Source organism: Prevotella sp. LMAG:51, assembly GCF_008680225.1.
In the GTDB taxonomy this organism is placed as follows: Bacteria; Bacteroidota; Bacteroidia; order Bacteroidales; family Bacteroidaceae; genus Prevotella; species Prevotella pectinovora.
On the sequence record NZ_NALQ01000028.1, the window covers coordinates 1 to 57,671 of the forward strand.

48 protein-coding genes and 2 pseudogenes are annotated in these 57,671 nt (G+C 48.5%); 31 read left to right on the forward strand and 19 right to left on the reverse strand.

Annotation, left to right across the window (positions count from 1 at the left end; translation table 11 throughout):
• The 5 genes from CCC32_RS11160 to CCC32_RS11180 form a co-directional block, all read right to left on the reverse strand.
• Positions 1 to 987, reverse strand: a 987-nt coding sequence (locus CCC32_RS11160; protein ID WP_502705623.1) for a glycoside hydrolase family 140 protein, incomplete at its 3' end; no start/stop codon positions are given.
• Positions 988 to 1,024: 37 nt separating this feature from the next.
• Positions 1,025 to 3,496, reverse strand: a complete 2,472-nt coding sequence (locus tag CCC32_RS11165; RefSeq protein WP_287074559.1) for a glycoside hydrolase family 95 protein — start codon at positions 3,494 to 3,496, stop codon at positions 1,025 to 1,027.
• A gap of 685 nt (positions 3,497 to 4,181) precedes the next feature.
• Entirely contained in the window at positions 4,182 to 5,084 is a 903-nt protein-coding gene (locus CCC32_RS11170) for a radical SAM mobile pair protein B (protein ID WP_287074561.1), read from the reverse strand.
• A gap of 17 nt (positions 5,085 to 5,101) precedes the next feature.
• Positions 5,102 to 5,866 (reverse strand): MBL fold metallo-hydrolase, encoded by a 765-nt coding sequence (locus CCC32_RS11175; protein ID WP_287074563.1) that lies wholly within the window; start codon positions 5,864 to 5,866, stop codon positions 5,102 to 5,104.
• Between the two features lie 12 nt (positions 5,867 to 5,878).
• A complete protein-coding gene (locus CCC32_RS11180; protein ID WP_004384417.1) occupies positions 5,879 to 6,331 on the reverse strand; it encodes a cupin domain-containing protein in 453 nt (150 codons plus the stop codon).
• A gap of 119 nt (positions 6,332 to 6,450) precedes the next feature.
• Between CCC32_RS11180 and CCC32_RS11185 the strand changes: the two genes are divergently transcribed.
• A complete protein-coding gene (locus CCC32_RS11185) occupies positions 6,451 to 7,356 on the forward strand; it encodes a helix-turn-helix domain-containing protein (RefSeq protein ID WP_287074572.1) in 906 nt (301 codons plus the stop codon).
• 795 nt (positions 7,357 to 8,151) lie between these two features.
• Here the strand turns inward: CCC32_RS11185 and CCC32_RS11190 are convergent.
• The 3 genes from CCC32_RS11190 to CCC32_RS11200 form a co-directional block, all read right to left on the reverse strand.
• Entirely contained in the window at positions 8,152 to 8,646 is a 495-nt protein-coding gene (locus tag CCC32_RS11190) for a hypothetical protein (protein ID WP_044064686.1), read from the reverse strand.
• Positions 8,636 to 9,793: a PDDEXK nuclease domain-containing protein gene (locus CCC32_RS11195; protein ID WP_044064687.1), complete on the reverse strand. Its 1,158-nt coding sequence runs from the start codon at positions 9,791 to 9,793 to the stop codon at positions 8,636 to 8,638. The genes CCC32_RS11190 and CCC32_RS11195 overlap by 11 nt, the downstream gene beginning before the upstream one ends.
• Before the next feature lie 196 nt (positions 9,794 to 9,989).
• The gene (locus CCC32_RS11200; RefSeq protein WP_044064688.1) at positions 9,990 to 11,822 is read right to left on the reverse strand and encodes a DNA polymerase III subunit gamma/tau; all 1,833 of its coding nucleotides are present in this window, start codon (positions 11,820 to 11,822) and stop codon (positions 9,990 to 9,992) included.
• Positions 11,823 to 11,936: 114 nt separating this feature from the next.
• Between CCC32_RS11200 and CCC32_RS11205 the strand changes: the two genes are divergently transcribed.
• The 5 genes from CCC32_RS11205 to CCC32_RS11225 all read left to right on the forward strand — a co-directional run bounded on the left by CCC32_RS11205 (position 11,937) and on the right by CCC32_RS11225 (position 16,306).
• Positions 11,937 to 12,272 carry an FtsB family cell division protein gene (locus CCC32_RS11205; protein WP_287074577.1) on the forward strand — a complete coding sequence of 112 codons (336 nt, stop codon included), beginning with the start codon at positions 11,937 to 11,939 and terminating at the stop codon, positions 12,270 to 12,272.
• Entirely contained in the window at positions 12,256 to 12,684 is a 429-nt protein-coding gene (locus tag CCC32_RS11210; RefSeq protein WP_022316125.1) for a hypothetical protein, read from the forward strand. The genes CCC32_RS11205 and CCC32_RS11210 overlap by 17 nt, the downstream gene beginning before the upstream one ends.
• Positions 12,685 to 12,848: 164 nt before the next feature.
• Positions 12,849 to 13,661, forward strand: coding sequence for a DUF4369 domain-containing protein (locus CCC32_RS11215; protein ID WP_042520061.1), 813 nt, complete (start codon positions 12,849 to 12,851; stop codon positions 13,659 to 13,661).
• 77 nt (positions 13,662 to 13,738) lie between these two features.
• On the forward strand, positions 13,739 to 15,115 hold the full coding sequence (locus CCC32_RS11220) for a dihydroorotase (RefSeq protein WP_287074580.1): 1,377 nt from the start codon (positions 13,739 to 13,741) through the stop codon (positions 15,113 to 15,115).
• 15 nt (positions 15,116 to 15,130) lie between these two features.
• On the forward strand, positions 15,131 to 16,306 hold the full coding sequence (locus CCC32_RS11225; RefSeq protein WP_287074582.1) for a metallophosphoesterase: 1,176 nt from the start codon (positions 15,131 to 15,133) through the stop codon (positions 16,304 to 16,306).
• A 304-nt stretch (positions 16,307 to 16,610) separates the two neighbouring features.
• On the opposite strand, the gene CCC32_RS11230 is transcribed toward CCC32_RS11225, so the two are convergent.
• Entirely contained in the window at positions 16,611 to 17,117 is a 507-nt protein-coding gene (locus tag CCC32_RS11230) for a histidine phosphatase family protein (RefSeq protein ID WP_287074584.1), read from the reverse strand.
• Between the two features lie 47 nt (positions 17,118 to 17,164).
• On the opposite strand from CCC32_RS11230, the gene CCC32_RS11235 reads away from it, so the two are divergent.
• The 4 genes and pseudogenes from CCC32_RS11235 to CCC32_RS11245 form a co-directional block, all read left to right on the forward strand.
• Positions 17,165 to 17,542: a hypothetical protein gene (locus CCC32_RS11235; RefSeq protein WP_287074585.1), complete on the forward strand. Its 378-nt coding sequence runs from the start codon at positions 17,165 to 17,167 to the stop codon at positions 17,540 to 17,542.
• 224 nt (positions 17,543 to 17,766) lie between these two features.
• Positions 17,767 to 18,672 (forward strand): annotated as a pseudogene (locus tag CCC32_RS12730) (glycoside hydrolase family 43 protein); the annotation flags it as partial.
• Entirely contained in the window at positions 18,655 to 21,903 is a 3,249-nt protein-coding gene (locus tag CCC32_RS11240; protein WP_353756581.1) for an MGH1-like glycoside hydrolase domain-containing protein, read from the forward strand. The pseudogene CCC32_RS12730 and the gene CCC32_RS11240, both read left to right, overlap by 18 nt.
• Before the next feature lie 100 nt (positions 21,904 to 22,003).
• Positions 22,004 to 23,293, forward strand: a pseudogene (locus CCC32_RS11245) (alpha/beta hydrolase family protein); the annotation flags it as partial.
• A 139-nt stretch (positions 23,294 to 23,432) separates the two neighbouring features.
• Here the strand turns inward: CCC32_RS11245 and CCC32_RS11250 are convergent.
• Positions 23,433 to 24,134, reverse strand: coding sequence for a ComF family protein (locus CCC32_RS11250; protein ID WP_022316139.1), 702 nt, complete (start codon positions 24,132 to 24,134; stop codon positions 23,433 to 23,435).
• A gap of 36 nt (positions 24,135 to 24,170) precedes the next feature.
• Positions 24,171 to 24,659 carry a 3'-5' exonuclease gene (locus tag CCC32_RS11255; RefSeq protein ID WP_044064697.1) on the reverse strand — a complete coding sequence of 163 codons (489 nt, stop codon included), beginning with the start codon at positions 24,657 to 24,659 and terminating at the stop codon, positions 24,171 to 24,173.
• A 261-nt stretch (positions 24,660 to 24,920) separates the two neighbouring features.
• Between CCC32_RS11255 and CCC32_RS11260 the strand changes: the two genes are divergently transcribed.
• From CCC32_RS11260 to queF, 13 genes are all read left to right on the forward strand, one after another.
• Positions 24,921 to 25,106 (forward strand): virulence RhuM family protein, encoded by a 186-nt coding sequence (locus CCC32_RS11260; RefSeq protein WP_353756570.1) that lies wholly within the window; start codon positions 24,921 to 24,923, stop codon positions 25,104 to 25,106.
• Between the two features lie 312 nt (positions 25,107 to 25,418).
• Positions 25,419 to 25,943, forward strand: a complete 525-nt coding sequence (locus CCC32_RS11265; RefSeq protein WP_287074589.1) for a nitroreductase family protein — start codon at positions 25,419 to 25,421, stop codon at positions 25,941 to 25,943.
• 61 nt (positions 25,944 to 26,004) lie between these two features.
• Entirely contained in the window at positions 26,005 to 26,793 is a 789-nt protein-coding gene (locus CCC32_RS11270; RefSeq protein WP_416340623.1) for a Rossmann-like and DUF2520 domain-containing protein, read from the forward strand.
• Between the two features lie 85 nt (positions 26,794 to 26,878).
• Entirely contained in the window at positions 26,879 to 27,397 is a 519-nt protein-coding gene (locus CCC32_RS11275) for a KdsC family phosphatase (protein ID WP_042520051.1), read from the forward strand.
• A 241-nt stretch (positions 27,398 to 27,638) separates the two neighbouring features.
• Positions 27,639 to 28,610, forward strand: a complete 972-nt coding sequence (lplA, locus tag CCC32_RS11280) for a lipoate--protein ligase (protein ID WP_287074595.1) — start codon at positions 27,639 to 27,641, stop codon at positions 28,608 to 28,610.
• A gap of 55 nt (positions 28,611 to 28,665) precedes the next feature.
• The gene (gene gcvT, locus CCC32_RS11285) at positions 28,666 to 29,745 is read left to right on the forward strand and encodes a glycine cleavage system aminomethyltransferase GcvT (RefSeq protein ID WP_287074597.1); all 1,080 of its coding nucleotides are present in this window, start codon (positions 28,666 to 28,668) and stop codon (positions 29,743 to 29,745) included.
• A gap of 73 nt (positions 29,746 to 29,818) precedes the next feature.
• The gene (gene gcvH, locus CCC32_RS11290; protein ID WP_022316147.1) at positions 29,819 to 30,208 is read left to right on the forward strand and encodes a glycine cleavage system protein GcvH; all 390 of its coding nucleotides are present in this window, start codon (positions 29,819 to 29,821) and stop codon (positions 30,206 to 30,208) included.
• 40 nt (positions 30,209 to 30,248) lie between these two features.
• The gene (gcvPA, locus tag CCC32_RS11295) at positions 30,249 to 31,562 is read left to right on the forward strand and encodes an aminomethyl-transferring glycine dehydrogenase subunit GcvPA (protein ID WP_044075385.1); all 1,314 of its coding nucleotides are present in this window, start codon (positions 30,249 to 30,251) and stop codon (positions 31,560 to 31,562) included.
• A gap of 16 nt (positions 31,563 to 31,578) precedes the next feature.
• The gene (gene gcvPB / locus CCC32_RS11300) at positions 31,579 to 32,997 is read left to right on the forward strand and encodes an aminomethyl-transferring glycine dehydrogenase subunit GcvPB (protein WP_044064704.1); all 1,419 of its coding nucleotides are present in this window, start codon (positions 31,579 to 31,581) and stop codon (positions 32,995 to 32,997) included.
• Positions 32,998 to 33,003: 6 nt separating this feature from the next.
• A complete protein-coding gene (gene lpdA, locus CCC32_RS11305; RefSeq protein ID WP_287074600.1) occupies positions 33,004 to 34,323 on the forward strand; it encodes a dihydrolipoyl dehydrogenase in 1,320 nt (439 codons plus the stop codon).
• 136 nt (positions 34,324 to 34,459) lie between these two features.
• A complete protein-coding gene (locus CCC32_RS11310) occupies positions 34,460 to 35,335 on the forward strand; it encodes a tetratricopeptide repeat protein (protein WP_042520045.1) in 876 nt (291 codons plus the stop codon).
• Between the two features lie 200 nt (positions 35,336 to 35,535).
• Entirely contained in the window at positions 35,536 to 36,225 is a 690-nt protein-coding gene (locus CCC32_RS11315; RefSeq protein ID WP_287074603.1) for a queuosine precursor transporter, read from the forward strand.
• 10 nt (positions 36,226 to 36,235) lie between these two features.
• The gene (gene queF / locus CCC32_RS11320) at positions 36,236 to 36,706 is read left to right on the forward strand and encodes a preQ(1) synthase (RefSeq protein WP_022316152.1); all 471 of its coding nucleotides are present in this window, start codon (positions 36,236 to 36,238) and stop codon (positions 36,704 to 36,706) included.
• 51 nt (positions 36,707 to 36,757) lie between these two features.
• Here queF and CCC32_RS11325 read toward each other — a convergent pair whose 3' ends face one another.
• Entirely contained in the window at positions 36,758 to 36,910 is a 153-nt protein-coding gene (locus tag CCC32_RS11325; RefSeq protein WP_022316153.1) for a hypothetical protein, read from the reverse strand.
• Positions 36,911 to 37,078: 168 nt separating this feature from the next.
• Here CCC32_RS11325 and CCC32_RS11330 point away from each other — a divergent pair, with 168 nt between their 5' ends.
• Positions 37,079 to 38,551: a DUF1846 domain-containing protein gene (locus tag CCC32_RS11330; protein WP_022316154.1), complete on the forward strand. Its 1,473-nt coding sequence runs from the start codon at positions 37,079 to 37,081 to the stop codon at positions 38,549 to 38,551.
• A 250-nt stretch (positions 38,552 to 38,801) separates the two neighbouring features.
• Here the strand turns inward: CCC32_RS11330 and CCC32_RS11335 are convergent, their stop codons facing one another.
• Both CCC32_RS11335 and CCC32_RS11340 read right to left on the reverse strand, forming a co-directional pair.
• Complete coding sequence (locus CCC32_RS11335; RefSeq protein ID WP_287074606.1) at positions 38,802 to 39,560, reverse strand: lysophospholipid acyltransferase family protein; 759 nt, start codon at positions 39,558 to 39,560, stop codon at positions 38,802 to 38,804.
• Between the two features lie 18 nt (positions 39,561 to 39,578).
• On the reverse strand, positions 39,579 to 40,328 hold the full coding sequence (locus CCC32_RS11340; RefSeq protein WP_287074607.1) for a polyprenol monophosphomannose synthase: 750 nt from the start codon (positions 40,326 to 40,328) through the stop codon (positions 39,579 to 39,581).
• Positions 40,329 to 40,599: 271 nt separating this feature from the next.
• Here CCC32_RS11340 and mfd point away from each other — a divergent pair, with 271 nt between their 5' ends.
• From mfd to rd, 3 genes are all read left to right on the forward strand, one after another.
• Complete coding sequence (gene mfd, locus CCC32_RS11345) at positions 40,600 to 44,043, forward strand: transcription-repair coupling factor (RefSeq protein WP_044073371.1); 3,444 nt, start codon at positions 40,600 to 40,602, stop codon at positions 44,041 to 44,043.
• Between the two features lie 5 nt (positions 44,044 to 44,048).
• Entirely contained in the window at positions 44,049 to 45,479 is a 1,431-nt protein-coding gene (locus tag CCC32_RS11350; protein WP_022316158.1) for a sodium:solute symporter, read from the forward strand.
• Between the two features lie 238 nt (positions 45,480 to 45,717).
• Positions 45,718 to 45,879, forward strand: coding sequence for a rubredoxin (rd, locus tag CCC32_RS11355; RefSeq protein ID WP_022316159.1), 162 nt, complete (start codon positions 45,718 to 45,720; stop codon positions 45,877 to 45,879).
• 154 nt (positions 45,880 to 46,033) lie between these two features.
• Here the strand turns inward: rd and CCC32_RS11360 are convergent, their stop codons facing one another.
• From CCC32_RS11360 to CCC32_RS11370, 3 genes are all read right to left on the reverse strand, one after another.
• Positions 46,034 to 47,029, reverse strand: a complete 996-nt coding sequence (locus CCC32_RS11360; protein WP_044073369.1) for a hypothetical protein — start codon at positions 47,027 to 47,029, stop codon at positions 46,034 to 46,036.
• A gap of 247 nt (positions 47,030 to 47,276) precedes the next feature.
• On the reverse strand, positions 47,277 to 48,212 hold the full coding sequence (locus CCC32_RS11365) for an FtsZ/tubulin family protein (RefSeq protein ID WP_287074614.1): 936 nt from the start codon (positions 48,210 to 48,212) through the stop codon (positions 47,277 to 47,279).
• A 23-nt stretch (positions 48,213 to 48,235) separates the two neighbouring features.
• Complete coding sequence (locus tag CCC32_RS11370) at positions 48,236 to 48,496, reverse strand: energy transducer TonB (RefSeq protein ID WP_287074631.1); 261 nt, start codon at positions 48,494 to 48,496, stop codon at positions 48,236 to 48,238.
• A gap of 963 nt (positions 48,497 to 49,459) precedes the next feature.
• On the opposite strand from CCC32_RS11370, the gene CCC32_RS11375 reads away from it, so the two are divergent.
• Positions 49,460 to 50,065, forward strand: a complete 606-nt coding sequence (locus CCC32_RS11375) for an HdeD family acid-resistance protein (protein ID WP_287074616.1) — start codon at positions 49,460 to 49,462, stop codon at positions 50,063 to 50,065.
• 459 nt (positions 50,066 to 50,524) lie between these two features.
• Positions 50,525 to 51,550 carry an IS110 family RNA-guided transposase gene (locus tag CCC32_RS11380; RefSeq protein WP_042517114.1) on the forward strand — a complete coding sequence of 342 codons (1,026 nt, stop codon included), beginning with the start codon at positions 50,525 to 50,527 and terminating at the stop codon, positions 51,548 to 51,550.
• Between the two features lie 68 nt (positions 51,551 to 51,618).
• Here CCC32_RS11380 and CCC32_RS11385 read toward each other — a convergent pair whose 3' ends face one another.
• A complete protein-coding gene (locus tag CCC32_RS11385) occupies positions 51,619 to 52,761 on the reverse strand; it encodes an MraY family glycosyltransferase (RefSeq protein WP_287074619.1) in 1,143 nt (380 codons plus the stop codon).
• 372 nt (positions 52,762 to 53,133) lie between these two features.
• On the opposite strand from CCC32_RS11385, the gene CCC32_RS11390 reads away from it, so the two are divergent.
• Together CCC32_RS11390 and CCC32_RS11395 are read left to right on the forward strand one after the other, a co-directional pair.
• Complete coding sequence (locus CCC32_RS11390; RefSeq protein WP_156132508.1) at positions 53,134 to 54,609, forward strand: glycoside hydrolase family 28 protein; 1,476 nt, start codon at positions 53,134 to 53,136, stop codon at positions 54,607 to 54,609.
• Between the two features lie 50 nt (positions 54,610 to 54,659).
• Positions 54,660 to 56,012, forward strand: a complete 1,353-nt coding sequence (locus CCC32_RS11395) for a glycoside hydrolase family 28 protein (protein WP_287074633.1) — start codon at positions 54,660 to 54,662, stop codon at positions 56,010 to 56,012.
• 16 nt (positions 56,013 to 56,028) lie between these two features.
• Here CCC32_RS11395 and CCC32_RS11400 read toward each other — a convergent pair whose 3' ends face one another.
• On the reverse strand, positions 56,029 to 57,141 hold the full coding sequence (locus tag CCC32_RS11400) for a porin (RefSeq protein ID WP_042519048.1): 1,113 nt from the start codon (positions 57,139 to 57,141) through the stop codon (positions 56,029 to 56,031).
• Positions 57,142 to 57,671: the final 530 nt, after the last annotated feature.

Below are 57,671 nucleotides of genomic sequence, written 5' to 3' on the forward strand. Positions count from 1 at the left end.
CATGAACTGCATCACGGAGTTATGGCCGTAGGTATGTCCGAAACATCCGGCGAATACCGCCCAATAGGCATAGCGGCGCACGTCGTAGTCCTGCCAGCGAGGAGCTGAGAAATCGTGCAGTCCCTGCGGAATGTCCTCATACGAAGGTTCACCGTCGATTACAGGTTTCAGTGGCTTCTTCTCAAAGCTCATGTCCACATAGCGCCAGTTGTCCTCCTCGGTATTGTCCTTTATGGTGTAGTCGCCGTCACCATTGCGCTGTCCGTAGCGGCGGTGACCGCTCTGAAACATGTTGAAGTCCATCCACTCGCGGTCGTTAAACCATCTTGCCGACGTGGTTCTGCCTCTTGGGTGGAAAGTCATGATATGGCGGTTGTCGTATTTCTTTATGGCACGGGCCAGAGCGTCCCACACTTCAGGCGACTTGTCGCCGAGAATGTCTCCGCCTATCATCCAGATGATGTTCGGCTTGTCCTTGTATCTCTCACCCAGGAACTTGCCGTAGGCAACAGCCTTCTTCACGTCCATCTGGCCGATCATAGACCCCCAGATGCAGTCCATGGCGATATATATTCCGTTGTCGGCAGCGCGGTCTATGATGTAGTCCAGGTGTTCCCAGTATCCGTAGACACCCGGCTTTGACACCTTGCTGAAGTCGAACTCCTTGTTGTTGGCCTGCTGACCATAAACGTTGAAGGTTGGAATGGCGTTGAGCACCTGTATCTGCTCCACGTTGTAGCCCAGTTCGCGCTCTTTGGCGAGGAAATATTCAGCCTCGTCGCGGTTCAGCCTTTCCGGCAGCAGCCATGCGGTGTTGCCGAGCCAGAAAAACGGTGTGCCGTTCTCGTGTATGAGATAGCGCTGGTTTGCCGATACTTTCAGTTTGCCGTTAGACCATGGTTTGTATATGGTCTTCTTGGCAGCGTTTGCCATTGTCGTGGCGAGCAGCATGAAGGCTGCGATAAATAGGGATTTCTTTATTGTCATATTGTATTCGTTATTTTTCTTATATAATAAGAGTTTGTCAGTTTTTCGACTTCAGTTCTATCGTCTGTCCCTTCTTGGTCGGTATGTCATAGACGTAAGACTTTCTGAGTTCTGGCATCTTCTCGATCTTTTCGGGATGGTTGATCTGCTGCTTCACGTTTGTCGGTGTGACGAAGAGTGGGTTGGGATTCTTGCCTTTGGCAGTCCGGAGTCCCTTGCCTGTGAGCGGTACGGCAGACCGTATGCGTAGGTTGCCGCCGTTTTCCGACTTTATCACAGCTTTCACGATGTTGTTCTCCTTCCATGTCATGCTCACCTCAAAACCGCCGCGTGCTTTCAGTCCGCTTACCGTTCCCTCCTTCCATGCGTCGGGCAGGGCAGGGAGCAGATATATGAAACCGTCGTGGCTCTGCATCAGCATCTCGGCGATGCCGGCGGCGCATCCGAAGTTTCCGTCTATCTGGAATGGCGGATGGGCGTCGAAAAGATTGGCATAGGTACCGCCTTTCTTCTTCTCGTTGCGCACCAGGGTTAGTTGGTCGCCGATGAGCTTCAGGGCATGGTTGCCGTCGAGGAGTCTCGACCACAGACACACCTTCCATCCCATGCTCCATCCCGTAGAGGGGTCGCCGCGATGAATCAGCGATGTGCGAGCTGCCGAAGCCAGTTCCGGTGTGCGGAACGGCGAAATCAGATTGCTTGGATACAGACCGTAGAGATGCGACACGTGTCGGTGTATGTCGTCGGGATTGTCCCAGTCGTCTTTCCATTCCTGCAACTGTCCCCAGCGTCCGGTCTGCAGAGGCAGCAGTCCGTCGAGCTTCTCCTGCAGACTGTCTGTGAATGCCTTGTCACCCTTGGCTCCGAGAATCCTCGATGCCTCTATCACATGGCTGAAGAGGTCGGTCAGCAGTTCGTTGTCCATCGTCACTCCGGCCGCCGTGGTGGCCTTGTGGAGATGCGGGTTCTCTGGCGACAGCGACGGACATATCATCCAGTTCCTGCCCGATGGATTTTTCACCATTATCTGGTTGAGGAATCGTGCCGCACCGCACATTATCGGATACACGCTGCTCAGGAAGCCCTTGTCGCCGGTATATAGATAGTGTTCCCACAGATGCTGGCTCATCCATGCCCCTCCCGTTGGCCATAGTCCAGAGGGAGCCTTGTCGATGGCTCCTGTCACTCGCCATAGGTCCGTGTTGTGGTGGAGCACCCATCCGTCAGCGCCATACATTATGCGGGCAGCGTCGCGTCCCGTCTCGCTCACGTCCTTGATGAGCGAGAAGAGCGGCTGGTTCAGTTCCGTGAGATTCGCCACTTCAGCCGGCCAGTAGTTCATTTCCAGATTTATGTTGCAGGTATATTTGCTGTCCCACGACGGCATCATCTTGTCGTTCCACAGTCCTTGAAGTGTTGGCGGCTGTGTGCCGGGTTGCGATGTGGAGATGAGCAGGTAGCGTCCGAACTGGAAGTATGTCTCTACAAGGTGTTCGTCGTTGTGACTCTTGAAATTCTGTATTCTCCAGTCCGTTGTCTTGTCGGCAAACTTGTCGTTGCCCAGGTTGAGGCTCACACGGTCAAACTGCTCCTTGTATAGTGCCACGTGCTCCTTTTTCAGTCTGTCGAAACCACTGTCGAGAGCTCTTCTCAGAGTGCTCTCCGAGAGTAGCGTGTCGTTTCCGCTGATATCGTTGTATTTCTTGAAGTTTGTGGCGATGGTGAGGAATATGGTGGCTTCGTCAGCATCCTTTATCTGCAGCACACCGTCTTTGCTTCTGATTGTTCCACCCTTTAGCTGCGCCGTGGCGCGTCCGGTGAACTGCACCTTTCCCTTCAGTCCCTCGTGCCATCCGCTGATGCCGCTGAGCACAATCTCGTCGCCTTCCGACCTCACGCTGACGTCCTGCTGTGGCGATGTCATCTGGGCGTTGCATGTTATCATTCCCTTCTTGCTGGCAGAGAGCTTCACCATGATCACATTGCCGCTCAGCGACGATATGTATTCGCGTCGGTAGGTCACGCCATTGGCCTTGAACTGAGTCACTGCCCTTGCCGAGTCGAGACTCAGTTCGCGGCGGTAGTCAGAATACTCTTCCAGTCCGGGAAAACTTACATACAGGTCGCCGAAGGGCTGGTATGGCATTCCGGAGTTCGTCTTTGCCATGACATGAGCCGTAGCCATGTCTTGCGCCTCCTTGTATTTGCCCTGCCACACCAGTTCTCTCACCCGGGGCAGGTATTCCCGAGCCTCCGGGTTGGCGTTGTTGTTGGGGCGTCCTGCCCAGATAGTCTCTTCGTTGAGTTGCAGACGGTCGGTGGCAGGAGTGCCGTAGACCATCGCTCCCAACCGGCTGTTGCCCAAAGGCAATGCTTCCGTCCACATTGCTGCAGGCTTGTCATACCACAGTATGTGGCAGTTTCCGGTCTTTGTATCGTTGCCTTTTGCGAGTGTCGTCGTGGCGGCAAGAGTCAAGACCGCGGCTGATAGTATTATTGCTTTTTTCATCTCTTCTGGTTGGTGTGATTTCTTTTTTGTCTATGTTGCTTGTTTCCGGTTATGAAGACATTATGATAATGTCAGGATAATCCATGTCTTTAATTTGACGTTGCTTCACCGCTTTTGTACCTATCGGTCTGCATCCGAGGGTAGGGATAACCATGACAAACATCCCCCCAAATGGAAATTCTGAAAATTCTTCATAAACCGTCAGATCGTCAGGTTTTTGCTGTAACGCATTTATATATTGGCTGTTGGCGACCAGATGGTTGTTTTCGATTGTCTGGATGGTTCGTTGTCATAAGCTGACATAGAGCGCTCCACATCTTCGGCAACGCCACATTCCTGACAGCCACAATGTTGTAAAAGGTAAATAGTCCATCTCCCATTTCTCACGTCTTGCCCCTGATTTGAAACAAAATTAGAGGTAAGTTGCCCCTGATTTGAAACAAAAAATATTCTTTTTGCCCCTGATTTGAAACAAAAAAGTTGTATCTTTGCCCATGATTTGAGGCAAAAGATATGTTTAAGCGCAAGATATTAAGCAAATTAGAAGCATGGAAGCGAGATGAAAGGCATACTTTTCTTTTTTCACACACAAAGATACTAAAAAATGGTTCTTCCGTTAAATGCGTGGATATGCCCTTCTGGGCGCATATCCACGCATTTAACGGAATTAACGGAAGAACCTGTTTTATTGTATAACATTCCTTTTACCCGTATTTCCTGACCCTCTGATTTCTTCGTGATAAAGATAATTCACTATCGAGGGATGTCCTTTGGGATTTCGTTCGTAAGGCAATTCATTATCCACATACTTACATTGAGCCTCCTGCGCCATTTTCGCGGCCTCTTGTTCCAATTGCTTCCAATATGTTCGGTCATTATGCAAATAGATTTCTTCATAAAGTGGGAACAAATGGGGATAGTATGATTTGATATAACTCATAATGTTGGCCTTAAAGCCACCCCGCAGATTGAGGTTCTCAAGCCAAAAGAGGTCGCAAATATCTTTCACTTTATGAAAAATAGCTTTGAAATTGGTGATGCCAGGGAAGATGGGCGATACAAAACAAATGGTTCGGATGCCCGTCTCGTAGACCTTTCGCATGGCAGCGATGCGCCGCTCTATGCTCACGGCCTTGTCCATGTCGGCACGAAATGTCTCATCAAGCGTGTTGATAGACCACGATACGGTGACTTTCTTCATTTGCCGGAGCAGGTCAAGGTCGCGCAACACGAGGTCGCTCTTTGTGCAAATGAGTATTTCCGCATCGCTGTCTTTGAGCTCTTCAAGCAGTTTACGTGTCCTGCGGAACGTTGCTTCTTCGGGATTATACCCATCGGTCACTGATCCAATGACCACCCGTTGTCCGGCATATTTCTTCGGATTGTTGATTGCAGGCCAATGCTTCACGTCTAAGAAAGTGCCCCATTCTTCTTTATGTCCAGTGAAGCGCTTCATGAATGAGGCGTAACAATACTTGCAGGCATGGGTGCAACCCACGTATGGATTCGCCGAATAGCCACCAACAGGGAGGTTGGACTTGGTCATGATGCCACGCACCTCTTTCGTTCCAATGAGTGTTTTTGCCATATTTCTTCCTTTATTCTTTATAAATTCTCTACCGTTTCACCGTCTTCAGGAATAAAGACGCGGTCTAAAATTCCTGCCACTTCCGCACGCTTTCTCACCATTTCACGCGTCACGCTATAATGGTTCACGCCTTCAAGATGCGTCACAAATATCTTTGCATCTGGTGCGGCTGCAGCAACTTTTACCACATCTTCATCGTTCATAATAACGCGTCCACCCAAGTGAAAGCCATTGCCACCTGCATTAAGGGTGATAACCGCGGGGCGAAAGCGCTTCAAATTGCGCTTCACACCAGCATACCAGATGGTATCTCCGGCGTGATAGAGCGTCTTTTCTTGTGGATGAGTGAATACATAACCCGCTGTATGCCCAGCAGGATACTTCATGATGAAATTACCATGCTGGCTTTCGGCCTTTTGTATGCTCACTTCCCCAACCCTTGTATTGTCGCCGACAACTTCCACATGATTGAATCCATGCGACATCACCACCTGCCGATTGTTTTCGTCTTGCACAAAAAATAGCATATCTTTAGGAATCCTTTCATAGGCCGCCTCGTCGATATGGTCATCGTGTAGATGGGTAAGCAACACCGCGTCTACACCTTTTAGCATCTCTTCTACAGGAAAAGGTAATTCATGAAGTGGGTTGCGCAGGTGTTGATTCCTACTAAAGTGGAAAGGAGGCATGCAGCCTTTCTTTCCCAACATGGTGTCGATCAGAAATATCTTTCCTCCATATTCAACGATTATCGTTGCGTTTCTTACTTGCTGGATATTCATTGTTTATTAAAACTAAAGTTTAACATTGGCTTCCAGCATAATACCATCCTTCAGGGGTTCATCATCATCAGAGAACGAATTTGCCTTATATTGTACGCAAAGCACGAGCATTTCGCTGCTGCCTGTGTTCTTGAAAGCACGTTTGCCATTGGGCGCAATTCTCACGATGCTTCCTTCTGAAACGGGAAATCGTTTGCCGTCTACATCGAAAATGCCTTCACCCTTAAGAATGAAATAAAGCTCTTCGTGGGTTTTATGGGTATGGCGTGTGCCATAATCCTGCCCAGCTGCAAGACTTTGGAATGACAATTCTGCGCCTGTTGCTTGTAGTGCATGTCCGGCAAACATCTTTCCCGGGATAGAGAAATTGCCCATGGCCAACTCATATTCCTTAATTTCATTCAACTTACCTACGTTCACCGTGGTGAAGTTCTCACCTTTTTCTACAATTTTAATTTCTTTCATAATGCTATTTGTTTTGATTACGAGCGCAAAGGTAGTGCATAAAACAAAGACACATTCTACCATAAATAATATATGCTCTGCCATTTTGATAAACCATTAATTATTCGTACATTTGTTGCATGAAATTAGAGAGTCATCCCCAAGAACTCACACAAGTTCCTTTCAGCAAAACAGAATGTGGTGTAGATTTCAACATCAATACCGATACGCACGAGCGTTTGCGGGGCGTATTGATGGAGTATCCGTCTTTCAAAACCAACTTCTTCGAGTTGTTTTTCTTCAGGAAAGTATCCGGGTGGCTGCGTTATGGCTTTCAACATATCGCGTTGAAAGACAATACGGTGCTGATACTTTCGCCGCACATCCATCAGGAGTGGCACATTGATGAAAGCCAAACGGATTATCGTTTCCTTATTTTCCGTGATGATTTTCTTTCAACCTATCTTGCCGATCCTTTCTTTACTTATCGTTTGCTTTATTGCTACCAAACAGATTTTGCACCCTATCTGTCGGCTACTGCTATGGAACAACAAGAATACGAGCGTTTGCTTGTGCGGATAAAAGAAGAACTCAACCATCCTCTTGCCGACAGCTATCACATCATCGTATCCTTGCTTCATTATCTGCTCATGACCCTTAATCGTAGGTATTCTGCTCAATACCATCTGCCTTTTGATGCCCCCAAGAACCACCATGCCTTTGAGTTCAAACAACTCTTAGAGAAACATATTCGCCAATACCAGCAAGTGGCCGACTATGCAGCCATGCTGAACATCAGCCGCATCACATTGAACGCTTCTGTACGGGCACAATATGGGCAAACGGCCGTACATCTGCTGAAACAACGTCTGCTTGCAGAAATCAAGAATGAAATACTCTTCACTGACAAAACTACCAGTGAATTGGCATACGAATTCAATTTCTCGGAGCCAGGACATTTAATGCGTTTCTTCAAAAAACAAACAGGACAGACGGTTACGGACTTTAAAGAAGAATATAAAGGACAACAGTTTACCGCAGAATAGAAAGATGATTAAACGCAAGAACTTACCAATAAACGAACGGCACTTGAAACAGATGCCCTGATAAAGCTCGATACTGTCCTATCAATCAGCAAAATGATGGTTGTTACCATGGAGGAAGAGAGCTTCGTTGAAAAAGATGGATACCAGATAGAACTCGTTCCTTTATGGAAATGGCTGCTTAGGTTCTAATAAATTGGGTTGTATACTATACGCACACAAGCCAAACATAAGTACAGCCGATTCCTAGCATATACGGGCAGAAAGTACAACTATACCAAGCAGAGCCTGATGACCAACTTACAACACCAACCGCATTGAATTGGGGATGATGTACAGAATGAAGGTTTTGGGCACAGTTTGGACACTGGTCGTGCCCACTTGGGGCAACGTGCTTGCCCCACATGGGCAACGTGCTTGCCCTATATGGGCACGGTGCTTGCCCCATTTGTGCACAATCCGTGTCCATTTCTTGATGTTTTGTTCTCCTTGCCTATATTTGGTGTTATGGTGTTCCGATGATGATTTACCAGTGATACTTTGATGATACTTCTATGATACTTTTCTGTAAAACATTCGGAAAAGTCTCATACGTCTAACCTGTTGGTTTAGTGGTCTTAAGGTGTCTGACAGAAGTCGGAAATGATACTTTGATACTTTTCTATCTAAAAATCTGATTAAGCGTGGGAAATGGGAATGTATTCACATGCGGTACAAGTTTTCCCTGTATCGCCCATTGTAATATGCTGTTCTTTAATGTTTGTCGTTCATTGTTAATAATGAAATGTCAATGTGTCTTTAAAAGTTGTTGTCCTTGTTTCGTTCTTTGAGATAGAACAGATACAATTTCTTTCCTATTTTGTCTTTACTGAAAGTACGTTCATGCTCAATCGGAATTGTGGATAAGCGCACCTTGGCAATGCCGTCCTTTATCTTCTCAAACTGTTCTGGCGTGATTTTGAATTGAGCCGTAGAACTGATTTCCGTTACGGGATAAACGATGTTGCCTATTAGTACACCTGCTGATTCTGAGCCATTGCTAATTAGTGAGCCTTGTAGCTTTATCACTTCGCCGTCAAAATTCTTGATGAGCATTGTTGACTCTTTCAAGAAAGTCAATCTGTCCGATTTCACTGTGGCAATGATATAGTAAACGGAATCCTGCCTTATGACACTATATTTCATGCTGCAACCCTCTGCTGCCAATGGCTTGTAGGAGTAGCCAACAGTTTGTGCTCGGCTAACAAAGCAACAGAGCAAAACTACAAGCATACATGTCAATCTAATCTTCATCTTCTGCCTCTTTTCCCTTTTGTAATTCAAAAAACTCTTTCTGCTCACGGATTTCTCGGCTCAACTCTTCTTCTGTAGGAAGATAAGTAAGATACTTAGCGGCAAAGAGCTGCTTGCTGTCTTTCAATATGGAATAACGTGCAAGGTCTTTGCTAGTGTCAGAACACAGAAGCAAACCGATAGTAGGATTATTGCCTTCCTCTTTCTTCAACTCGTCATACATTCTGACGTACATATCCATCTGTCCCACATCCTGATGAGTTATCTGCGTAGTCTTTAAATCAATAATGAGATAGGACTTTAGGATGATGTTGTAGAACACAAGGTCGATATAGAAATCGCCCATGTCCGTCTTGATATGCTGTTGGCGAGCTACAAACGCATAGCCTTTGCCCAACTCCATGATGAAAGTCTGCAGATGGTCGATAATGGCAGTTTCCAGTTTCGATTCACTATAGGCAGGGTTCTGTGGTAATCCTAAGAACTCTGCTATCACAGGATTCTTGAGATAAGAGAGTTTGTCTTTTTCGAAATCTGAAGTCAGCGAACGCATCTCGTCACTTACCTCTTTGCGCAGATGCTCAGGGGTTTGCAACAAACGATAATAGTATTGTGAGGAGATATTACGCTGCAAGGTACGGTAATCCCATTGCTCACGAGCCGCCTCCTTCAAATACCACAATCTTGCATCCGCCTCTTTTACACGCAGTAAGCGTTCATAGTGAAGCCATGATAGGTTAGGATAGAATGGTATCGTAGATTCGTCAAGCGGTGCTTGACGAATTGGTTCGTCTGTGAGTTTGAATTGGTCAAGCATTGCTTGACCAATTTGTAATTTGCTGAACATCAGGTAAAAAGAGCGCATGTTCTTTATGCTTGTCAGTCCGAATCCCCTGCCGTATTCTTCTGTAAGGGTTTGGGAGGCCAATTTTATGACATGTTTGCCATATTGCGCACGTTCCTTTCCATTTTGTTCCTGTGTCACGATACGCCAGCCGATAAGCCAGTTGCGAACCACCAATAGATAGTCTGCACTGCGATAGGCTTGCCGACGTGCTTCACCGGCTAAATGCTTCAAGTCAGAGACAAAGTTTTTCTCTGGTTGAGTCAGCTTTTCTGTTATGTTTGTTAATGCAGATTTTTCCATATTATCCAATCCTTTTCTGAATTAGTGAGACAGCGTCTCACTTTTTCATAATTTGTGGAACACCGTCCCACATTTTACAATTCGTCCACATTTCCATGAGAAACAGAATGATTGGCATCCTTTGCTTCTACAATAGCAAAGGGTGTTGCCTTAATAGCAGCAGAAAATTAATTCAAACCTTATGCGCCGGATATGCTCAGGCGAACTCCAGATTGAGCAGTTCGCCGAGTTTCCCGACGGCATCATTCTCTTTGCAGAGCTTCAGGTAAAACTCCTTGGGGGAGAGAATACGCTTTATCTCCTCAGGACGGGCCAGACGCAGCGACAGTTCTATATCATCGTTGCGGAGCTTCTGCACGAGAGTGTTACGAACGCGGTTCTTTATTTTCTGCACGTCCTCCAGCAGCATCTTGTTGTCTATCACCACTTCAACCTTGGGGAACTCCGTGATGACAGGCGTGAGGTTCTTCATTCGCTTCGACGTGCCCAGCATGTTGGGAGGCATACGGTTGCACATCAGCAGCCATTGCTGCAGGAGCATGTCGTCGTCGAAAGTCTCGTGCAGTCCGGTGGTAGCCTTCTGCTCCGGTTCCATTTCGTAAGTCGGTTTTTCCGGTCCTTTCATCAGATTGCCGAAAGACTTTCCTATCGACCCTAATTTCAGTGCCGGTCTGTGTTGAGGCTGTGTTACCGGCTGTGTGGCAGATACCGTAGAAGCGTTGCCCGGCGTAGCCGTGACTTGTGAAGATGCTGACGGAGCATTGTCTGGTGAGGACACAGCCACTCCCTGCACAGCTTTGTTCTCACCAGGCTGTGCTTGCGACGCAGCGGCAGCCACCTGCTGGACTGCCGTGTGGCGCTGCGCCGAGGCTATGAGTTTCTTGAACAGGCTTTTCAGTCGCTTGGGGCTGCGCCCCGCGACGCCGTCTTCGTCGGGCTGTGTTATCTGTGCCACGCGGATGAGCGTTATCTCCACGAGCAGTCGCTTGTTGCTGCTCTGGCGATAGTTGATGTCGCATTCGTTGAGGATCTTCAGTGCCGAATACAAGAACTTGGTAGGACATTTCTGTGCCTGCTCCTTGTATTTCTGAGCCTGAGCCTCGCTTGTCTGCAGCAGCGGCAATGTCTGCGTGTCCTTCGCCATCAGCACGTTGCGCACGTGGCTTGCCAGTCCGCCGATGATGTTGCCACCGTCGAAGCCTCTGGCGATGACGTTGTTGAGCAACACCATCACTTCAGCAGCCTTGTTCTCCATACATAAGTCTATGATGCGGAAATAATTGTCAGAGTCGAGCACGTTGAGGTCTTCAATCACCTTGGCGTAAGTGATGTCGCCCTGACAGAAGCTCGCTGCCTGGTCGAACACCGAGAGGGCGTCTCTCATTCCGCCGTCAGCCTTTTCGGCTATCACGTTGAGAGCCTCTTCCTCATATTTTATCCCCTCCTTCTCAGCCACCATCTTCAGATGGTTCACGATGCCCGGCACCGTCATGCGCTCGAAGTCGTAAATCTGGCAGCGCGACAGGATGGTGGGCAGAATCTTGTGCTTCTCCGTTGTCGCGAGGATGAAGATGACGTGTGCCGGCGGTTCTTCGAGAGTCTTCAGAAAGGCATTGAAAGCTTGTGTGGAGAGCATGTGCACCTCGTCGATGATGAACACCTTGTAGCGTCCCACCTGGGGTGGGATGCGGGTCTGGTCCATCAGCGCCTTGATGTTTTCCACCGAGTTGTTGCTTGCCGCATCGAGCTCAAAGATGTTGTATGAACGCTGTTCATTGAACGCCTTGCAGCTCTCGCATTCGTTGCAGGCCTCACCGTCGGCAGTGGGGTGCTGGCAGTTTATCGCCTTGGCGAAGATGCGGGCGCATGTGGTCTTACCCACGCCCCTCGGTCCGCAGAACAGGTAGGCATGGGCGAGCTTTCCGCTTCTCACCGCATTTTTCAGAGTGGTGGTGAGAGCCGACTGTCCCACGACGGAGTCGAACGACATGGGGCGGTATTTTCGTGCCGAAACAATGTATTCTTCCATAAATAAATATAAGATTTCGCTTATTTTCTTGCAAAGATAATGTAATTTCGTTCAATTGAGCTATCTTTGCACGAAAATAATGATACACTAATTCTATAAAATAAAACAAAGACAATGAGTCGCATCAACCCTCTGTTGAGATTTATGTCGCACAACATTTATTGGATAACAACGATAATTGGTGTGCTCATCGTTGCCGTGCTCGACGAGAACAGTTTCCTGACCCGCATGAAATATGACATGCAGATAAGCGACCTGGAGGAACAGATCGATGAATACAACAGTCAGTATGAGCGCGACGACCAGAAACTGAAGGAACTTCGCCGCAATCCAAGGGCTATCACCAAGATTGCACGCGAGAACTATATGATGAAGGCCGACGACGAGGATATCTTCGTGTTGAGCGACGACGAGAAACAAGAGACAAGCAAGAATGAAACAGCTGAATAGAACGCAAAGCGCCATGATGCTCATAGGAGCATGCCTGATGGTGGTGGGAGCAGCTCTCTATGTTTTTGGAGAGCAGACCGTGGCACCCTGTATCTTCACTCCAGGCACACTGATGTTCGCCGCCATGCAGTATATGCAGAAATATACCGGTACCGACGTCACCATGCGCCGACTGAGAAGAATCATGCTCACCGGAGCTGCATTCTTCATCATCTCAGCGCTGCTGATGGTGGAGAACGCATATCACGTGGTATTCCCTCTGTTTGCAAAGACAATCAACGGATACACATCATACGTAAAGTACATCCACAACAACTGGGTGGTGACTCTGCTGGTGGCTGCCGTGCTCCAGCTCTATTCCACACACCGCATCTCATCTGAGCTCCAGAAGAACAAACAGCGTGAGGCATAAACGACCTGGACTTGCAGCGTTGACATGGAAATGACAAACATGCGGATGCTGTGTCGTAAAGACTAAAAAAAGCTAAAAACAGGGAACCTTGTTTTAAATAGAATAAACATATTTCCATACATCCGTAATACGACTTACATTTGTATGGAATTTCAAAAACAGATATGAATAAGATATTTTACTCTCTCATCGTTGCCGTGGCAATGATACTCACATCTTGTGCCGGAACATACGATATCAAGGGCACATCCAACGTGTCGGTGCTCGACGGCAAGATGCTATACCTGAAGCAATATCATGACAGCGACCTGAAGAACATCGATTCTTGCGACGTCGTTCACGGACAGTTCGGCTTCAATGGAAGACTCGACTCCGTAAGGATGGTGACACTCTTTATGGACGACGAGAACATAATGCCTGTAGTCCTGGAGTCAGGAAGCATCAACGTGAAGATTGACAACGGATCGCAGAAGGTGAGCGGCACGCCGCTCAACGACAAACTCTCTGAATTCATTGAGAAATACAACCAGCTCGAGATGCAGATGAACGACCTCGCACACAAGCAGAGCCAGGCGATAATGAACGGTGAGGACGAGAATACCATAAACCAGAAACTCGCAATCGAAGCGCAGCAGATCACTCAGAAGGAGGACAAGCTCATCACATCATTCATCTGCGACAACTTCGACAACGTGCTCGGTCCCGGAGTGTTCTTCATGATGACTATGGGATACCCGATACCGGAACTCTCGCCATGGATAGAAGACATCATGAGCAAGGCGACGGACCACTTCAAGAACGATGCCTACGTGAGGGACTACTATCAGAAGGCACAGCAGAACCAGGAAATATTGAACGGCATGGCAACGCCAGACGGACCGGCTCCGCAGCCGGCGGCAGGACCACAACCCACCGATGCTCCACAGCAGCCGATGGACGGACCGACGCCAAACCAGTTGGCACAGCCTGCTGAATAACCCCATAAGCCAAGGCTGGTCCTGAGAGGTAAAGATTCTTCAGGACAGGCCGTAAACTTTTATACCTTACTTGAATAATGAAGACATTGATTACAGGAGCTACGGTCGTGAACGAGGGAATGGCAGTCAAGGCAGACATTCTGATTGAAGACGACCGAATAGTAAGCATACTGAGCAATGGCGAAACACCCCGGGACAACTACGACGAAACAGTAGATGCCACGGGGTGTTTCGTATTGCCGGGAGTGATAGACGACCATGTGCATTTCCGTGACCCCGGACTGACACACAAGGCAGACATGCAGACGGAAAGCAGGGCAGCGGCATACGGAGGAGTGACGACATATTTCGACATGCCTAACACCAAACCTCAGACCACCACACTTGCCGACCTTGAAGATAAACTCGATATGGCACGGCAGAAGAGTCACGTGAACTATTCCTTCTTCATCGGAGCTACAAACGACAATATCGACCAGCTGCTGAAGGTGGATACAAAGAAGGTGCCGGGAGTGAAACTCTTCATGGGATCGTCAACGGGAAACATGCTCGTTGACCGTGAGAAGGCGTTGCGGCAGATATTCACCAAGGTGAAACTTCCGATAATGACACATTGTGAAGACACCGGCATCATCAACCGGAACATGGCTGAGGCAAAGAAGAAATGGGGTGAAGACCCCGATGTCTGCCACCATCCGGAGATAAGGTCGGTTGAGGCATGCTGGCAATCCACAGAACTCGCCGTGAAACTGGCAAAGGAGAGCGGAGCGCGACTCCATGTGGCACATCTCACCACGGAGAAGGAGCTGGAGCTCTTTGAGAAATATTCAGAGAAGGAAGTGCTTGCCGCTGCGGGCAGCGACGGATTCCCCAAGATTACAGCAGAGGCTGTGGTGGCACATCTTGTATTCACCGATGCCGACTACAAGACTCTTGGAGCAAGGATAAAATGCAATCCGGCAGTGAAAACCGCCGCCGACCGCGATGCCCTGCGTGCCGCTCTTACAGACGGACGCATCGCTGTGGTGGGGACAGACCATGCTCCACATCTCATAGAAGAGAAACAGGGTGGTTGCCAGAATGCCATGTCGGGAATGCCGATGCTTCAGTTCTCGCTCGTCACGATGCTCTCGCTCGTAGACCAGGGTGTGCTGACGGTGGAGAGAGTGGCAGAGCTGATGAGCCACAATCCGGCAAAGCTCTTCGGAGTGAAAGACCGCGGATTCCTGCGTCCGGGCTACAAGGCAGACATCGTGGTGGTGCGTCCAGGTGTGAAATGGACGTTGACAAGCGAAGACATACAGAGCAAGTGCAAGTGGAGTCCGTTGGAGGGCAAAACCTTCGGATGGAAGGTGGAGCATACCTTCTGCAACGGTCACCATATATATGATAATGGAAAGTTCGACGATTCGGTGCATGGCGAACAGGTGGAGTTCGACCATTCTTCCATCTAATAACGAAATAGAATAATGATAGTAAAAATACTGATTCCCATACTGCTGCTTCTGCTGGTTTCCGATGTTTACGTATATCTGCATTTCCTTCGCTACATGAAGCGCAACAAGATAGCAGCCATTACAGCTTGGGCGGCACAAAGCGTGGCGATGGTGGCATATAGCGTGGTGATGGCAGTTCAGCCGGATTTCGCTCCGGCAGACATGGATTGTCTCAACTTCTATCTCCTGCTCCTCGGAGTATGGGCAGTGCCGAAGTTCGTCTTCACGGTCTGCTCCATCCTGGGATGGGGACATTGCGTCTATCACAAGACAAAGACAAACTGGGGCAACTATGCAGGAATTCTGGCAGGGGTCTTCTTGGCTGTCGTTTGCGTATATGGTTTCACCAAGGGATTCAACAAAGTGACGGTGCGCCATGTCACCTTCGAGTCGGCAGATCTGCCAAAGGCTTTCGATGGCTACCGTATCGTGCAGTTCAGCGATGCCCACGTGGGTACATATACAGGACAGAGGGCTTTCATGCTGAAAGTCGTGGCAGACAGCATCAACAGTCAGAAGGCAGACATGATAGCCTTTACCGGAGACTTGCAGAATATGCGCCCTTCAGAACTCTATCAACACGAGAAGACCCTCGCTTCCCTCAAAGCGAAAGATGGCGTGTTCTCCGTGCTTGGCAACCACGACTATGCCTATTATGTAAAGGCAACCGAAGCAGAGCGGCGTCATAACTGTCAGGAGATGAAGGATGTGCAGCGCAGGATGGGCTGGAAACTGTTGCTCAACGACAACTGTGTGATACGTCGCGGCAACGACTCTATCGTCGTGGCTGGAATGGAGTTCGAGGGCGAGAGTCCGAGAGTGCCGAGTTTCGGCAACTTGAAGAAGACCCTCCATGGCGTCAATCAGAAAGGTGCGTTCATACTCATGCTTCAGCATGATCCGACAAGTTGGCGCACCGACATACTACCGCATTCCACTTCGCAGCTGACGCTCAGCGGACATACCCATGCCGGACAGATGAAGTTCTTCGGCTGGTCGCCAGCCTCACTGAAGTATGACGAATGGGGAGGGTTATATACCGAGGGCAGACGTTCCATCAACGTGAGCTGCGGTGTGGGAGGTTTCGTCCCATTCAGACTTGGATGTCCTGGCGAGATAGTAGTCATAGAGCTGAAAAAGCATAAATGATATTTGTGCAAATAGTGTTCTTATTGTTAAAAAAGATATAATATTCCGATGCCTTAAATAAGGTTTCGGAATATTTTTTTATCTTTGTAGCGATAAAAAATATCCCCACAATTATGATAGTATCAGTATTAGTTATAATCAGCATCTCGGTTTCCGTATTCTTCTGCATAAAGTAGAATACCGATCAGTTTCGTGTCTGAAACAGGAGACCCGTTTAATGAAGTCTGACGCTTGACGGCGTTTGACTTCAAGTATACCATTCCATGGTTTTGGAATGGGAGTGTTGGCAGGTGCTTGCAGAAAATCATAAGTCCAACACTCTGACTTCCGCATTTGTCATCTTCTGCACATCCTTCATTTCCTTGTTGTAATAAACAGCCTGTATAGCCTTGTTTATTATTCCATGTCCCACGGCAAGGACTGTCTGTCCGGGATATTCTCGCTTTATGAACTCAAGAAAATCCCGTGCCCTCGCCTTCAGCGTGTCGAGAGATTCCACATCGTCAGGCCACACTTCGTCTTTCAGGTCTGGGATATATCGTCCGGTGAAGCTTCCCCAGTCGCGTTCTCTCAGCAGTGGAGTGGTGCGCACATCCGCATGATGCGGTTCGGCGATAATCCGGCAGGTGTCTATAGACCTCTTCAGATCGCTCGACACGAAAGCGTCGAAATGCTTCTCGGCCAGTTTCTTTGCCACTTCCTTCGCCTGTTCTATACCGTGGTCGTTGAGTCTGCCCGGTGTCTGTCCCTGCATTATCTTATTGGCGTTGTCGTAGGTTTCGCCATGCCTTGTGAGATATAGTCTTGTCATATTCCAAATGTTCTTTCTGTTTCTTCCGCAAAGATAACGCAAACCGAATGCATAATGAAATAAATGTATTTATTTCTTATGCTGAGGTGCAGCTTATCTTATGCAAAGATAACGCAAACCGAATGCATAATGAAATAAATGTATTTATTTCTTATGCTGAGGTGCAGCTTATCTTATGCAAAGATAACGCAAACCGAATGCATAATGAAATAAATGTATTTGTTTCTTATACTGAGGTGCGGCTTATCTTATGCAAAGATAACGCAAACCGAATGCATAATGAAATAAATGTATTTATTTCTTATGCTGAGGTGCAGCTTATCTTATGCAAAGATAACGCAAACCGAATGCATAATGAAATAAATGTATTTGTTTCTTATGCTGAGGTGCAGCTTATCTTATGTAAAGATAGGAAAATTAAATAGAATAGCCGCAATGTAGTGTCCTTAGTGTCGCTTGACGTGCCGTTTTTTAGCTTTGCATCGTGCGTAGATGATGTCATAGCTTCATGACATTATCCATGTCAACGGTGATTACCATTGGCATGATGGTTACAAAACGCCCAGTGCCGACGTCTTTGTTAATAAAGAGGGCAGTCTCCTATATATGCCCACTAAGAATCAGGAAATAAGAAACCACATTACACTAAATGAAGAAACTACTATTTTCAGCAGCCGCTGCCATGATGCTTGTCCCAAGGGCAGGCATGGCGACGGACATTTTCGTTTCGACCTCGTTTCATGAACCCGCCAACGAAGGACTGCGCTTCATCTATAGCCGCGACGGCATACATTGGGACAGTATTCCCGGCACCTTCCTCAAGCCGGAGGTAGGCACGCAGAAGGTGATGCGTGACCCGTCGATAGTGAAAGGTCCCGACGGCACATACCATTTCGTGTGGACCTGTAGCTGGAGAGGCGACAGAGGGTTCGGATACTCATCGTCGAAAGATTTGATACACTGGACACCGGAGCGTTTCATCGAAGTGATGAAAGACACCACCACCGTCAATGTGTGGGCGCCGGAACTCTTCTACGACGACGTGAAGAAGCAGTATATGATAATATGGGCATCCTGCATACCGGGAAAATTCCCCGACGGTATAGAGGAACACAAGAACAACCACCGTCTGTACTACTGCACTACAAAAGACTTCAATACCTTCTCAGAGACCAAACTCCTTATCGATCCCGGTTTCAGTTGTATCGACGCTACGATGGTGAAAAAGGGAAAAGACGACTATGTGATGGTGCTGAAAGACAATACCCGCAAGCAGCGCAACATCAAGGTGGCATTCTCAAAGACACCCTACGGTCCGTGGAGTGAGGCTTCAGAACCATTCACACCGATGTATAGCGAAGGTCCGTCTACGGCATACGTCAACGGATGGTGGTATATATATTACGACTGGTATCGCCAGTTTATCTATGGCGCACAGCGCACGAAGGATTTCAAACACTTCCAGGACCAGACGGGAGCCGTTTCCTTCCCCGACGGTCATAAACATGGCACCGTGTTCATGGCACCGGAGGAACTTGTGGAGAACCTTATAAAATACAACAGCAGTGCCGTTCACTACACCGGCAACGACATTTCCCTGCCATCGCGCCATGACGGCGGACTCTCCCCCGTGGTGGGAGTGCATAGCATACAGACCATGCGTGCCGAAAAGGGAGCCACATACAACCACCAGCCGATGATTGCATACTGGAAGGGAAAGTTCTATATGCACTATCTCACTGACCCACGCAGCGAGCACGAGCCGCCAGGAGTCACCATGCTGCAGACCTCTACTGACGGATACACATGGACAGACCCCGTGAAGCTGTTCCCTGAATACAAAGTGCCAGACGGCTTTGAAAAGCCTGAAAAATATCCGGGCCTGAAGGCAAAGGATCTTATGGCAATCATGCACCAGAGAGTGGGGTGGTATGTATCTAAGAAGACAGGCAAGCTCCTGGCTATGGGCAACTACGTAGTGTCGATGACACCGAAAGACAACCCCACCGACGGCAACGGCATCGGCAGAGTGGTGAGGGAGATAAAGAGCGACGGCACCTTCGGCCCCGTATACTTCATCTACTACAACCACGGTTTCAATGCCGGCAACACAGACTTCCCGTACTACAAGAAATCCAAAGACAAAGCCTTCGTCAAGGCTTGCGACGAACTGCTCGCCGACCCGATGGCACGCATGCAGTGGGCTGAAGAGGCTGACCGCGGCGATGACATACTGCCGCTGAAGACACCATATAAGGCATTCTCAGGCTACACGCTGCCAAACGGATGGAAGGTGGGACTCTGGAAACACGGACTGACTACCATCAGCTGTGATGGCGGCAACACATGGCGCACTCCGGCAAAGCGCGCTCATGGCTTCGTGACATCCACAGGAAAGATTTGGGGGCAGAGACTTTCCGACGGAACTTATGCCACGGTATATAATCCTGCGGAATACAGATGGCCACTTGCCATCTCGCTGAGTGCCGACGGACTGGAATATACTACGCTGAATCTTGTCAACGGAGAGATAACCCCAGAGCGCCATGGCGGTAACTACAAGAACTACGGTCCGCAATACACCCGTGGCATCCAGGAGGGCAACGGCACTCCGGCAGACGGAAACATGTGGGTCACCTACAGTAACAATAAGGAGGACATGTGGGTTTCGCGCATCACAGTGCCTGTACAGACTGCTGCAACATCTCATGCCGATACAGACTTCTCCGCATATTCAAAGCTTGCAGATATGGCAGACTGGAACATCTATTCTCCAAAGTGGGCACCTGTCGCTCTCGATGGGAAATGGTTGAAGCTGTCAGACAAAGACCCTTACGACTATGCCAAGGTGGAACGTATGATACCTGCCACAAAGGAGCTTACCGTAGAGTTTGATGTCCAGGCAGCACAGAACGGTCATGGAGAGCTTGATGTGGAGTTTGTCGACGCCAAAGGACAGGCTTGCTCCCGTATAGTGCTCGACTCTCTCGGACTGATGAAGGTGAAGGGCGGTCCGCGTTTCGGTACCATGCTCAAGAACTATAAGGCAGGAGAAACCTATCGTGTGAAGGCTGTTCTTTCTACCGACATGCATGCCGGCACATATTATATCAACGGCAAGAAGGTGTGTCAGCGCCAGTTCGACACTCCTGTGGAGGCAATAACAAGGGTGGTGTTCCGCACCGGTCCGCTCTTTGCAGAGCCAAACAACGAGACTCCGGCAGACCAGTATTTCGACATGCCGCGTGCCGACGAGTCGGATCCCGTGGCTACATTCTCTATCGCAAATGTGAAGACCTACGCTGCTGATGCTGACGGGCAGGCTGCTGTGCTGAAGTTTGACGACTACAAACACTACATCGACTACTTCAATACGATGGAGGACGAGAACATCGCCAACGCTATCCCCAACAGCAAGGCGGCGGAATGGATGAGCAAGAACGTGCCGCTCTTCGACTGTCCGCAGGATAATTTCCGTGAGATGTATTACTACCGTTGGTGGACTCTGCGCAAGCATATCAAGCGCACCCCAGTGGGTTACGGCATGACGGAATTCCTCGTGCAGCGTTCGTATGCCGACCGCTACAACCTCATTGCCTGTGCCATCGGCCACCACGTGATGGAGACCCGATGGCTGCGCGACACAACATACATCAACCAGATTCTCAACACCTGGTATCATGGAAACGATGGCAAGGCGATGCAGAAGATGGATAAATTCAGCTCCTGGAACCCTGCCGCAGTGTATGAGGCTTATAAGGTGAACGGCAACAGGTCGTTTGTCGACTCTCTGAAGCCTTCGCTCGAAGAGGAGTATGCTCGTTGGCAGAAGACCCACCGTCTTGACAACGGACTCTACTGGCAGGAGGATGTGCGCGACGGAATGGAAGAGAGTGCCAGCGGAGGTAGAAGGAAAAAGTTTGCGCGTCCTACGATAAACAGCTATATGTATGGCAACGCCATGGCGCTTGCAGAGATGAACAAGCTTGCCGGCGATGAGGCTAAAGCTGCAGAATACAACAAGGAGGCTGCAGAACTGAAAGAGCTTGTGGAGAACAAGCTATGGAACGGCAAACATGAGTTCTTTGAAACGTTACAGACCGATACTCTCGCAAATGTACGCGAGGCTATAGGCTTCATACCGTGGTATTTCAATATGCCTGACAACAAAAAGTATGATGCCGCGTGGAAGCAGGTTACCGACGAGAAGGGCTTCTCTGCCCCTTACGGACTTACCACCTGTGAGCGTCGCTCGCCGCTCTTCCGCACCCATGGTACAGGAACTTGTGAGTGGGATGGTGCCGTATGGCCTTTCGCCACGAGTCAGACGCTGACGGCAATGGCAAACTATATAAACAACTACCCGGAGCCTATTGTAGGCAGCAACGAGTTCTTCCATGATATGGAGGTGTATGTAGAAAGCCAGCACCATCGCGGCAGACCATATATCGGTGAGTATCTCGATGAGACAAACGGTGTATGGCTCATGGGCGACCGTGAGCGCAGCCGCTACTACAACCACTCTACCTTCAACGACCTGATGATAACTGGCATCATAGGCTTGCGTCCGCAGGCTGACGGCAGCATTATCGTCAATCCGCTTGTGCCGGAAGGAAAATGGGATTATTTCTGTCTCGACAACGTGATGTATCACGGCAAGAACATCTCCGTGGTCTACGACAAGACCGGTTCTCACTATCGCCACGGCAAGGGTCTCATCCTGCTTGTCAACGGCAAGAAGGTGGCACAGCGGGACACGCTCGGAAAACTTGAATATAAATTATAGTTATCGTTATTCACAATAAAATCGGAGCGCTTGTAGTTCTCTATAAAACAAAGAGAATTCCGGGCTCTCCGATTTCTTGTATTAAAATCAAAAAATAATCATGAAGAGAAATTCAATTCTTATAGCAGCCCTGTTTGCCGGCACCCTTTGCCAGGCACAGACTTTTGAGACGAAATATGCACGTCCGCTTGGTGATGTGCTCAATGACGTGGCAAAGAGATTCGACGTTAGACTGAAGTTCAATGTAGACACCGCCGGACTGAAACTCGACTATGCCGACTTCCGTGTTCGTCCGTATTCTCTGGAGGAGACGTTTGACAATATCCTGAAGCCCTTCGACTTTTATGCCCTCAAGCAGAAGGGCAACCTCTATAAGATAAAGAAATATGAATATCCGCGCCGTCAGGCTTCCGACGGATGGAAACTCCTGCCGTATCTCGCTTCCAAATATAGCGACCGGGCGTCATGGGAGCTGCGTCGCGACTCACTGCGTCGTGAGGTGCGCCAGCGTCTCGGCATCGACCCGTTGCTCGCCCGCTGTTCCAAGGAGAAGCCTCTCGTGTCGAAAATAAGGAAATACGACGGATATACCGTTCAGAACTTCTGTATGAAAACCGTAGACGGACATACCGTGAAGGGGTCAATATATACTCCTGCCACCAAGGGCAAGCATCCGCTTATCATCTGCCCCAACGGACATTTCGTCAACGGCAGATATGGCACCGTGCAGCAGCAGCGTCTTGCCACACTCGCCCGTATGGGAGCCATCTGTGTGGATTATGACCTGTGGGGATGGGGCGAATCAGAAGATGAAGTGGGGGCAAAGGCCCATCAGACAGCCGAGGCTCATCAGATGCAGGCCCTCAACGGCATACGCATCCTCGACTGGATGATAAACCGCAAGGATGTAGACAAGACGAGAGTGGGAGTGAACGGTGGTTCGGGAGGCGGCACACAGACCGTACTTCTCACAGCTCTCGACGACCGCTATACGGCTGCCAATCCGGTGGTGAGCCTCTCGTCGTGGTTTGATGGCGGCTGTCCCTGCGAGAGCGGCATGCCGATACAGCTCGCTGGCGGCGGCACGTGTAATGCAGAAATAGCAGCCATGTTCGCTCCGAAACCGATGATGCTCGTAAGCGATGGCGGCGACTGGACCTCTACCACTCCCGAACTGGAATATCCCTATCTGCAGCGCATCTATGGATTCTATGGCAAGAAGGAGAATATAAGCAATGTCCATCTGCCGAATGAGCGTCATGACTTCGGCCCGAACAAGCGCAATGCCGTTTATGATTTCTTCATCAAGACCTTCCGTCTCGATGCCTCTAAACTCGACGAGAGTAAGGTGACGATAGAAAAAGAAGAACAGTTGAAGTTTGGAAATAAATGAGTAGACGAGTAAACAAGTAGACGGGTAAACGAGTTGTCAAGTAGATATGTCCTTATCAGATAGACCATCGGCAGGCCATAGAAATTTCTTTGTCAACTTGTTTACCCGTCCACTTGTTTACTCGTCTACTCGTCTACTATTTAGTATATCCCAACGACAACACGCTCAGTGCCTTTGCACCGCCTTTGAGAAGTTCCTTTCCGCATTCCATTATCGTGGAACCCGTAGTCACCACATCGTCAATGATAAGCACATGCTTGTCTCTTATTTTCTTTGCGTCGCGTAGCGCAAAAGCATTCTCCACATTCTCCCTCCTTTCATATCCCCTGAGTCTTGTCTGCGACCCATTGTAGACTGTCCTCTCCACCGCCTTGTCTGCGATGGGGATTCCCGTAGCCTCACTTATTCCGAGCGCCAGATGATAACTCTGGTTGTAACCTCTTTCCCGCTTTCGCTTTTTCGTTATCGGGATAGGCACAATCACGTCGATGCCGTCGAAGAATCCCGCTTCACCGCATTCCCTTGCCATTATGTGTCCCATGTCTTCAGCCACATCCCATCTTCCCTCATATTTCATTTTCAGCATTATGCCCGACGATGGCGAGTGGGGCAGATAATAGAACAGTGCCGCAGCCTTCTCTATCGGCATCAGTCCCCAGAAACACTGTGCCATCTCATTGTCGTATGGAGAGGAGCAGAATGCGGTGCGCGGCAGATGCAGGTTGCACGCCATGCAGATGGAGTCTTCGGTTATGCCGAGCCTCTCATGACACACGGTGCAGAGCCTTGGCATCATGAGGTCGAAAATGCGTCTTGGAAAACTTATTCTCACTTGCATGTCGTTATCGTATTTTTTTTTCTGCTATGCTGATTGCTATAATATCTCCAGCGCTATGGCAGCGCAGGCTTCAGCATCTGCCAGGGCATGATGATGGTTTGTCAGGTCATAACCGCAGCGGGCGGCGATGATGTCGAGGTTGTGCCTGCCTTTTGGCCATACCCGGCGTGATGCTATGCATGTGCAGTAGAACGGGTAGTCGGGGTAGTCCATCTGGTATACGCGGAACACGGCTTTCAGACAACTCTCGTCGAACGCCTTGTTGTGGGCAACGAGGGGCAGTCCGGCAATCTTCGGCTCTATCTGCTTCCACACTTCGGGAAAGACAGGAGCATCTTCTGTGTCGGCAGCGCACAGACCATGCACCCGCATGCACACATAACTGTAGTATTCTGGTTCGGGTTTGATTAGCGAGTAGAACTTGTCCACTATCTCACCGCCCCTGACTATCACGATGCCCACAGAGCAGACCGATGATCGCTCGCTGTTGGCAGTCTCGAAATCTATTGCTGCAAAATCCTGCATTCTTATCAGTTTTATATTATTGTCAACATCCCCTTGTTCTCTGGGATATTGCAAAAATACACAATTTCTCAGTCATATAAGCATCTCTGTTTGTTTTCTCTCTAAAAAATATTTTGATGGGCTTGACTCCTGTCTGGGAGAAAAATGTTGTTGAAATGTGTTATTCAAGCAGAATATTATGATGGTGTGAACAAAGAAGATACACCAGAGCAATATCTTTGCAGTCGAAACGTTATCTATATGAATGTAATGATAGGGGTGATGGAGAATAAAATTTTTGCAAATAACGGTTCTTCTATCGTCCTATATACGACAGACGATGGCAACACCCAACTTGAAGTAAAGTTGGAGAAAGATACCGTGTGGCTTACACAAAGTCAGATTGCTGAATTGTTCGGAAGAGACCGTACTGTAATAACGCGCCATATAAGAAACATCTTCAAGTAGGGTGAATTGGATGAAAATATCACATGTGCAAAATTTGCACATATGGGTACAGGCCAAGATCAAACTTATGAAACAAATTCTGCCCATCAGGGGCAAGGTGCTTGCCCATGTTGGGTAAGCAGCGTTCCCACTTGGGGCAAGCATCGTGCCCGTTTTCCGAAGATTTACTGTGCTTGCCCATGGTTGATTTTTTTATTTTCAGCAAATTAGCCAAATGGGAGATATGTCGCATTAAACGTATGAAAATTTCCTTATGCCATGTTTTTTGTATACTTTTGCCAAACGATAGGCAAGGAAGAGAAAACAAGTGATATGAGAATAGAAGAAATACTGGCTATGGAAATTGGCGACAGACAGTTCTGCCGTACTGAGATACAGGCTGACGATGTGGAACGGGTGCTCAGGGCAGCGCTCCTTGCCACTTGTGGCAAGGAAGGGAACTCTGTGGAGCTATACCCCGTTGAAGACCCGCATCTGCTGGAACGTCTTGCAGATGCCAGAGACCATGGTGCGGAATGCATCGCTCAGGCACCGATGGCAGTGACAGTGGTTGCCGACCGCCTCTATGATGGGGCGTGGGTGGAAAACTGTTCTGCTGTAGTGTGGGCGATGTGTGCGCAGGCGGCAGAAAGGCAACTGGCTTACCATTCGGTGCAGATAAGAGGCTATCAGCTCACCGACGGTACCATGTCTGACGAGGTGGTGAGAGGAATTCTCGACATTCCGGAGAGCAAGACGGTGTATGCGGTGGTGGCGATAGGCACTGCTGATAAACCTGCGTCACAGGCAGAAATAGATGATGACCAGCTCGAGTGGCAGCGAATACATATAGGTTGACTCTTCTGCTGCATGGCAAACAGGAAAATTTGCCAACCCCAAATCATAACGCAACGAAAAAATACAAGGACAGGATATGAAGATAGTTTTTGTGGGGGCAGGAAATCTTGCCACCAACGTGGCCAGGGCGTTGAAAGACGCCGGTCATGAGATAACACAGGTGTATAGTCGCACACAGGCGTCTGCCGATGCACTTGCCTCTCAGGTGGGGGCAGATGCGGTGTCAGACCTTGACGGTGTGGCAAGAGAAGCCGATATATATATAGTGTCGGTGAAAGACGGGGCGCTCAGCGATGTGGTGGCACGATTGTGCGACGGCAGCCGCCGTGGACTCTTCGTCCATACGGCAGGCAGCATCCCGATGAGCATCTTCGATGGACATGCCGGCCGCTACGGAGTGTTCTATCCCATGCAGTCGTTTTCAAAGCAGCGACAGGTGGATTTCACCGACGTTTCCATCTTCGTTGAGGCGCGCTATGAGAGCGACCTGCGGTTGCTTACAGACCTCGGCAGCAGTCTCTCGCAGCATGTCATGCAGCTGGATTCGGAAGGCCGCAAACATCTGCACCTGGCGGCAGTCTTCGCCTGCAACTTCGTGAACCACTGCTACGACCTCGCTTCAGAAGTCCTCGACAGATACGACATCCCCTTCAGTTCGATGCTGCCGCTCATCGACGAGACGGCGCGCAAGGTGCATAGCATGTCGCCGAAGTCAGCCCAGACCGGTCCTGCCATCCGCTACGACGAGAATGTGATAGGTATGCAGAGCAGGATGCTCGCCTACGACGACCGCATCAGGCAGATATACGACATCATGAGCAAGAGCATTCATGAGAGAAACGAGAAGTGACGCCGGAGGTGACGCCCGCTTGGAGGTTTGCCCTCGGTTGGAATCCGTACCATTAATCAGTTATAGCAAACAAACAGAGAAAGATATGATAGACTACGATTTGAAGAAGATACGCGCCGTGATATTCGATGTTGACGGAGTGCTCAGTGCCAGTACGATAAACCTGCATCCGTCGGGAGAACCGATGCGCACGGTGAACATCAAGGACGGATACGCCATACAGTTGGCAGTGAAGCAAGGACTCCACATCGCCATCATGACAGGAGCCACCGTTGACAGCATCCGTATCAGATACGAGAGGCTCGGAGTGAAAGACGTGTTTACGGCGTGCTCGGTGAAGATAAAGACATACGACAAGTTCCTTTCCGACAACGGACTCACCGACGAGGAGGTGATCTTCGTGGGCGACGACATCCCCGACTATGAAGTGATGAGCCGTTCGGGCTGCCCCTGCTGCCCTTCAGACGCCTGTCCCGACATCAAGGCCATCAGCCGTTACATCTCGCAGGCCGTGGGCGGACATGGAGTGGGGCGCGACATCATAGAGCAGGTGCTCAGGGCGCAGGGAAAATGGCTCGCCGACAAGAAAGCCTTCGGATGGTGATTGCCCTGTGAGTTCGTTGGCAGTTCGGTAAGTGTCAGACATGCAGTACTGCTATATAATATATAAAAGGTGGGATAATCAAGCGAAAAGAGTCTGCATGAGCGATGGCATGACAACAAGAGCAACCATAACCCCTGCATAAGCATCTTAAAGACAAAATAATGCGTATAAAATTTGCAGGGTTTGTTTTTTTTCGTAATTTTGTGGCAATTATGTTATTACCATAAATCTAACAGAAAAAATGTTGTATGTAGCATTGCCCGACAATACGCAGCATCGCTTGCCGTTCTATCTCGCCATGGAAGAATATGTGGCGAAAACCATTGATGAGGAAGACTGCTTCTTCATGTGGCAGGTGCAGCCTAGCGTGATATTCGGCAGGAACCAACTGGTGGAAGCCGAGGTAAATCTCGACTACTGCAGGGAACATTCGGTACAGACCTACAGAAGAAAAAGCGGTGGAGGATGCGTGTATGCGGATATGAGCAATATCATGTTCTCTTATGTCACGAAAGACGAACACGTGAACTTCACTTTCAACAAATATATAAACATGGTGGTGATGGTGCTCCAGAAACTGGGGCTCGACGCCAAGGCTACGGGGCGCAACGATGTGCTCATCGGCGACAGGAAAGTCAGCGGCAACGCCTTCTATCATGTGCCGGGACGCAGCATAGTGCATGGCACGATGCTCTTCGACACCGACATGCAGAACATGGTGGGAGCCATCACGCCGTCGGACCAGAAACTGCTCAGCAAGGGCATTCAGAGCGTGCGCCAGCGCATAGCCCTGCTCAAAGACTATCTCGACATCGACATCGAGCAGTTCAAGACCTTCGTCAGACAGAACCTCTGCGACTCGGAGATGACGCTGACAGACCACGATGTGGAACTGATAAAGGAGATAGAGGAGGAATATCTTACCGATGATTTCATTTACGGCAAAAATCCACGATATGCCGTGGTGAAGCGAGGACATATAGATAATGTAGGCGACATGGAGGTGAGGTTGGAGATGAAGAACAACATCATAAAGAGCGCCGCCATGGTGGGAGATTTCTTCATCGTGGGCGACATCGACGAGAATCTCCTCAAACCCATACGTGGCGTGGCGCTCACGGAGGGAGAACTGACAAAGGCACTGCCGGAGAAACTCGACGAGGTGGTGATGAACCTCAAGAGGGAAAGCTTCGTGGAGCTGCTGCTCAGCTGACACGCCACACCGGAAAGAATCTAAAAAAGAGAACCCTATAAAAACACATATCATTATGGAAAACAAAAGAACATGTCTCTATGACAAGCACGTGAAGCAAGGCGCGTTGATAAGCCCATTCGGTGGTTTCGACATGCCTATCCAGTATTCAACAATCATCGACGAGCATCAGGCAGTGAGAACAGACTGCGGCGTGTTCGACGTGTCACACATGGGTGAGGTGACCGTGAAGGGAGCCGACGCCGAGCGCTATGTGCAGCATATCTTCACCAACGACGTGAGCAAGATAGAGGCCGGACAGATTCTCTACGGCATGATGCTCTACGACAATGGTGGAACCGTAGATGACCTTCTCGTATACAAGATGGCTGAGAATGACTTCTTTCTCGTGATAAACGCTGCCAATATCGACAAAGACTGGGAGTGGATGCAGAAACAGTCAGAGGGCTTCAACATTGAGCTTCTGAACCGTTCAGAGGACTACGGGCAGATTGCTGTTCAGGGACCTAACGCTGAAACCGTCGTTGAGGAAGTGCTCGGCATAGCTTGCAAGGAGCTGACTTTCTATACTGTCAAGACCATTGGCGACGTGATAGTAAGCCGCACGGGATATACCGGAGAAGACGGATTTGAAATCTATGCAAGCCATAATTATATTTGTGACTGCTGGGACAAACTGATGGAGAGCGGACGCTGCAAGCCTTGCGGACTCGGATGCCGCGACACTCTCAGATTTGAAGTGGGACTGCCTCTGTATGGCGATGAACTGTCGGCAGACATCTCTCCAGTGATGGCAGGGCTCTCTATGTTCTGCAAACTCGACAAAGAGGAGTTTGTGGGCAAGAATGCCCTCGTTGACCAGAAGACAAACGGCGTGGCACAGAAGCTCGTGGGAATAGAACTCGAAGGAAAGGCCATTCCACGTCATGGATACACAGTGCTGAAAGACGGTGAGCCTGTAGGCGAGGTGACCACTGGCTATCATTCCATTTCAACGGACAAGAGCGTGTGCATGGCTCTCGTAAAGGCAGAGTATGGCAAGCTCGGAACGCCGCTTGAGGTTCAGATCAGAAAGAAGACCTTCCCAGGCGTTGTGGTGAAGAAGCGTTTCTACGACAAACACTACAAGAAATAATGGCAACGGTAAATCATTGAAACTTTAGACAAATATTTTTTCATAAAACAATAATCCAATAAAATATAATACTATGGCAAAAGTAATTGAAGGACTCTACTATGCAGAGTCACACGAATATGTAAAGGTAGAAGGTGAGTTCGGCTATATCGGTATCACAGACTATGCACAGAACGCATTGGGCAACATCGTATATGTAGACATGCCTGATACAGACGACGAGGTAGAGGCAGGTGAGGATTTCGGAGCCGTTGAGAGCGTGAAGGCTGCCAGCGACCTGACTTCTCCTGTAAGTGGAACAGTGGTAGAGGTGAACGAGGCTCTTGAGGACACACCGGAGATTATCAACCAGGATGCTTTCGCCAACTGGATAATCAAGGTGGAGCTCTCTGACAAGACAGAGCTCGACAACCTTATGGACGCTGCGGCATACGCTGAGTTCTGCGAGAAGGAAGCTCACTAAGAGAACGGCACGTTTTGTATGACTCTTCATTTTCTATAATATGGAATACAAGTATTTTCCTCACACGGAAAGTGAGATAAAGGAAATGCTCGACATCGTAGGAGTAGGTTCGCTCGACGAACTCTACTCTGATGTGCCGGAGGAGATCCGCTTCAAGAAGGAATACGACCTTCCGGAGGCAATGAGCGAGATGGAGGTGAGAAGATTCTTCGAAGCTCTGGGCAATGAGAACAAGAGACTGGTATGCTTTGCCGGTGCCGGCGTTTACGACCATTACACGCCAGCCGTGGTGGGACGTATCGTGCAGCGCTCTGAGTTCCTCACATCATATACTCCATACCAGGCAGAGATATCACAGGGCACGCTCCACTACATCTTCGAATATCAGTCGATGATGGCTGAACTGACAGGCATGGATATTTCTAACGCTTCTATGTATGACGGTTCCACAGCCACTGCAGAGGCTATGATGATGGCTGTGGCTGCAGGAAAGAAGTGTGACACGGTGCTCGTTTCTGAAACCGTAGACAAGAAGGTGCTCACCGTGGTGAAGACATACGCCAAGTTCCACGGCGTGAACATCGTGATGGTGAAGGAAAACGATGGCATCACCGACAAAGCTGATTTCCAGGAGAAGATAGCGCAGAAGGGTGTTGCCGGAGTAATCGTACAGCAGCCTAACCGTTATGGCATCGTGGAAGACTATGCCGGATATGCCGACACTGCCCACGACAACAAGGCGCTGATGATAATGAATGGAGTGGCTGCTGACTATGCCGTGCTCAAGACACCGGCAGAATGGGGAGCCGACATCGCAGTGGGCGACGGACAGAGTCTCGGAGTGCCGATGATGTTCGGTGGTCCATACGTGGGATATATGTGCTGCACAGAGAAGCTCATCCGCAAGATGCCGGGACGCATCGTAGGAATGACGGAAGACAGCCGCGGACAGCGTGCCTTCGTGCTCACATTGCAGGCCAGAGAGCAGCATATCCGCCGGCAGAAGGCTACATCCAACATATGCTCCAACCAGAGCCTCATGGCTCTTTTCGTTACCGTATACATGGCGGTGATGGGAAAGAAGGGAGTGAAGGAAGCTGGCGAACTGTCGTATGCCGGAGCTCACTACATGATGGACAAACTCGTGGAGACGGGACATTTCAAACCAACGTTCCAGAAACCGTTCTTCAATGAATTCTGCGTTGAATACGACGGAGACGTTGACGTGCTGCAGAAGAAGTTCGTTGACAACGGATTCCTCGGAGGAGTGAAGATGGGCGACCATACTATCATGTTTGCAGTGACGGAGCAGCGCTCCAAGGAAGAGATAGATAACCTTATTAAGTTAATCTGAAAAAGTTTGTCTGATTATGAATAACAAATTATACGGAAACTTGATTTTCGAACTGTCGCATCCTGGCAGAAAGGGTTACTCTCTTCCTGACAACAAATTCGGTGATTATGAGGTGCCTGCAGAGATGCGCAGGGAGAACGACGCACAGTTGCCTGAGTGTGACGAGATGACCGTGGTGAGACACTATACCAACCATAGCGGAAACAACTTCGGCGTGGACAACGGATTCTATCCGCTTGGCAGCTGCACGATGAAATACAACCCAGCCATAAACGAGGAGATTCCAGGTATGGCAGACTTCAGGGATATACATCCGCTGCAGCCTGTTGACACGGTGAAGGGATGTCTCGATGTTTGTGCCGGACTGAGAAAAGCTCTCTCTGAGATTGCCGGTCTTGCAGACTTCACTCTCAACCCGTTTGCCGGTGCTCACGGTGAGCTTACCGGACTGATGGTGATCAGAAGATATCATGAGAGCAGGGGCGACGAAAAGAGAACAAAGGTGATCGTGCCAAACTCGGCACACGGTACCAACCCGGCTTCTGCCGCGGTCTGCGGACTGGAAATCGTGGAGGTGAAGAGTACTGCCGATGGAGTGGTGGACGTTGACGACCTGAGAGGACTCCTCGACGACACTATCGCTGCTGTAATGATGACCAACCCGAATACTCTCGGACTATTCGAGAGAAACATTCCAGAGATTGCCAAGCTCGTTCATGAGTGTGGTGCACTGATGTATTACGATGGAGCGAACCTCAATCCGATGCTCGGCGCTTGTCGTCCTGGTGACATGGGATTCGACGTGATGCACATCAACCTGCACAAGACATTCTCTACACCTCACGGAGGTGGCGGACCAGGAAGCGGCCCGGTGGGAGTGAGAAAGGGACTGGAGCAGTTCCTGCCCGACAACGAGCATGACTCGACACTCAGCGTCAGTCCGTATCACGGCAATTTCGGCGTTATCCTCAAGGCATACACCTACATACTTTCTCTCGGCAAGGAGTATATCAAATATGTAGGACCGCTTGCCACACTCAATGCCAACTATATCAAGGAGTCGTTGAAGGATGTATATGAACTGCCTATCGCAGGACTCTGCAAGCATGAGTTCGTATTCAACGGCCTGGCAGACAAGTCTACAGGCATCACCACTATGGATGTGGCTAAACGCTTGCTCGACTATGGGTATCATGCGCCGACCATCTACTTCCCGCTGCTCTTCCACGAGGCAATGATGATAGAGCCTACAGAAAGCGAGAGCAAGGTGACGATAGACGGATTCATCGAGGTGATGAGGAAAATCGCCGAGGAGGCAAAGAATGAGCCAGAACTGCTGAAGTCAGCGCCACACAATACTCCTATCGGAAGAGTGGACGATGTGTTGGCAGCAAAGCATCCTGTGGTGACATATAAGAGCATGCTAAATGATTGATTCTATATGGATTTCAATTTGATAATCATCGGTGGCGGTCCTGGTGGATACAAGACCGCCACTTATGCCGCATCCAAGGGACTGACGGTATTGGTAGTGGAGAAAGACGAACTGGGAGGCACATGTCTCAACCGTGGCTGTATTCCCACCAAGACTTACGCGCGGCTCGCTGAGGTGATAGAGACGATGAAGGATGCCGGGAGCTATGCGCTCGACGGTGTGACATACAGTTTTGATTTCGCCAAGGCTTTCGTCCGCAAGCAGCAGGTGGTGGAGACTCTGCGCGGAGGCATCGCCACACTACTGTCGGCTTCAGGCATAACGCTCGTCAAAGGTATGGCTGTGATGAAAGACGCCCATACAGTGGTAGTTGACGGTAAGGATTATTCTGCCGACAACATCATCATAGCCACTGGCTCCGTGTCAAAGTCGTTGCCTATCCCAGATCTTGACAAAGAGATGGTGTGCGACTCCGACTGGCTTCTCGACACCGACGTGCTGCCGAAGCGCATCTGCATAGTTGGTGCCGGAGTGATAGGAATGGAGTTTGCAAGCATACTCAATTCTTTCGGTTGTGAGGTAACAGTAGTGGAATTCCTCAAGGAATGTCTGCCGCCAATCGACAGCGATATCGCCAAACGCCTGCGCAAATGTCTTGAGAAGAGAGGCGTTACCTTCTATATGCAGTCTGCCCTCAAGGGAGCGGTTTCCGGAAAGGTTACCTTTGAGCGCAAGGGCAAGGTGACAGAGGTGGAGGCCGACAAGGTGTTGCTTGCCGTTGGCAGAAAACCGCTTACTGATGGACTCGGTCTTGATGAGGTGGGAATAAAATACGATGCCAAGGGAATTGCCGTTGACGACAATATGCTCACCTCTGTAGAGAACGTGTATGCCATTGGCGACGTTAACGGCAGACAGATGCTTGCCCATGCAGCAGAGATGCAGGGCAAGAGGGCCGTGAACGCTATCGTAGGCTGTGGCGACGATATCCGCTTCGATGTGATGCCGGCAGCGGTATTCACATTGCCTGAGGCTGCCAGCGTGGGCAAGACGGAGGATGCCCTCAAGGCTGAAGGTGCTGATTATCGCAGCATAAAGCATTACTATCGTGCCAACGGCAAGGCCGTGGCGATGAACGAGACGGAGGGTATGCTGAAGCTTCTCACCGATGCCGGAGGCAAGGTGGTGGGCTGCCATGTATATGGAGCACATGCCGCCGACCTGGTTCAGGAGGTCAGTGCACTGATGTGTCAGAACATCACGGTGGAAAAGCTTGATGACATCACTCATATACATCCTACTCTGAGCGAGATTATAGTGGGATAATGCCTGCTTGACAATATCTTTCTGAAGTTACCGCCTCTATCGTGTGCCATGCGACATGAGAGACGGTAGCTTCTTCATTTCATAATTCAAGGGGGAAAACACAACGAGTGGAACCCTAAAGCAACGATTCTATAAAATGAATTTCTTTAAAAAACTGTTTGGCGTTGCCAAAGAAGAAAAGACTCCTACAGTGGAGGAACTGCAGCGTGCTGACGAGAAGAACTTCGACATACTGAAGTTTGACGGCGTGAAGGCACTCAAGATAAACAGTGTAGGGTATGCAATAGAATGTTTTACCCATGCCCTCAACATCAAGGAAGACCTTGAAGTGAGAGACTATCTCTCTCAAGCTTACGTGGGAGTGGGAGACTACAACAATGCGTATCAGCAACTGGAAAAGCTGGCGCAGGCACAGCCCGACAATATCGGAATATTCCTGCGTATGGCAGGCATTGCCTACGTGATGGAAAACTATGTGCTCATGTCTGCCTCTTGTGAGAAGGCGCTGCTCGTAGATTCCAAGTCTGTTGAGGCCCTCTTCCTCTATGCAAAAGCTTGCATCGGCACCGACGACATCACAAATGCCGTGGCAATGCTTACCAAGGCTATAGCGCTTAATGAGGAGTATGCTGAGGCTTACCTGCTGCGTGGAGAGGTGTATCTGTCTGACGGCAATCTTGATGATGCCGACAACGATGCGGCTTATCTCCTGAACAATTATCCTGACAACGAAGAGGCGCTGATGCTGAAGGCGAACATCGAGAACAAACGTGGAAATGCAGAACAGGCGATGGAATACTACGGAAAGGTAATCGACGTGAATCCATTCTCAAAAGAAGCGCTGGAGAACCGTGCCTTGTTGCGCAAGCAGGCCGGCGATGCCGAGGGCGCCAAGAGCGATGAGGAACGTCTCAACGAGATATTGTCTCGTGAGCAGGAAGAGGGGGACCAGCAGGGAATAGAGTCAAAGGTGAAGGAAAGCTACAACAATATCAATCCTTTGGGAATATAAGCTTATTATTTCAAGAAAAATCATTACCTTTGCAGCCGCTTTCATCAAAAGATGATGGATGGCATAATAACAGTTCATCCCAAATCGTCTGTCAGACCTTGTCTTGATTTGACAGTTTGGGACTTAGCGAGTGCTTGACAAACCTCCATGTCCGTGTTTGCACTGGAAACAGAGCCGCCGGACTAAACAAAACAAGAATCATGAAAGTAAGCAACAATAGTGTGAGTGTGCTGTTTATGCTTTTCAGCGTGCTCTTCTGCGTCTGCCTCATTACGGCAAACGTGCTCGAAACAAAGCAGATTTCAATAGGATGGGTCAATATCACCGGCGGACTGCTGGTGTTTCCCGTGTCGTATATCATCAACGATTGCGTGTGTGAGGTGTGGGGCTATAAGAAATCCCGACTGCTCATCTGGCTCGGTTTTCTGATGAACTTCATCTTCGTTTCCTTCGGTGCTTTGGCTGATGCCATACCAGGAGCACCATATTGGGATAATGAAGCCGGATTCCATGCCGTGTTCGGACTGGCGCCACGTATAGCCTTGGCTTCCTTCCTCGCGTTTCTCGTAGGCTCGTTCATCAACGCCTATGTGATGAGCCGCATGAAGGTGTCGTCAGGCGGGAAGCATTTCGCCCTGCGTGCCGTGATGAGCACTGTGTATGGCGAGACCGCCGATTCAATAATCTTTTTCCCGCTTGCCCTTGGTGGGGTGGTGCCACTTGCGGAATTGCCCAAACTCATTATCTCACAGATTGTGCTGAAGACGGTCTATGAGATTGTGGTGCTGCCGATAACGATGAGGGTGGTAGGGAAAACGAAGCAGATAGAGGGTGTTGACACCTACGACCGTGACATAAACTACGGTGTGTTCAAAATTGGTAATATCTAAAAATGTTCGTATGACAAATAGCGAAAACAGACAGGACGAGGGATTGCATGCCCTCGGCAAGAAGACGGAGTATAGGCAGGACTATGCGCCTGAGGTGCTTGAGACCTTCGAGAACAAGCATCAGACGAATGACTATTGGGTGCAGTTCAACTGTCCTGAGTTCACTACGCTGTGTCCTATCACGGGACAGCCTGACTTCGGAGAGATAATCATAAAATACATTCCCGACGTGCGTATGGTGGAAAGCAAGAGCCTGAAGCTGTATCTCTTCAGCTTCCGCAACCATGGCGACTTTCATGAGGATTGTGTCAATATCATAATGAAAGACCTCGTGAAGCTCATGGATCCACGTTACATCGAAGTGACGGGAATATTCAAGCCCCGTGGAGGAATAAGCATATTCCCATTTGCCAACTATGGCAGACCGGGGACTAAATACGAAAAGCTGGCAGAGCAGCGCTTCATGCAGCATGCCCTGTAGCAGATTCCGTAGCTTGTCCCAAGCGCGGATGCAGCAGCATTCCGTGTGGGGTTAATCTTCAAGATATCCTTTCGTGAACATGTCATACGACAGGGCCTCAAGTTCCTTGAGAGTCATCTGTCCTAAGGCATGTTCAATTTTTTTTATCAGTTCCTCGCGCTTGTAGTCGTTGTCGTCCGAAAGACGGTCTGTGAATGTTACCATTATCGTTATTGTTGTGTTATATAAAGCCTTTTCCGGCAATCGCCAACTGAGAGCGGGGGTGATTATCGGAATGGTTCACGAATATTATTTCTGCAAAGTTACGCAAATATTTCTTCGGATGGACATAAATAGCTAACTTTGCACTGCAATTAAGTTAAGAAATCAACGATGAAGATAGGGTTTGACAATGATAAGTATCAGTCTATACAGTCTGAACACATAAAGGAGAGAATATCCCAGTTTGATGGAAAGTTGTATCTGGAGCTTGGAGGAAAGCTCTTCGATGACCATCATGCCAGTCGTGTGCTGCCTGGTTTTTTGCCAGACAGCAAGCTGCGTATGTTCCAGAAAATCAACGACAGCATAGAGATTGTCATAGTAATCAGTGCTACAGACATTGAGAAGAACAAGAAACGGGCCGACCTCGGTATCACCTACGACGAGGATGTGCTCCGGCTCAGAGGCGAATTCCAGGGCCGTGGCTTCATGGTAGGTTCTGTGGTCATCACCCACTGGGGCGGACAGCCGGCAGCCGTGGCTTTCAAGCAGCGTCTGGAACGTCTTGGCATCAGGACCTATTGCCACTATCTCATTGAGGGCTATCCTCACAACGTGGAACTGATAGCTTCTGACGAAGGATTCGGCAAGAACGACTATGTGGAGACCGAGCGTCCGCTCGTCATCGTCACCGCTCCCGGTCCGGGCAGCGGCAAGATGGCAGTGTGTCTGAGTCAGCTCTATAATGAGAACAAGCGTGGCGTCAGGGCAGGATATGCCAAGTTTGAGACCTTCCCGGTGTGGAACCTTCCGCTCAAGCATCCTGTCAACATTGCCTATGAGGCAGCTACGGCCGACCTCAATGACGTTAACATGATAGACCCGTTCCACCTTGAAGCGTACAATAAGATTGCCATCAACTACAACCGCGACATAGAAATCTTCCCTGTGCTCAACGCTCTCTTCGAGGGTATCTATGGCACCAATCCATACAAGTCGCCAACGGACATGGGCGTCAACATGGTGGGGTTCTGCATCAGTGATGACGATGTGTGTGTGGAGGCATCGAAGAACGAGATTATCCGCCGCTATTACGCAGCCACGAATAAACTTGCGCTCGGAGCATGTAATGATGCGGAGATAAAGAAGATACAGCTCCTCATGCAGCAGGCAAAGATTTCTACCGACTTCCGTCGAGTCACCACAGCGGCAAAGGGACGTCTCAATGAAACGGGACATACGTCGGCAGCTATAGAACTGCAAGACGGCACGATAATATCCGCCAATTCCAGTCCGCTGCTTGGTTGCAGTGCCGCTCTCATTCTTAATGTCACCAAACATCTTGCTGGCATAGACCACGACCTGAAGCTCATCCCGGAGTCTATGATAGAGCCTATCCAGCACACCAAAATCAGTTACTTGGGTGGCCACAACCCTCGTTTGCACACAGATGAAGTGATTGTCGCCTTGTCTGTACTCTCTGAGCAGGACGAGAACTGCCGTCGCGCCTTGGAGCAGTTGCCTAAACTGCGCGACTGTCAGGTTCATTCCACGGTGATGCTGAGCGATGTAGACCAGCGCATATTCAAGAAGCTCGGTGTGCAGCTTACCTGTGAACCCGTGATGAAGACGGTGAAGAGATAATAAACGCCAAACGGCATATAGCCGATAGGGATAAACGCCAAGCAAGCCCTAATGATTGATTTGGGTTGAAAGAAAAAAAACGACAACCGGGTCTTGATTGAAAGGACTATATGCCTTTCGCATCAAGACCCGGTTGTCGGTTTGCTTATATTTACCAAACGATGTTTAGACAACTGTATCTTTCCGGATACAAGTATATATGGTATTTATATTGCCAATTATTGCCTTTTGTCGTAGATACAGAAAGTTGTTATTGGTCAGGGTTCTCCACAAAACCTTGGTATTTCTCTTCCAGTCCCGACATGATGGCTTTGTAGCATTCGTCCATGCGGCGGTTGATGTCCTCCGGTCCCTGTCCTTCAGGATAGATGGGTTTGTGGATGGTGAGCTTAAGCGGATGCCTGGTTACCCATTTGCAGTCTCTCATTCTCGGCATGATGTCGAAAGAACCGTTTATGGTCAGCGGCAGGATAGGCAGTTGCAGTTCGTCAGCAAGCATGAAGGCTCCTCGCTTGAACACTCCCATGTGACCGGTGAAACTCCTCGCACCCTCCGGGAACACCACAAGGCTCATACCGCCTTTCAGCGTGGCGCGAGCCTTGTCGTAGGTCTCCTTCACTTTTCGCGGTCCGCGCTTGTCTACGAAAATCTGATGCGACTTCTCACAGGCGTAGCCCACGAATGGCACTTTTCTCAACTGGTGTTTCATCATCCACTTGAACTGACGTCCGAGGAAACCGAAAATAAGGAATATGTCGAACGCCCCTTGGTGGTTGGCGGCGATGACATACGACTCGTTTTCCTTCATGTTCTCACGCCCCTCTACCTTTACCGGCAGCAGTAGCAGACGGATGATGGCCCATCCCCATGATTTGCCAGGGTAATATCCCCAGAAATGTCCTCCGCCCAGCGAACATCCAATGGCTGTGGCGAGAGATATCATTATTGTCCATAGGAGCAATATTGGCAATGCGATGCATAGCTGGTAGGCTCTATACAGATATTTCATGATAGCAGTGTGTCTTCGTTATTCTTTTATTTTCGGGTATTTCCTTGTCCATCCGTCCCAGCGCAGTCTCATTACGCCGAAGAATGCCTCTCCGAAGATGCCGCCGCTCATTTTCGACACGCCTTCTCTTCTGTTTACGAATATCACCGGCACTTCCTTTATCTTGAAGCCAATCTTGTATGCCGTGTATTTCATCTCTATCTGGAAGGCATATCCCTTGAATCTGATTTTGTCGAGTTCTATGGTTTCGAGCACACGGCGTTTGTAGCATTTGAATCCGGCAGTGGTGTCGTTCACTTTGAACCCCGTTATGAAGCGCACGTATTTGGATGCGAAATAGCTCATCAATACTCTGCCGATAGGCCAGTTCACCACGTTCACTCCGCTGACATACCGTGAACCGATAGCCACATCGTATCCTTCGTCGTGGCATGCGGCATAGAGTCGCGGCAAGTCTTTCGGGTCATGGCTGAAGTCGGCGTCCATCTCGAAAATGTATTCGTAGTCGCGCTCGAGCGCCCATTTGAATCCTTTGATGTATGCCGTTCCCAAACCCAGCTTTCCGCTGCGCTCGAGCAGATGAAGTCTGCCGTTGAACTCCTGGCTCATCAGTTTCTTCACCTTCGCTGCCGTTCCGTCGGGCGAGCCGTCGTCGATGATGAGTATGTCGAATTTCTTTTCCAGTCCGAACACTGCTCGGATAATCTTCTCAATGTTCTCTATCTCGTTGTATGTCGGGATGATGACGATACTGTCACTTGTGTTCATAATGTGTGAGAATATTAATATTATGTTGTGCAAAGGTAGCAATAAAAAACTAAGTTGTATGCTTTCGCCATTACTTTTTGATATCCCATAAGATATAATATGATTTTTTTTCAGTAACTTCGCAGCGTTTTTGTGGTAAAAGACTCTTGATGCTGGAGTAAAAGGCCCGTGTAATCCTTTATACGGCATTTGAGATCTTTTCCGTTTTTGCCATAGCGGGATGAGCCTGTAGCGTATCTCGTTAGGGCTATTATATGTTTTAGAAAAGAAGATGGAAATTCAGAAACTCTTGGACTTGTATAGTTCGTCACCTCATATAGAATCGATGCTGAAAGCGATTGGCGATTCAGAAGTGCGCACGATATCGCTGCGCGGACTCAATGGCTCGTCAGTGCCCATGGTGTTTGCTTCTGCCAACGGCAGGCTGCCGCGCACCTGTCTTTTTGTGCTTAATGACGCTGACGAGGCAGGGTATTTCTATCACGACCTCACCCAGTTGCTGGGCAATTCGCATGTGCTCTTCTTTCCGTCGGCTTATCGCAGACAGGTGAAGTACTGTCAGAAAGATGCTGCCAACGAGATATTGCGCACTGAGGTGTTGAGCCGGGTGAAGGAACAGGAGGCGTCACATGACGACTCGAATTCAACGCTCTACGTCGTGACTTGCCCTGAGGCGATGGCAGAACTGGTGGTCACCAACAAGCATCTGGACGACCGCACCCTCATGCTGCGCGTTGGCGAGGAGAGAGACGTGGTGGAGATAGAGAAGACGATGCGCTCATTCGGTTTCAAGGAGGTGGACTATGTTTACGAACCGGGACAGTTTGCCGTGCGCGGTAGCATTCTCGATGTATATTCGTTCAGCAATGAGTATCCGTATCGTGTGGACTTCTTTGGCGACGAGGTTGACTCAATACGCACCTTCGAGGTGCAGTCGCAGTTGTCGAGAGGTAAGGTGGACTGCATCTCTATCGTACCGGAATTGTCGGAGATCGTGGCAGACAAGATTTCTTTTCTCAAATTCCTGCCTGCCGACTCGTTGGTGGTGATAAAAGACGTTACATTCGCCCACGACGTGATAGAGAATATCTACCGTGAAGGTTTCTCCCATCAGGCTCTCACCGAGAAACTCGAGGGGGCCACGGAGATGGAACAGAAGAAGATAATGCAGGAGATGAGGTCGGAATATTCGTTGCTGCCGGCAACGGCATTCACCGAAGACATAGCAAAGTTCAAGAGAGTGGAATTCGGTAACAGTCCAACGGGACTGCCGCAGGCCACCATCACCTTCAGCACCACACAGCAACCTTTGTTCCATAAGAACTTTGAACTGCTCACCACTGCGCTCGAAGACTATATGCTGAAAGGTTACAAACTATATATCCTTGCTGACAGCCAGAAGCAGAACCAGCGCCTTCGCGACATCTTCGACGAGATGGCGCAGAACAAGAAACTGGCTGACGGCACTGTGATAAGCGTCACGCCGATAGATTTCCAGCCGGTGGAGAAAACCCTGCATTGCGGCTTTGCCGACAATGACATGAAGGTGTGCGTCTTCACCGACCATCAGATATTCGACCGCTTCCATAAATACAGTCTCCGTTCGGATGCCGCACGCAGCGGAAAGATGGCGCTCACCATGAAAGAACTGCAGGAGATGGAGCCTGGCGACTTCATCGTACATGTGGATTACGGCATCGGAAAGTTTGCCGGTCTCGTGCGTGTTCCCGTTGGCGACAGCTATCAGGAGATGATACGCATCGTGTATCAGAACAACGACAAGGTGGATGTGAGCATCCACGGCCTCTACAAAATATCCAAATACAAGCGCCGCGACAGCGAGAAACCGCCACGTCTCAGTGCACTCGGTTCTGGAGCGTGGGAGCGACTGAAAGAGAAAACAAAGAAGAAGATAAAGGACATAGCCCGCGACCTGATCAAGCTCTATGCCACACGCCGCCATGAGAAAGGCTATCAGTTCAGTGCCGATTCTTTCATGCAGCATGAGTTGGAGGCGAGCTTCCTCTATGAAGACACCCCCGACCAATTGAAAGCCACCAACGACGTGAAGGCTGATATGGAGAGCCAGCGTCCGATGGACCGTCTTGTGTGTGGCGATGTGGGTTTCGGCAAGACCGAGGTGGCTATACGTGCTGCTTTCAAGGCTGCATGCGATTCCAAACAGGTTGCCGTGATGGTGCCTACCACAGTGCTTGCATACCAGCATTACCAGACTTTCTGTGGCAGACTTAAGGATCTGCCTGTCAGGGTTGACTATCTGTCGCGTGCCCGCAGTGCGAAGAAGACACGTGAGGTACTTGCCGACCTGGAGGCTGGCAAGATAGACATCATAATTGGCACACACAAGCTCATCGGCAAGAGCGTGAAATTCAAAGACCTCGGACTTCTCATCATCGACGAGGAACAGAAGTTCGGGGTGTCTACCAAGGAAAAACTGCGCAAGATGAAAACCAATGTGGACACGCTGACCATGTCGGCGACGCCAATACCGCGCACGCTGCAGTTCTCTCTCATGGGAGCAAGAGACATGAGCATCATACAGACGCCGCCGCCAAACCGCTATCCCGTGTGCACCGAGGTGCATACCTTCGATTCAGATATCATAAAGGATGCAATAAACTTCGAGATGAGCCGCAACGGACAGGTATTCTTCGTGAACGACCGCATCAGCAACCTGCCGGAGATTGCCAATGTGATACGCCGAAACGTTCCGGATGCGCGAATAGCTATAGGTCACGGACAGATGAAACCGGAAGAACTGGAGAAGGTGGTGATGGGGTTCATGAACTACGATTATGATGTGCTCCTCTCCACAACCATCGTGGAGAACGGCATCGACATCAGCAATGCCAATACCATCATCGTGAACGATGCACACCGTTTCGGACTTTCCGACCTGCATCAGATGCGTGGACGCGTGGGAAGAAGCAACAAGAAGGCGTTCTGCTATCTCCTTGCTCCTCCGCTGTCGAATCTCTCTCAGGATGCGCGCCGCCGGTTGGAGGCACTTGAGACATTCTCAGACCTTGGCAGCGGCTTCAACCTCTCGATGCAAGACCTCGACATGCGTGGCGCCGGCAACCTTCTCGGTGCGGAACAGAGCGGATTTATGGAAGATCTCGGTTTTGAGACATACCAGAAGATTCTGTCGCAGGCCGTGACGGAGCTTAAGAACGATGAGTTTGCTGAGATGTATCAGGAGGAGATGAAAGAGGGCAGACAACTCAAAGGCGACGAGTTCGTTGACGACTGCGCCGTGGAGAGCGACCTTGAGATGTTCTTCCCAGACCAGTATGTGCCGAGCAGCAGTGAGAGAATGCTGTTGTATCGCGAGCTCGACAGCATAACCAACGACAGTGACCTCGATAGGTATAAGGCAAACCTTATCGACCGCTTCGGAGCTATACCCCGTGAGGGCGAAGAGCTGCTGCATGTAGTGCCGCTACGGCGTCTGGGCAAGTCTCTCGGATGCGAAAAGATAATACTCAAGGGCGGCGTGATGCAGATGCAGTTCGTGACAAATCCCATGAGTGCCTATTACAAGAGCGACGTCTTCGACCGTGTGCTCCAGTATATCGGCAGCAACCCCCGCCAATGCAATCTCAAGGAGAGCCGTGGCAAACGCTATATGGTGGTGTCGGGCATTGACACCGTGGAAAAGGCGGTGGAGATATTGAAAAAAATTAATGGATAACGATTATGCTTATACTTACAACAATACTGATTTATTTCTGTGTGCTCATGCTTATGGGCAGACTGACGAGTAAGAAATCCAACAACGAGACGTTCTATCGCGGTGAGCGCAAGTCGCCGTGGTATGTTCTCGCTTTCGGACTCGTGGGAGCGTCTATATCAGGTATCACTTTCGTGTCGGTGCCTGGAATGGTGATAAAGCAAGACATGACATATCTGCAGACGTGTCTTGGATTCATCCTTGGCTATTTTGTCGTAGCTTTCGTCCTGCTCCCAGTGTACTACAAACTCAATCTCACCACTATCTATTCCTTTCTGCAGAAACGGCTCGGCAACAGATCGTATAAAACGGGAGCCCTGTTCTTCCTGCTTTCCGAAATGACGGGTACGGCACTTCGCTTCTATGTGGTGTGCAGCATCCTGCAGCGATTTGTATTCGGACCTGTAGGGGTGCCGTTCGTTGTCACCGTAGTGGCGCTCGTAATGCTGATATGGCTATATACAAGGCGCGGAGGAATAAAGACCCTCGTCTGGACCGATACCTTCCAGACCTTCTGTATGATGGCGGCATTGCTGATAATAATTGTGGAGGTTATAGGAAAACTCGATATGTCGGTGGGTGATGCCGTGTGGGCAGTGGTGGCAGACAGCCACAGCCGCATATTCGTGTTCGACGACTGGGTGTCTACTCAGAATTTCTTCAAGCAGTTTCTTAGCGGAGTGTTCATCGTTGTGGTAATGACAGGTCTCGACCAGCACATGATGCAGAAGAATCTCACCTGCAAGACGCTGCGTGACGCACAGAAGGATATGTGTGTGGGAGGCTTTTTCTTTGTGCCTGTCAATCTGCTCTTCCTCAGTCTCGGTGTGTTGCTCCTGCTTCTGGCTGGCAAAGAAGGGCTTGCAGTTCCAGCCGACAGCGATGAGCTGCTGCCGATGTTCGCCGCATCGGGATGGATGGGGTCACTTGTGCTCGTGCTCTTCTCCATCGGCATCGTGGCAGCGTCGTTCAGTGGTACCGACTCTGCTCTGACCGCCGTCACCACAAGCTATTGTGTTGACATCAAGGAGCGTCCCGATGATGAGACATTGCGTCGCCGTGCACATTTCGGAGTTTGTGTGTTATTCGCCGTATTCATATTGGCCTTCAGAGTGATAAATTCCACCAGTGTGATAGACGCTATATATATCGTGTTGTCATACACCTCAGGCCCGCTCCTTGGTCTCTTTGCCTATGGCATACTGACCAAGCGTGGAGTAAACGACCGTCTTGTGCCATACATCTGCGTGGCGGCACCAGTGATATGCTTTGCCATAAACCAGATTACGGTTTCGCTCACTGGATATAAGTTCGGTTATGAACTGCTGATGCTCAACGGCATGCTCGTGTTTCTCGGTATGTATCTCACGTCGCATAGAGCAGCTAAGGCTGCCTGACAGTCAGAATAGGTCTTCATCTGCATTTTTTTGTCATTATTCTTCGGCACATACACCGTTTTCTTTAAGAATATAGATTTCATCTATATCAGGATAGAGTCGTTGATTTGTATGAATCTTGCATAATATGTATCTTTGCAATCGTAAAAGAGATGATAATGAAAAGACAGGCGACAATACTGGCAAGACCGGTGTCACTGTCAGAATAGTTTAACAATAATAAAACAAGGAGGCTATTATGAAAAAGTATGTTTGCGACGTTTGTGGATATGTATATGACCCTGCAGTAGGTGATCCAGACAATGGTATCGCTCCTGGCACTGCATTCGAGGATCTTCCTGCAGATTGGGCTTGTCCACTCTGTGGAGTAGGCAAGGATGAATTCAGCGAGACTGAATAACAATAGAATAAATTACAAAATAGACCGGTCATTGGCATACATGACATAATGCACATTCCAATGACCGGTTTATGTATTTAACCCCACTCTTCTGAAAAGCAAGATTCAAGCAATACCTGATGTCTGATTGCTTTTTTTGATTTTATCAAACTCTCTATTTCAATATTTCTGCCACTTCATCTTTGCTGATTCCTGTAATTTCAGCAATCTGCAGAATGTTCATACCGTTTGAATAGAGTGATCTTACTATATTATTTAGTTGCTCGCTCTTCTGCTGAAGCTGCTCGCTCTTCTGCTGAAGCTGCTCGCTCTTCTGCTGGAGTTGTTCGCTCTTCTGCTGGAGTTGCTCATCCTTATGCTTCAGTTCCTTGTCACGGTTCATTATTGCCGTGTCACGGTCCTCTATCGCCTTGTAATATTCATCCTCCACGTTCATGTCCTGACGCATCTCGGAGTCGGCGGCAGCGGCTGTAAGACGATGGAGCATATACATCATGTCGGCATCATCCTCATATTTGTTCTCGTCAATATTGAGAACCTGCTTGTCTTCCGCATCTTTCCTCGACTGGTCGAAAACGCTGAGCACCTTCTCAAGGCGGTTGTTCACACGACCTTTCAACCTCGGTATCTGCACAATTATGCTGTTGTGGGTAAGACTCTCAACGAACGGGTCTTCCTTGCCCTCCTCTACCACCTCGCCGTTGTAGTCGAACACGTCGTGGTTAACATAAACCACCGGCTCCTCAATGTCGCCGACTCGATGTCCGAGAAGGTAAACGGCAACCATTGGATATGCGAATCCTTTCGGCGAGTCTTTGCGGATGTTTATCTTGTTACTGTACTGCGCACCCAGATACTGGCGGAAGCGCAGGGTCTCCGTGTCGAGCCATGTCTTCTGCAGTTCTATAAGGATGACGCGGTCCTTGAATCCCTCGCCCTCAGCATCCTTCTCCCTCACGGTGGCTGCAAAGTCAATGCGGAACATTGAAAGCGTGTCTCGTGTGGTGTTCACATACTCGTGCGGGCGCATCTCCACCTTCACCACCTCTTTCTTCAGCAGTGCAGAGAGGATGGTCTTTGATATGCGTTCGTCAGACATTATGTATTTGAACACGGAGTCGTAAATCGGATTGGCTACATGTAATATCATATGCGATGGCGTTTACAGGTTATTATATTTGCAAACTTACACATTTTATGTGAATTACAATGCTTTGAGTCTGTTTTTTTGATATATCTTTTGTTTCCTTGTCTTCAGTGAGTCATATAGCTCGGATATTATTTACCCGACAAAGTTCGTGGCAGGAGCTAATCAAATATCAGTGATATATGTTTTACAGTAGTAAGAATTCTTATATGAGTCTTTCTCAAAAAAGAATGTTGTCTATTCTGTAACACTAATTAAGAGCAATGGTAAATATTAATATCGCAATTCTAATTTTATCCCCGACCTTGTCGTCAATAGTGATACCTATACCTAAATCATGCATAGACATATGAAAACTATCATTTATTGCTGAGGTTATTTTTTGTATATGATTCATTTTTATAGCAGATAAGCTACTAACATGAATATTTGTAATCATGAATTTGATTGGTTCATGATTTATACCATTTTTTACAAATTCACAATTTATATTATTTATCGAATTTTCCACTTCCTGTATGTTGGAAGCTGTTTCTGTTTCATAAAAGGCAAAACTTCTTTTGGGTATATGATAAATTAAAGATTCTAAAGTCCAATGAATGACATTATTGAATGATATGGAAAAAAACTCTTTAACAATATCACATAATCTTTTATCTAGTAAATTGAACATGTCTACAAAATTCGGTGCATATGAATCAGGAATATTTTCCAATACGCTATCACTATCGATGATAAAAAGAGAGTCAATATACTTTTTCATGTGTGAAATATTTGATAATGCTCTTTTTTTTCGCTCTTTTCCTTCCCAACGGAAAGGAGTTGTTATGATGCCTACCGAAAAAAGATTCAAAGACTTTACTATATGTGCTACAACAGGAGCTGAACCTGTACCAGTGAAGCCTCCGAATCCTGCAACGATAATAACACATGATGGGCTTTTCTTGAGAATCATTTCCCGTATGTCATTCTCTGCTCTGATAGTCAATTCAATCCATGTCTCAATATGTGGCCATTCATAAATGAAATGTCCACTATAAAACATACCTAAATTAATGTAAGGAAAGGCAGCAGAGTACGAATTTATGGTAAGATAATCGATGTTTTGAATATTTGTTTGCTTCAATCTTTTTAAAGTCTGATCAGCTCCTCCACCTACGCCAATTACTAAAATATTATGCCCCATTGTCCTATTTTATAAAATGATTATCAGTTCAACCTGAAGGTTATCGGTATAGTATATTTTACGCGAACAGTTTTACCGTTTACCTTTCCCGGAATCCATTTAGACATTCCCCTGACAACCCTTATTGACTCTTTATCCAATGATGGATATACGCTATTTGCAACATCTACGTTTGAAATGCTGCCGTCGTGCTCTACAACAAAGGTTACTAATATGCGTCCTTCAATCTTGTTTTTTGTAGCGTCAATTGGATACTTGACATTGTATGTAAGATATTTAAACAGTTCTTCCCTTCCTCCAGGAAAACTCGGTTGCTGTTCAACAACTTGATAAACCTCTTCCTAGTCAGATTCTGTAGAATCATCTCCAACAGTTCGCAATATTGTAGGTCCGTTTTTCTCGTTATTTGGGCTAATTACATTCTGAGCCTTTAAATTAAAGCTTGGCAACAATAGTAAAGCTAATGGTGTAAATAAATTCTTCATACTATATAATATAATATTTTATAATTCAATCTTTTCTATCTCTGACCGTGAATACAGCAGGCAAGTGCAAATATAGTTTATATTTGTATCAGTGCATGTTTTTTTGAATAAAAAGTGGAAAGTTTACCCGTTGGAGGAATTATTTTTGATGATAGATATGAGTAAAAGTTGTAAATATCGCTTGATTTTCAGGATAACCGAGATTTGCAAAAAAAATGTCAGACCATCTGTTTTTTTTGTCGTAATATTCTGACAAACAGAAAGTTAACCACCTGGCAACTGTCAGCCAATCATCTGGATGATTTGCTGATGAAAGGATTTGTCGGATGTGAGTAATTCTGACGATAGGAATTGCATGCGTTGGCAGAATCCTGTAATACATGAATATGGGTACTACAACATTAACTTATTGGGCAAACGTATTACATATGTCAGATAAAAACTCATGTAATAAGCAAATTTAAACCCACCAATTTTTCGTAAAGTTGACCCACCAGCTTATTTCCCCCTAACGTGGGGAATGAAACCCCACATTGGGGGGTGATGTTCCCCACGCTGTGGGGGAAAAATCAAGGTCAGGAAATATAGTTTGAAACTTGCCAAATGTAAGGAGCAGGTATATTCATTTCATACGATAAAACGATAACCGAAGAAAGGTATATGGTGTATTTACTCACTTGTCAACAGGAAAAGATTAGGCTTAATGGAATAAAATCGCTAACTTTGCGTTTGGAAACAATAATAAGAAGAAAGGAAACGATTATGAAGATTTTGCAGAGTTCAGTGTTCCGTGCCATCTGTGCCATTGTTGTTGGCGGAATGCTAATCAAGAATCCGGACAGTACGGTGAAAGGCATTACGATAGCCATCGGTGTGCTTTTCCTCATCTCCGGCGTCATATCATGCGTTGTGTATTTCAATGCCCGTATGCACAGTGCCGACAATGAGGTTTACGATTCCAACGGCAGACTCCTCGTCGGCGGCAGACCGGCATTCCCTATCGTTGGATTGGGCAGCGTGATTCTCGGTTTCGTATTGGCGCTTATGCCGAGAGCTTTCGTCACATCGCTGATGTATGTGCTCAGCGGCATATTGCTGCTCGGAGCCCTCAATCAGTTTCTTGTGCTTATCCAGGCCCGCAAGTTCGCACGTCTGCCGATGTGGTATTGGGTGTGCCCTTCGCTGATATTGCTCACTGGTATATTTGTTATGGTGAAGCCGATGGAGTCGGCAGGACTGCCATTGCTCATCATCGGATGGTGTCTGCTGTTTTATGGTGTGTCAGAGTGTATCAGTGCGTTCAAGATACATCAATACCGTCGTATGCTGTCGAAAAGCGACAAGGCAAGTGACGGTGAAAAAGAATAAACCCGAATCGGTCGTTAGGGCTTGCTTGGATTTTGTTCTTTTAGAAGAGTGGATTTTGTTTGGCTTTTAATGAGTAATAGCGAGCTATTGCGAATTAAAAACAGACAAAAGACGCCTTATAAAAAACAAAAGACTGCAAGCAGTAATTAAAAAATACAATAAACGGCCTAATGACCTCTAAGTTTGCAGAAGATTGCGACGAAGTCGCATAAACTCCAAAATAATCAAGGTAAAACTATGATTGCTAAAGACAGTTTCGTACCTTTGTTGTAAAAAGGTAGAATCGGTCTGTCGAAGAGGTAAACCAGCTAATGACCCAGCCGTAAAGCTATAAATCGTTTAGGTCCTCATCGACATAGTTGCAAAGACCAGATAGAAAGTTATCGGCTCTGAGCCTTGTTAGAGTGTTAGTCCATACAACTATTGACCAATTCTACACAATATAACTCGTACAAAGTTATGAAGAATTTATTTATCGGAGTTGATTTTTCGAAAGAAAAAGTTGATGTGGCTATCCTTTTTGCAGACGGACTGGCAGAAACCGCTGCTAGAGTGTTCAACGAGTTCAAGACAACCGTGTCTGGCTATAGGCAGTTGGTCAAGTGGGTTGAGCAGAATTCCTGCGGTATCGACTCGTCCTTGTGGCTCTTCTGTGGCGAGAACACGGGCGACTACAGCAAGGGACTGTGCAACTTCCTCTACGGTAAAGGCTACGACATGTGGCTTGAGAACGCAAAGAGCATCAAAGACGCATCTGGTCTTAGACGATTGAAGTCTGACCGTGCTGACGCCTCGATGATTGCAGAATACGCCATGAGGAATTACGATAAAGCCGTTATGTACGAGCCTCTTAGCGAGTCGCTTACACAACTGCGTGAGCTGTTCCTATACCGTCAGATGATCGTAAGACACAGATGCAGTTTCCAGGTGCGTAGAGGCGAAAAGCGACTCACTATGGAGAAGTCGCCAGTCAAGACAATGATTTCGCAGAGCGGACGGCACATCGTCTCTGAACTCAATAAGGAGATAGAGAAGATAGATAAGCGCATTGCCGATCTCATCAAGTCGGACGAGGAACTCACCGAGGTGTTCACCATCGTGACCTCGGTGCCTGGCATAGGAACGCAGAACGCTGTGTGCCTGATGGTGTACACCGACAACTTCCGGCGTTTCAACTACGACTCACGCAAGATTGCCTGCTATTACGGCCTAGCTCCATTTGGCAAAGATTCGGGAACCAGTGTGCATTCCGATCCGCATGTACATTATATGGCTAACCGCCAGATAAAGGCCATGCTGACGCAAGCGGCACTAGCTGCCGTCAACTTCAATCCCATTATGGCGAGGTACTACATGCGCCTCGTAGAACGAGGAAAGAAGAAGCAGGTTGCACTGAACAATGTCAAGAACAAACTTGTACATTTGGTCACAGCCATGGTCAGAAATCGCCAAACATTCACCCCTGAATATAAAATCTCAGCATAAATTGAAAATAATGGTCAAAACATTTGGATATTAACATAGAAAGCGATTTGGGATAAATGAATTCAGCGTCAGTTCTTTGCTGCCTGCTTCTTGTTTATGATTCTTGTCATCACCATATTTATGGCGATGAAGAGGATAATGTCGATAAGCACGATCAGCGAGATGCATACGTATGGAATCATTGCCAGATTGATGATGATGTATGCCAGCTGCAGTGAGAGTATCGAAACGAGAGTCTGATGCTGGTTCAGACCGATGGCAAGGAACTTGTGGTGTATGTGTCTCTTGTCAGGATTGAAAATCGGCGTGTGGTGTTTCATTCTTACGATTATCACGCGGAACACATCGAAGGTGGGCACTATCATCAGACTGTATGCAAAGGCGAGACACACTTTCTCGTATGGCATATCGCTGCAGAACAGCGTGATGCCGTATTTGCCGCATGGAATGAGGTCGGGACGGCTCATTGCAAATTTGATGGTGAAGAAGCTGAGCATGAAGCCGATGGTGAGGCTTCCCGAATCGCCCATGAAAATCTTCAGTCCCTTTTCTGGATTGCCGAAGATGTTGTAGTACATGTAGGCCAACAGGATTCCCATCAGTCCGGCGATGAGAATGCAGTAGATATACAGTTCTATGCAATAGAAACCATAGAGGAATCCTCCCAATGCTATGAATGCGAGCCCTGCTGCCAGTCCGTCGATGCCGTCGATGAGGTTCATGGCGTTGTCGATGAATGCTATGCAGAGCACCGTGAGAGGGAATCCCACGGCGAACGGGATCTCATAGATGCCGCAGAATCCGTATAGATTGTTGATATATAGGCCTGAGATTGGCAGCAGACTGGCTGCTATGATCTGGAACAAGAACTTTATCTTGGCCTGTACTCCCACGATGTCGTCAACTATGCCCACGGCATATATTATCAGCAGACTTATCATGCAGCTTGCCGTCCATTGGTTTATCACGATTTTCTGGTCGCCCGTGATGTTCTCGTAGGTGAGCAGCATTATGATTGCTGCCAGCAGCATGCTTGGCAGGAAGGAAATTCCGCCGAGTCGGGGGATTGCCGCATGGTGGACCTTACGTTCGTCGGGAATATCGTAAAGCTTGTTCCTTCTGCAGAAGTTCAGAATGAATGGTATGAAGCAGAAGCCCGTGAGCATGCTTATGAGAAATGTGCCGATCAGCAGTAATGATATCGTGTTCATCGTTATATTTAAGTCTGTATTTATCCTGTGACGCGCTTGGCAGGCAGCGAAAGCCACACTATGGCGAGCGTCAATTTTTAGTATTATAACACTGAAATTCGGTTAATATTGTATAAGTAATGTCTTTTTTCTGTACTTTGTGTTACAAATCCAATGATAGAACGTCGAAAAGATATGCACCTTTGGGTGTATTGGTATTGTAAATTACAGAATAACAACATTTTCAGAAACATTATGGATATGAAACCATTTTTGCCGGCTATACTTTTTGCCGTCTCTCTCGATGCTGCTTTTGCGTCAGGCGTCAGAGACGATGAAACAAAAGTTGGCTCCGGACAGGCATATGCATCAGCTGTTGCCATTTCAGACTTGATGGAAAACGGCGACATAGTGAGGTTGAGTCAGGTGGGCGCCAAGGCTATGCCGGCAGACATCGCTCCGCTGGGCAAGCTGCCGTTCAAGATGAAACAGGTAAAACGGCCAGTGTTCAAGTCAAACCGTCTGATAATCAGCGATGGCGACAAGGATTCAGCGGGCAAGGTGACCAAGGCTTTGAATGCCAAGATTGCTGAACTGTCGGCAATGGGCGGCGGACGACTCATCGTGCCTGAAGGCAGATGGCTGACGGGTAGGGTAGAGCTGCAGAGCAACGTGGAGCTTTATCTTGCCGAAGGTGCTCGTCTGGAGTTTTCGGCATCGATAGCCGATTATCAGCCAGCAGTATTCACCCGCCATGAGGGTATAGAAGTTATGGGAGCAGGAGCTTTCATCTATGCCAACGGAGCGAAGAACATCGCTCTGACAGGACATGGCGTGGTGTCCGGTCCGCCGATGGACGTGGAGATGAGGACTCTGCGCAACGGCAACAGTGTGGTGGAGAAAGATGTGGACTATCGGCTGCCTGTGGCAGAGAGACTCTGCGACGGACTCGACGGCCGCACCTTTTACCGTCCGAAGTCGTTTGCGCCAATCAACTGCAAGAATGTGCTCGTAGAGGGAGTCACCTTTGAACGTAGCGTGTTGTGGAACATCAATCCCATATATTGTGATAATGTCATAATACGCGGTGTCACTGTGAATTCCGTGGGAGTTCCAAGTGGCGACGGCATCGACATCTCGTCGTGTAAGAACGTGCTGATAGAGTATTCCACTCTCAGTTGCGGCGACGACTGCTTCACACTGAAGAGCGGAAGGGCAGAAGACGGCTTGAGAGTGGGCAGACCTACAGAGAACGTCGTCATCAGATATTGTCTTGCCGAGAAGGGACATGGCGGCATAACCTGTGGCAGCGAGACGGCGGCAGGAATAAAGAATGTGTATCTGCATCATTGTGTGTTCAACGGCACACGCACAGGCTTCAGATTCAAAACGAGACGCAATCGAGGCGGTGGAATATGGGACATCGCCTACGACAATGTGCGGCTCATCGACGTGGCAGAAGCATTCACATGGGATCTCCTCGGTTCGCGCATGTATATGGGGGAATTGGCACAACGCAATCCGCCTCTTGCCGTCACTGCGCTCACTCCAGTGGTGAAAGACATCACGATAAGGAATTTCATCATCGAGTCTGCCGACCGCATGATGAGTATGAACACCATACCCGAAGTGCCCACAACGGGAGTGCTGCTGGAGAATGGAGTGGTGAGGACCAACCGCATCTTCAAGACGCTCAACGACGTCGGTTCGTTGACGCTGAGAAACATCACCATACAGGCTACCGACAACAACATCAATATCGACAACAGTCGTGGCATAACCTTTGACAACGTTACATTCTACGTGCCAGGCGATTCGCTGAGATACAACATCAAAGGCGGCAAGGCTGAGAAGCCTGTATTGAAATGAAACAGATAGAAACCAATAACGTTTGAGCAATGAGAAAAATATCATCAGTAATGTTGCTTCTGTTGTTCTGTATGGCAGTGTCAGCCGGTGGTTACGACACGGCGAAAAGGGATTCTATCCTCTCCGTCATTACAGGTGCACATATGCCAAAGAAGAAAGTGAGCATTTTGAAATACGGCGCTAAGGGCGACGGAAAGAAAGATTGTCTGCCTGCATTCAAAAAGGCTATGGCGCAGTCGAAGAAGAATGGCGGACTGCACATTGTGGTGCCTGCAGGCACATACTATTTGCAGGGACCTATACATTTTGAGAGCAATACCTGTCTGGAACTATCCGAAGGTGCCATATTGCGCTTTTCGCCAGATCCGCAGTTTTATCTCCCTATGGTGAAGACCAGTTGGGAGGGGACATTCCTTCAGAATTACTCTCCGTTCATATATGGCTATGGTCTGCATGACATATCAATTATCGGCAAGGGAACAATTGATGGCAATGCTTCAACCACCTTTGCCACATGGCGCAAAAAACAGAAACCAGCGCAGCAACTGTCGCGGAATATGAACCATAAGGAGACTCCAGTCCCTGAACGCAACTTCGGTGAAGGATCGTGGCTGCGCCCGCAGCTGATACAGTTTTTCGGATGTACCAACATTACGCTTGCCGACTTCTTTGTCACCAATTCTCCGTTCTGGTGTATTCATCTGCTCAAGAGCGAGAACATCATATGCCGATCGCTGCGTTATGATGCCAAGCTTGTGAACAATGACGGTATAGACCCGGAGATGTCGCGAAATATACTTGTCGAAGACGTATCGTTCAATAATGGCGACGACAATGTGGCGATAAAGAGCGGACGCGACAATGACGGATGGGCGGCGGCTTCTCCGTCAGAGAACATTATTATCCGCCGCTGCCGTTTCAAGGGATTGCATGCTGTGGTGATAGGCAGCGAGATGTCGGCAGGAGTGAGAAACGTATTTGTGGAAGACTGCACCTATGCCGGATATTGCAAACGCGGCATCTTCGTGAAAACGAATCCCAACCGCGGCGGATTTGTGGAAGGGCTTTATGTCAGGAACTGTGAATTCGGCGAGGTGGAAGACCTTTTCTATGTCACGAGCATGTATGCCGGTGAGGGAATGGACGATACCCACTTCTCTGTGGTCAGAAACATCTTCGTGGACGGACTCCGATGCGACAAGGCTCGCATTGGCGGTATTATATTGCAGGGTACAGAGGCAAAGCCGATATCAGATGTCGTGTTTCGGAATGTGGATATAAAGGAAGTGAAAAACGCCCTCAGCATGGATAATACAGAGGGCGTTATGTTCGCGGGCTGCCATCTGGGCGGAAAGGCTGGTGTGCCAACACAGGTGACGGCAAAAGACAAAATTTTCAATTAGAAGTCTGTCAGTTTCGTCAGAATCTGAACTGCAGCTGAACGTCTGCCATATTATAGTTGTGCTTGTTCAGTGTGCGGTCGTTTACGAAAACATATTCGGCGGTGACTCCAATGTTCTTAGAGAACTTGTAGTCGGCGCCGATTTCATACATAGTCTTCGATTTGTCCCATTCGCCGTTGCGGCGATACATGTTGTAGCGAGCCTTAACGTGGGCTTTCTTCTTCTTGATAGGAGCGATGGCGAGGGCATACAGACCGTCGGCTTTGCTGCCATAGCCGTTGAGCGTAAGGTCTGCGTTCTTCTCGTTGTCGGAAGTCTTGAAACCTTCACCCGTGCTGTGGATATATTCAGAACGGAAAGTCCAGTCGCTCTTCGTCACGTATTCCGCACTCACGGCATATCGGTGTTGCGGCAGGCTTTTTGTCACGCTGTGTTTCTGTCCCGCCTCATCGGTATAGCTCCATTTGCGGGCATAAGAACCCTCCAGGCCGAACACTCCGATGCGCATTCCCTCTACAGGCATCACCCACACGCCGCCAGCCACTGTTTTCTGCTGGTCAACGTCCTTGCGGTTTATTCCCTGGCCGTTGAACACTCCTGCCTGATAGTGGAACAGAGGTCTGCCTTTGCCGACATTCAGAAAATCACCCTGCAACTGTATACCGATGTCGCGGCCGTTGCTCGACTGCTGTCCTGACCGGTCGGAGAATCCAGACAGGCAGCTCACATTCTGGCTGTAGCTCATAAAGCCCTGGTCGATAGGGTGCATGGGGTTCTCAAAGGTGAATGGCAATTTGAACTGTCCTGCCTTTACTCTCAGGAATGGATATTTCTGCCATTCTGCAAATAGGTCAACGAGGCGTGGCGATGTGCCGTTGTTCGTCGTGTTGCCATTTATCTGCATCTGGGCCTTCCAGTAGAAGTCACCTTTCAACCGCCCGTCAAGCGACACTCTCACCAGGCGCAGGTCAAAAGTGTTCGACTTGTTGCCCTGTTGGCCGGAGTATTGGTATTCCACGAGACCGTAGCCCGACAGTTTGATGTTACTGAACCATGGCGTTTGTTTCGTTTCTTGAGCAAACGTCGTTGCCGCCATCATAAGGGCGGCTGCCAAAGTAAGTTTTCTCATATCTTATTTTATCTTGTGTTTTTTTCTGGGTATTTCTGTTATGTATGGTCATGTTGATCTTGCCAGATTTTCATCTTTTCTGGATAGTCAAATACCAACATTATGTCACTACAAGTGCGCAAAGGTACTTCATTTTCTCTTACTGACCAAGGTTTGTCGTCTGAATTGGTTCTTTGTAAATACACTTTGTCAATCATTCTGTGTCGTCCTGACGTATGTTCAGGAATATGAAATAGCATAACCCAAAACGGTCATTAGGACGTTTACTTTATTTTTTTTTATGACTGCTTGCAGTCTTTTGCTTTTTATAAAGCGTCTTTTGTCAGTTTTTAATTCGCAATAGCTCGCTATTACTCATTAAAAGCCAAACAAAATCCACTCTTCTAAAAAAACAAAATCCAAGCAAGCCCTAATGGCTGATTTGGGATAAAGACGTCGCTTTGTGATGGTTTTGTTTTCTTTCTAAAAAGATGAGCCGGAATGACGATGGTCCTTTGATTTCCATCATCACTCCGACTCATTGTAGTTTG

Bases quoted from the DNA above. Each gene is read 5' to 3' on its own strand.
- CCC32_RS11165 (WP_287074559.1), bottom strand. From the start codon at position 3,496: ATGAAAAAAGCAATAATACTATCAGCCGCGGTCTTGACTCTTGCCGCC.
- CCC32_RS11170 (WP_287074561.1), bottom strand. From the start codon at position 5,084: ATGGCAAAAACACTCATTGGAACGAAAGAGGTGCGTGGCATCATGACC.
- CCC32_RS11175 (WP_287074563.1), bottom strand. From the start codon at position 5,866: ATGAATATCCAGCAAGTAAGAAACGCAACGATAATCGTTGAATATGGA.
- CCC32_RS11180 (WP_004384417.1), bottom strand. From the start codon at position 6,331: ATGAAAGAAATTAAAATTGTAGAAAAAGGTGAGAACTTCACCACGGTG.
- CCC32_RS11185 (WP_287074572.1), top strand. From the start codon at position 6,451: ATGAAATTAGAGAGTCATCCCCAAGAACTCACACAAGTTCCTTTCAGC.
- CCC32_RS11190 (WP_044064686.1), bottom strand. From the start codon at position 8,646: ATGAAGATTAGATTGACATGTATGCTTGTAGTTTTGCTCTGTTGCTTT.
- CCC32_RS11195 (WP_044064687.1), bottom strand. From the start codon at position 9,793: ATGGAAAAATCTGCATTAACAAACATAACAGAAAAGCTGACTCAACCA.
- CCC32_RS11200 (WP_044064688.1), bottom strand. From the start codon at position 11,822: ATGGAAGAATACATTGTTTCGGCACGAAAATACCGCCCCATGTCGTTC.
- CCC32_RS11205 (WP_287074577.1), top strand. From the start codon at position 11,937: ATGAGTCGCATCAACCCTCTGTTGAGATTTATGTCGCACAACATTTAT.
- CCC32_RS11210 (WP_022316125.1), top strand. From the start codon at position 12,256: ATGAAACAGCTGAATAGAACGCAAAGCGCCATGATGCTCATAGGAGCA.
- CCC32_RS11215 (WP_042520061.1), top strand. From the start codon at position 12,849: ATGAATAAGATATTTTACTCTCTCATCGTTGCCGTGGCAATGATACTC.
- CCC32_RS11220 (WP_287074580.1), top strand. From the start codon at position 13,739: ATGAAGACATTGATTACAGGAGCTACGGTCGTGAACGAGGGAATGGCA.
- CCC32_RS11225 (WP_287074582.1), top strand. From the start codon at position 15,131: ATGATAGTAAAAATACTGATTCCCATACTGCTGCTTCTGCTGGTTTCC.
- CCC32_RS11230 (WP_287074584.1), bottom strand. From the start codon at position 17,117: ATGACAAGACTATATCTCACAAGGCATGGCGAAACCTACGACAACGCC.
- CCC32_RS11235 (WP_287074585.1), top strand. From the start codon at position 17,165: ATGCATAATGAAATAAATGTATTTATTTCTTATGCTGAGGTGCAGCTT.
- CCC32_RS11250 (WP_022316139.1), bottom strand. From the start codon at position 24,134: ATGCAAGTGAGAATAAGTTTTCCAAGACGCATTTTCGACCTCATGATG.
- CCC32_RS11255 (WP_044064697.1), bottom strand. From the start codon at position 24,659: ATGCAGGATTTTGCAGCAATAGATTTCGAGACTGCCAACAGCGAGCGA.
- CCC32_RS11260 (WP_353756570.1), top strand. From the start codon at position 24,921: ATGGAGAATAAAATTTTTGCAAATAACGGTTCTTCTATCGTCCTATAT.
- CCC32_RS11265 (WP_287074589.1), top strand. From the start codon at position 25,419: ATGAGAATAGAAGAAATACTGGCTATGGAAATTGGCGACAGACAGTTC.
- CCC32_RS11275 (WP_042520051.1), top strand. From the start codon at position 26,879: ATGATAGACTACGATTTGAAGAAGATACGCGCCGTGATATTCGATGTT.
- lplA (WP_287074595.1), top strand. From the start codon at position 27,639: ATGTTGTATGTAGCATTGCCCGACAATACGCAGCATCGCTTGCCGTTC.
- gcvT (WP_287074597.1), top strand. From the start codon at position 28,666: ATGGAAAACAAAAGAACATGTCTCTATGACAAGCACGTGAAGCAAGGC.
- gcvH (WP_022316147.1), top strand. From the start codon at position 29,819: ATGGCAAAAGTAATTGAAGGACTCTACTATGCAGAGTCACACGAATAT.
- gcvPA (WP_044075385.1), top strand. From the start codon at position 30,249: ATGGAATACAAGTATTTTCCTCACACGGAAAGTGAGATAAAGGAAATG.
- gcvPB (WP_044064704.1), top strand. From the start codon at position 31,579: ATGAATAACAAATTATACGGAAACTTGATTTTCGAACTGTCGCATCCT.
- lpdA (WP_287074600.1), top strand. From the start codon at position 33,004: ATGGATTTCAATTTGATAATCATCGGTGGCGGTCCTGGTGGATACAAG.
- CCC32_RS11310 (WP_042520045.1), top strand. From the start codon at position 34,460: ATGAATTTCTTTAAAAAACTGTTTGGCGTTGCCAAAGAAGAAAAGACT.
- CCC32_RS11315 (WP_287074603.1), top strand. From the start codon at position 35,536: ATGAAAGTAAGCAACAATAGTGTGAGTGTGCTGTTTATGCTTTTCAGC.
- queF (WP_022316152.1), top strand. From the start codon at position 36,236: ATGACAAATAGCGAAAACAGACAGGACGAGGGATTGCATGCCCTCGGC.
- CCC32_RS11325 (WP_022316153.1), bottom strand. From the start codon at position 36,910: ATGGTAACATTCACAGACCGTCTTTCGGACGACAACGACTACAAGCGC.
- CCC32_RS11330 (WP_022316154.1), top strand. From the start codon at position 37,079: ATGAAGATAGGGTTTGACAATGATAAGTATCAGTCTATACAGTCTGAA.
- CCC32_RS11335 (WP_287074606.1), bottom strand. From the start codon at position 39,560: ATGAAATATCTGTATAGAGCCTACCAGCTATGCATCGCATTGCCAATA.
- CCC32_RS11340 (WP_287074607.1), bottom strand. From the start codon at position 40,328: ATGAACACAAGTGACAGTATCGTCATCATCCCGACATACAACGAGATA.
- mfd (WP_044073371.1), top strand. From the start codon at position 40,600: ATGGAAATTCAGAAACTCTTGGACTTGTATAGTTCGTCACCTCATATA.
- CCC32_RS11350 (WP_022316158.1), top strand. From the start codon at position 44,049: ATGCTTATACTTACAACAATACTGATTTATTTCTGTGTGCTCATGCTT.
- rd (WP_022316159.1), top strand. From the start codon at position 45,718: ATGAAAAAGTATGTTTGCGACGTTTGTGGATATGTATATGACCCTGCA.
- CCC32_RS11360 (WP_044073369.1), bottom strand. From the start codon at position 47,029: ATGATATTACATGTAGCCAATCCGATTTACGACTCCGTGTTCAAATAC.
- CCC32_RS11365 (WP_287074614.1), bottom strand. From the start codon at position 48,212: ATGGGGCATAATATTTTAGTAATTGGCGTAGGTGGAGGAGCTGATCAG.
- CCC32_RS11375 (WP_287074616.1), top strand. From the start codon at position 49,460: ATGAAGATTTTGCAGAGTTCAGTGTTCCGTGCCATCTGTGCCATTGTT.
- CCC32_RS11380 (WP_042517114.1), top strand. From the start codon at position 50,525: ATGAAGAATTTATTTATCGGAGTTGATTTTTCGAAAGAAAAAGTTGAT.
- CCC32_RS11385 (WP_287074619.1), bottom strand. From the start codon at position 52,761: ATGAACACGATATCATTACTGCTGATCGGCACATTTCTCATAAGCATG.
- CCC32_RS11390 (WP_156132508.1), top strand. From the start codon at position 53,134: ATGGAAAACGGCGACATAGTGAGGTTGAGTCAGGTGGGCGCCAAGGCT.
- CCC32_RS11395 (WP_287074633.1), top strand. From the start codon at position 54,660: ATGTTGCTTCTGTTGTTCTGTATGGCAGTGTCAGCCGGTGGTTACGAC.
- CCC32_RS11400 (WP_042519048.1), bottom strand. From the start codon at position 57,141: ATGAGAAAACTTACTTTGGCAGCCGCCCTTATGATGGCGGCAACGACG.